This is a genomic window from Clostridioides sp. GD02367, from assembly GCF_045900275.1.
Taxonomy (GTDB): Bacteria; Bacillota; Clostridia; order Peptostreptococcales; family Peptostreptococcaceae; genus Clostridioides; species Clostridioides difficile_A.
In genome coordinates this window covers 1-57,671 of sequence record NZ_JBJODK010000013.1, presented here as the reverse complement: position 1 = coordinate 57,671, position 57,671 = coordinate 1, and the positions used below count along the sequence as shown (strand labels likewise).

The window sequence follows — 57,671 nt, the reverse complement described above, 5'->3', positions numbered from 1 at the left end:
TTTCTTATTCAGAATCTCAAGAGGCGTATGGTTTTTTTATAGACAATGTTGGATTTGATATTTATAAACAAGTAGAAAAACTTATAAATGACTTAAAATCAGAATACAAATATGTACTTGTTATAGGATATAGTGTTGGTGCGACTATTGCATGGAGATGTAGTGAAGACTCTCTTTGCGATGGTATAGTTTGTTGTTATGGTTCTCGAATTAGAGATTATATGGAGGTAACTCCGAAATGTCCTACCTTGTTAGTGTTTGCAAAACATGATTCATTTGATGTTGATTCTATTTTTTGCCAACTTTTTAGAAAACAAAATGTTCAAATCGAGATTTTAGATGCAAATCATGGTTTTATTGATACATACTCAAAAAATTATTCTGATGTTCAAGCACAAGTGTTTAGTACTAAAGAAAAAAGTTTCTTAGATAAATATTTAGTATAGCATATTATAAAATATATAAAAGATTTAATTAATCTTAAAAGTTTTATGGCACTATTGATATTTGAAAATATTAGTAGTGCCATTAGATTTTAGTGTTATTATATTTTTGAGATATAGTTAATTGACATTATAGTGTTAATTATGTCTTTATGATTTTTAATGAGTTTATAATACTATTTATTTAAATAAACAATAAGAAAATTCTTTGTACTTGAATAAGAATATTATATGAGAATATTGCAATTTGATATATTTACCATTACAATAAAAGTAGTTACAACTGAAATTCTAAATAAGTTAAAGTAAGTTGGCAAATTGGAGGTTTTTAAATATGAAAGCATTTAAAAAGCACTTCTTAGTACTTTCTTTGATATTTTTGCTTATTGTATCGTGTCTTAATAGTGTTCAATGTTTTGCCGATGAGTCTGAAAATTCAAAAAAAATACGAGTTGGATATTGTGATAACTATGGAATTATATCTTCATCCGAAGAACATTCTTATACAGGATATGGTTATGATTATTTAAAAGAAATTTCAAAGTATACAGGATGGAAATATGAATTTGTAAAAGGGTCTTGGGAAGAATGTTTAGATAGATTAGAAAACGGTGAGATAGATTTACTTGGACCTTTACAGAGTAATGATGAAAGAGGTAAAATATTTAATTTTCCTAAAATAAGTTCAGGATATGAATATAGTGCATTATATACAAATGAAAGTAACTACAATATGTTTTATGAAGATATAAGTTCATTTAACAATATGAGAGTGGCTGTGCTCAAAGGTAATTTTCATAATATTGCATTTGAGAAGTATAGAAAAGAAAATAAATTTTCAGTAAAATATATATATTGTAATTCTATCGATGAGTTAATTGAGTCTGTTAATAAAAATAAAGCAGATGCTTTTGTTTGTGGAAGTATTGTAAATGCAAAAGGAATGAAGATAGTTAGTAAGTTTTCAATGGAACCTTTTTATTTAGCTACTACAAAAGAGAAAACTGATTTAGTAAAAGAATTAGATTATGCTTTAAAAGAATTAAAAATGAATGATATGTACTATGATATGGAATTATATAAAAAATATTTTAAAAGAGATGTTACTAATTCTATAGCATTTACTCGTCAAGAAATTAATTTTATTAAAGCCAATCCAAAGCTTACTATGGTATACGATTCTGAGTGGTCTCCTGTTGAATATTATGATGTAGAAAGTAATTCATTTAAAGGTATAAGTTCTGACTTAATGTCAATTATATCAAAAAAATGTGGAATAGAATTTGACTATATTGAAACAAAAAATTATAATGAGAGTCTTAATTACATAAAAAATGGAAAGGCAGATATGCTTTGTGGCTCAATTAATGAAGATGATAAAGAAAAACGATTTGGTATGAAACTGACAAATCCATACATAAATATACCTATAGTTATGGTTGGAAAACTAGGAACTAATCTCAATAATGATTTAAATATTGCTTTAACAAGTAGTTATAAGTCTATTGATTCTTACATAGAAAAAAGCTTTGAAAATGCCAAAGCAACATCTTATAAGTCTATAGAAGATTGTTTAGATGCCATAGATGAAGGAAAAGCAAGCCTAATGGTACTTAGTTCTTATCAGTTTGATGAACTCTTAAAGGAAGGAAAATGTAATAATCTATCGATTATATCTGTTTTAGATACTAATTATGGAATGTGTATAGGAGTATCAAATAAAATTAGCCCAATATTGATATCAATTTTAAATAAATCAATAGGCAAAATTACTGATGAACAGTTAAATGACAGTATATATTCTAACACCATTAATAAGCCTTATAAGGTACCATTTGGTATCATTTTTAAAGAGTATTCATTACAAATTATTATGTGTATTTGTATTATGTTTTTAATTGCCATCAAATATATAATTTACAATAAGAAAAAGAAAGAGGATTCTCTAAAGAAAATTGCATATACAGATTCATTAACAGGAGCAGCGAGTATAGAGAAGTTTAAAATAAATGCAGAGAAATTATTTGCTAAAAACAATCCAGAATCATATGTGTTATTTTATATGGATGTTGATAAATTCAAGTACATAAATGATATGTTTGGATATGATGTGGGAAATAATACTTTAATACATATATCAAATACTATTGCAAGTGAATTGCATGAGGATGAAATTTTTGCAAGAGTTTCTGCTGACCATTTTGTTCTTCTTATTAGATATAAGACAGATGAAGATATTAAAGCAAGGCTAAATAGCATTTATAACAAAGTTCAGATATTTAGTAATCATAAGATAAATTACTATAAGTTGATTTTAGATTGTGGTATATACAAAATAAATAAAGATGATAGAGATATAAACACTATTATGGATAGAGCAAATACTGCAAGAAAGACTATAAAAGGTGGTCATAAAAATTCATTTGCTTTTTATAATGATGAAATGCATAAGAAAATACTAAAAGAAAAAGAAATTGAAAATACAATGATAGATGCTCTTAACAATGGAGAATTTATTGTATATTTTCAGCCTAAATATAGTCTTTTAGATTACCAGATTATAGGGGCTGAAGCACTTGTCCGTTGGGATAATCCAAAGAAAGGACTAATCCCACCAATAGAATTTATTCCTGTATTTGAGAGAAATGGCTTTATTGTAAATATTGATTTCTATGTATTTGAGGAAGTATGTAAAAAGATTAGAGAATGGATGGATGAAGGTCAAAAAGTTGTACCTATATCTGTTAACTTGTCTCGAATGCATTTTGTAAATAGTAATTTTGTTGAGAAGTTTAGACTAATTGTAGATAAATACAGAATACCAACAAATTTTATAGAATTAGAGCTAACAGAAACAGCAGTATTAGATAATATAGACGGTTTAATTGACACAATGAATCATCTAAAAGAAAATGGGTTTGTGATTTCTATGGATGATTTTGGAACAGGATATTCTTCGCTTAATCTTCTAAAGGAACTACCTGTTGACATATTAAAATTAGATAGGGCATTTTTTACAGAAAAAGATGAGAGTAATAATGAAAAAATTGTTATATCTAATGTCATTAGAATGGCAAAGGAATTAAAAATGAAGGTAATCTCAGAAGGAGTAGAAACCATTTCACAATTAGATTTTTTAAAGCAAATTGGATGTGATATGGTACAGGGATACTTATTTTCTAAACCAATGCCTGTAAAAGATTTTGAGAAAATAGTTTTTAAAAAAGAAGAAAAAGATGTATAAATAATGTGAAAACATCTACACAATAAAGATGCTTTAAGATAGTTAAATATACTATCTTAAAGCATCTTTATTTTTGTATGAGTTTTTATTGAAATTATTAATAGATTAAATCAATTGAGAAAAAAACTCAAAAGAACATAATAATCACTTGCAAAGTTCGTACTATTATGATAGACTTAAATCAAAATTAAGAATTGTAAAAAGAAGGAAAACATAGGTAATTATTTTAACTGACTAAAATTTAAGATAAAATATTGTAATTTATATATGAGATAACGATTGCTTATAAATTTAAATTAGTTTAAGAGGAGGAATATTATATGATGCCATTGATACTATCAAATACAGGAGAAGAAGTAGTTATAAAGAAGATTTCAGGAAGTGACAAGACAAGAACTTTTTTAAATAGTATAGGTTTTGTAGTAGGTACAAATGTTAAAATAATTTCTAAGATAGATGGGAATTTAATAATAGATGTAAAAGATACTAGAGTTGCATTAGACAAAAAGATGGCAAGTAGAATAATAATATAGGGAGGTAATGATATGAACAGATTAAAGGATATTAAGTGTGGAGAGACTGTGAAAGTCAAGAAGTTAGAGGGGGAAGGAGCCACACGAAGACGTATAATGGATATGGGAATTACGAGAGGTGTTGATGTATTTGTAAGAAAAGTAGCTCCTCTTGGTGACCCAATTGAAATAACTGTAAGAGATTATGAACTATCAATTCGTAAGTCAGATGCAGAAAAAATCATTGTGGAATAATAAAATTAATTAATTGGAATGGATTTAGTGCAATTATATAATGAGAATGATTTTCTGTATCATGAATAGTTATGTACTTAAATAATAATGGAGGGAATGGAAATGTCAATAAAAATAGGTCTCATAGGAAATCCTAACTGTGGTAAGACAACAATGTTCAATGGGCTTACAGGTTCATCTCAATATGTTGGGAACTGGCCAGGAGTAACAGTTGAAAAAAAAGGTGGAAAGTTAAAAGGAAATAAAGATGTGGAGATAGTAGACTTACCAGGTATTTATTCTTTATCACCATATACATTAGAAGAAGTAGTTACACGTAATTTTATGTTAGACGATAAACCAGATGCAGTAATAAATATAGTAGATGCATCAAATATAGAGAGAAATTTATATCTTACAACTCAAGTTTTAGAATTGGGTATACCTACTGTCATAGCTCTTAATATGATGGATATTGTTAATAAAAATGGTGATAAGATAAATATTAAAAAGTTATCTGAGGTTATAGGTTGCCCAGTGGTAGAAGTGACAGCAGTTAAAGGTCAAGGGATTATGGAAGCCGCTGAAAAGGCAATTCAACTTGCAAGCAGTAATAATAAATTAGATTTCAAACTGCCTTTTGTTGATGAAAGTAAGGAAGCAATAGAAAAAATTGAAAAGATAATAGAAGAAAAAACTCCATATATAGATATGGAAACACGTTGGTTAGCTATAAAGTTATTTGAAAGAGATGAAAATGTTATACAAAAACTTGATATTTCTAAAACAATATTGAATAACATAGAAGAAATAACTAGAGATTGTGAAAATGAATTGGATGATGATAGTGAAAGTATAGTAACAGCAAATCGTTATGAATTTATTAGTTCAATAATTTCAAGTATAATAAAGAAGAATAGAAAAGGTAAGGAAACTGTATCAGACAAGATAGATAAGATTGTAACAAACCGAATATTAGCATTACCTATTTTTGCACTTATAATGTGGGGAGTTTATTATATAGCAGTAAGTTCATTGGGCGCTATAGCAACTGACTGGACTAATGATGTACTGTTTGGAGAAATTATTCAAGGAAATGTAAGTAATTTTATGGCTTCTTTAAATGTAGCTGATTGGTTACAAGGACTTGTAGTTGATGGTCTAATTGGTGGAGTTGGAGCTGTATTAGGATTTGTCCCACAAATTATGCTTCTATTCTTATTATTATCAATATTAGAAGATTGTGGATATATGTCACGTGTAGCTTTTATAATGGATAGAATTTTCCGTAAGTTTGGTCTTTCAGGAAAATCATTTATACCAATGCTTATAAGTTCAGGTTGTGGAGTTCCAGGAGTTATGTCAACTCGTACTATAGAGAATGATAGAGATAGAAAAATGACTATTATGTTAACTACATTCATTCCATGTGGAGCTAAAATACCAATAATAGCATTATTTGCAGGAGCATTATTTGGAGGTGCTTCATGGGTAGCGCCATCAATGTATTTCTTAGGTATAGTAATGATAATCATTTGTGGAATTATATTAAAGAGAACTAGCTTATTTGCAGGAGAGCCATCTCCATTTGTTATGGAATTACCTCAATATCATGTTCCAAGTGCAAAAGGTGTTTTAATACATATGTGGGATAGAGGAAAAGCCTTCATAATCAAAGCAGGTACGATTATATTTGTAGCTTGTGGAGCAATCTGGTTCTTGCAATCATTTAACTGGTCATTACAAATGGTAGATGCTGGAGATAGTATATTAGCTAGTTTAGGAAATATAGTTGCACCAATATTTGCACCTCTTGGATTTGGAAACTGGCAATCATCAGTAGCAACAGTTACAGGTCTAGTAGCCAAGGAAAATGTAGTTGGGACATTTGGAGTTTTATTTGGTATATCAGATGCGACAGAGCAAGACCCAGCACTTCTTGGTTCAGTTGCAAGTATGTTTACAGTAGCTAGTGCATTTGCATTTATGGCATTCAACATGCTTTGTGCACCTTGCTTTGCAGCTATTGGAGCTATAAAAAGAGAAATGGGTTCATGGAAATGGACATGGATTACATTAGGATTCCAAACTTTAACAGCATATATAGTTGCTCTTCTTATCAATCAAGTTGGAAGTTTAATTTTAGGAACTGGAGGAAGTATTGCTGGGGCAATAATATCTATAGTTATAGCAGTAGCTGTAGTATTGATAATTTTAACTTATTCAAATAGAAATATGAAAAAAGAAAAAATTGGTAAATTAAGTTATATGAAAAATTAATTCATATAAATAAGGAGTGGTGAATATGGCTACATTTATTATAGCAGCTATTGTAGTAGTATTGATGGCGTTAGCCATAATGCATATGGTTAAAAATTCAAAAAAGAATGGTAGCAGTTGCGGATGTGGTTGTTCTGGTTGCTCAAGTAGTAAGAGCTGTAATACTAATAAGAGATAGATAAAATAAGAATCTGATAAAAAGTTAAATTACTTTATTATCAGGTTCTTATTTTTTATACAAATAATAAATTTCATGTTTGAAGTAGGTTAGACTATGTTGTAATTTTAATGTATAATTATAGACAAATATATGATTAGGAGGGATTATTGCTAAATAAAGCAATATAAATGTATATTATGTTTAAATTTGATGTGACAAATGAGCTTATGTGTATAGCAAGGGGAAGTGGCAAATTTTTTGCAAAAAAAGGTGCTATGGTAGCCTTTAAAGGAAATTTTAATTTTGAAAAATTATTACTTGGTCCTAATAATGGTGGTGGTTTAGGAAGAGCACTGTTAGGGCATGTTCAAAGGTCATTAACAGGAGAACAAATGCCAATAATGGTTGTTGAAGGTGAAGGTGAAATTTACCTGGCTCAAAATGCTTATCATGTAGATGTAATATCGATTGATCCAGGTGATTCAATTTATGTTGAGAGCGAAAATTTATTGGCATTTTCTGAACAATTGCATTATAGTGTAAAATTAATTGGTTCAGGGGTACTATCTCAAAAAGGGCTTTTTACTACACATTTAGTAAATAAAACAAGCCAAAATCAAGATGTCGCCATAATAACAGATGGAAATCCTCTAATACTTGAAGGGCCTTGTTGTGTAGACCCAGATGCATTAGTAGCCTGGACTGGAAGGGAACCATATCCAAAAGTAGCAAAATTATCATGGAAGACTTTTATTGGTCAGACTTCTGGGGAATCTTATCATATGGAATTTGTTGAACCTGGACAAATAGTCATTATACAACCATCTGAAAGATTGTCTGGCTTAAAAACAGATTCTACGCCTTCTGATAGAATGAATTCAGGTGGGTTGAGAATTGGTATAGATTAAATTTTATAATGTAGTTTAATCACTCTTTAGGATTTTAAAAAATAAAAAATGTAGCAGGGATAGATATATTAAAAGGAGTCTTATATGATTGAGAAAATTCATAAAAAATTCAAAGGATATTATATTTTTTTAATAATTTTAATTTTATGGAAAATTGTATGTGTTCTGGGAATATGGAGTAGCTATATCTTGCCTCCTCCTGAAAGGGTTCTAGATACTTTCATAAAAATGATATACGATGGTTCTATTTTCTTAAATGCCTATGCTAGTATAAAAAGAATATTGATAGGTTTTTTTATAAGTTCACTGATAGCAATACCACTTGGAGTTATATTTGGAGTAAATAAAAAAATGTATGAATATTTCAAACCACTCTTTGAATTTATGCGAAGTACACCTCCACTAGCTTTAGTTCCAATGCTGATTTTATGGTTTGGGATAGGTGAAGAATCCAAAATTATAATTATCATTTTGGCATCTTTTTTCCCTATATTTTTAAATACACTGAAAGGCATAAAGAATTGCGATAATAAATTAATAGAAGTAGGTAAATCTTTTAACTTATCTAAAAAGAGAATTTTTTATAAAATAATAATTCCTAATTCTATGTTAGATATTGTTGTTGGACTTAGTTTAGGTCTTGGATATAGTTTTAGAGCTATAATTGGAGCAGAACTTATTGCAGCTTCTTCAGGTCTAGGATATTTAATTTCTGATGGAAAAGACATGTCACGAACTGATGTTGTATTGGTAGGAATTTTTGTTATTGGATTTTTAGGTATACTTTCAGATTATCTATTTTCAAAAGCAATAACAAAGTTTAGTAAAGGGAAGCAGGTTGATTTAAATGGTTAGAAATGGATTTTTGTTAGAGAATATACATAAAAAATATTTAGTTGATAATAAGGAACACTTGGTTCTTGATGATGTATCTTTAAATATATCTAGCGAAGAAATCACTGTTATACTAGGGGAGAGTGGATGTGGTAAGACAACATTACTTAGAATTTTAGCAGGTCTTGAAAACGCTACTAGTGGAAATGTATATTTTTACAATAATGATAAACAATGTATTCCAAAAGTAGGTGTAGTATTTCAAGAAAGCAGACTAATGCCATGGTTGAATGTGAGTGAAAATATACTTTTACATACTGAAAAAAAGAATAAAAATAAGGTTGATTTGGATAAGTATTTAAAAATGATGAAACTTGAAAAGTTTAAAAATTCATATCCAAATGAATTATCTGGGGGGATGGCTCACAGAGTAAGTATAGCAAGAGCACTTTCCTTCAATCCAGATATTTTACTGATGGATGAGCCATTTGCGGCACTAGATTACTTTACAAGAAGAAAAATGCAAAAAGAAGTTGTAAATATCCATAAAAATACTAAAAAAGGTGTAGTATTTGTGACTCACAATATAGAAGAAGCTATGGAAATAGCAAAGAAAATAATTGTTTTTAGTAAAAATAAAGGGATTAAACAGTTTAGTGTCGAAGATGAATATAATAGAGATTTAACAAAAAGCTATTATATAAGCTTAAAAAAAGAAATATTAAGGGAATTGGGGGAGTTTTAATTGATTAAGAGAAACAAAAAGATTTTAGCAGTAATGACATCTTTAGTAATGGTGTTGGTTGGTACTGTAGGTTGCTCAACAAAAAATGACGAGAAAGATGCACCTGCAAAAAAAGAGGCTAGTTTACCTAAGGAAATAAATCTGACTTATGTGAAATCACCACTTAATGTTCCTAGTATACTTGAAAAAAAGGATGATTTATTTGGAAAGGAATTTGGAAAAGACAATATAAAAGTTAATTTTCATGAATTGACAACAGGACCAGAGCAAACTCAAGCACTAGCTGCAGGAGAGATAGACTTTTTACATGCATTAGGAGGAACATCTGCAATAATAGCTGCTTCAAATGGTGTTGGTCTTAAAGTTACAAATATTTACAGTAGATCACCAAAAGGATATATGCTTATAACTAATAATGAAAATATTAAATCTATAAAAGATTTAAAAGGCAAAAAGATAGTAGGACCAAAGGGTACTATACTTCATCAATTGTTAATTGCAGCACTTGCTAAGGAAGGTTACACTATAGATGATGTTGAATATGTAAATATGGATATTCCTAGTGCTGCTTCTGCATTAGAAAGCAAAAGTGCTGATGTAGCAATGCTTGCAGGTCCAACAGCATTAAAAACAATAAACTCAGGTGCTAAGATGATTGTAAATGGAGAAGGCTTAGTTAGTGGAATAATAGTTACTGCAGTAAGTGATGATTTTGCTGAAAAATATCCTGAGTTAGTAAAAAGATTTATGAAAGTTCATGAAGAGACTTTAAAATATATGGATGAAAACAAGGATAAAGTAATGGATGTTGTATCTAAAGAAGTGGGGCTATCTTTAGATGAAACTAAAGAAATGTATTCTTGGTATGATTTTAGTTCTAAAATAACAGATAAAGATATAAAAGAGTTAGAAGACACACAAGAATTCTTAATGTCTAATGGAATGCAAGAGAAGAAAATAGATATTAAAGACATGTTGTACAATCAAAACTAGAATGTTAAATTAGAAAATACACCCTTTTTATTATGGAAACAGTATAGTAAAAGGGTGTATTTTTTATTACTATATAAAAATACAACTAAAAGCAACTTACTATTTTATCTACACTTATGTAGTCTAGTAACTTTCTCATTTTTTTACGATGAAGTAAAAACTTAGAATATGTGTCTTCTGATTGTTTTGTATCTCCGTAAACCTTCCAATATTTAATCATAGAAACTTCATAATTACTATATCCCATAAATCCAATCACATCTTTGAGAGGATATCCTAAAAAAATTCCTATTTCATCAGGAAAAGTATCACCTTTAAGCTTATCTACTAAATGTTCTAAATAAGCATTAACATTTGTATTTTGTTTGTATCCCAGAAATTTTAAAAAATTTACTGTTTTTTTACATTTTAGCCTTTCTGATAAAGCTTTTTTGTTTACAAATAAGATTTTTAATCCCTTTTTCTTTTTATCAATAACTATAAAATCTATCTTTTTACATTTATATAGATATTTGTAAATATCACTAATTTTTTCCTCTCTATTTACATCAGTAAATGAGATATTTATTATTTCAGCAGGTTTAGAACCTAAAAAGACAGGACCTAAAACTTCTAAAAGCCATTTTATATAAGATGATTCAATTTTATTTTTACAACAAAATTGTGAATTACAACAAGACATAAAAGATAACCTCCTTCAAATGAAAATTAATATCAATTAATTAGATTATACTATGAATGATAATCAATATCAATAATAAAAATATATTTTTTTTATTTAGTTACTTATTTATTATAATTTCCCAAAAAATAAATTATATCTTGTTTAATTTTAGTAAATAAAAAATAAAAATATAGAAATACTAAGTTAAGAAAGAAATATATTTAAATTTTTTGTAATACAAAACATCTAGGAGGGTAATAAAAATGAAATTAAAAAGAACCTTATTTGTAGGACTAGCGTTAGTATTAGCTATAGGAATGACTGCATGTACTAAAAAAACAGAAGAACCAAGTGAGAATGCAGGGAAAAATCCCAATGAATCAGTAAATAATAATGAAGGTTATATGAATTATTATTCAACAAGCTATAATGATTATATAGCAGGTTTAAATAGATATTCTATTTATGATACTCCAGAGAGTATAAATAATCAGTTTAAGGATAAAGAATATCCAGGAAATGAAAAATATTTAGCTGATGTGAAGGCTGCATATAAAGATAGTAGAGATAAAATACAATCATTTGTAACATCTCTTAAAAAAGATGGTAAAACAGAAGATACAGAATTAAAGAAAATGAATGATGAATTAATAACTGAAGGTGAAAGATTAATAAAAGATATAGATGAGAGAATAAAAAAATTAGATAATGTATCTGATGAAGATATGAAAAAAGGTCAAAATGACTTTATGAAGATAGTTCATGGAACAGAAGATGTTGGAAATGATATAGGTAGTGGTTTTAGAAAAATGATAAAAGATATGAATGATAGACTAGGAATAACAGGAAATAATAAAAAATAATAGAGTAAATATCTAGTTAGAAAATAAAAAAGTTTTACAATATATAGAAGCCCTAAAAGTATTATCTTTTTTGGGCTTCATATTTTTTATATTAATGACAAATTAATAATTGTATAATATCATATAACTATTGAAAATACAAAGATTTAGATACTAGAAAGTCAATAAAAGATATCTATTTATTTTTAACTAAGAAAAACAAAAAATAAAAAATTTAAATAAATTTATTGACAAATATTATTAATGAATATATCATATATAACATAGCAACAAATGATAATCGAATTAAATTTTAAATTAAATAACGTCTTATCAAGAGTGGTGGAGGGACTGGCCCTTTGAAACCCGGCAACCAGTATATTTTATATACATTGGTGCTAAATCCTGCAACTAATATAGTTGATAGATGAGTATAAATAGCTTTCTAAGCCTGAGTTTATACTCAGGCTTTTATTTTGTTATATATAAATTAAAATACATAAGCGAGGATAAACATAAAAACTTAGCATAATAATAGGGAGGAAATTTTATGATTAGCATAAAAAATGTTAATAAGTATTATGGAAAGATTCAAGTACTTAAAGATGTAAGTATTGAAATAGAATCTGGAGAAATTTTTGGAATAATAGGTCATAGTGGAGCAGGAAAATCAACACTACTTAGATGTATAAATGGCTTAGAAGAATATCAAGAAGGTAATGTGCTTGTTTCTGATAAGGAAGTAAAGTCACTAAATGAAAAGCAAATGAGAGATTTAAGAAAAGAACTAGGCATGATTTTCCAACACTTTTCATTACTTGAGAGAAGAACTGTATTTGATAACGTAGCATTACCATTAGAATGTTTTGGATATACAAAATCAGAAATACAGAAAAGAGTTTTGGAGCTATTAGAAGTGGTTGGTATATCTGAAAAGAAAAATGATAAACCTAGGAACTTAAGTGGTGGTCAGAAACAAAGAGTTGCAATTGCCAGAGCTTTAGCACTAAATCCACAAGTACTTCTTTGTGATGAAGCAACTTCAGCATTAGACCCAAATACTACAAAATCAATTCTTTCATTACTTGAAGATATAAATAAAAAATTAGGAATAACAATAATTGTTGTAACTCATCAAATGGAAGTTATAAAACAGATTTGTGGAAGAGTAGCAATAATGGAAAATGGAGAAGTACTAGAGGTAGGAGATACAGAAGAGATTTTCTTAAGAAATACTAAGGGACTTAGAAAATTAATAGGTGAAGAAAGTATAATTTTACCAAAAGGAACAAATATAAAGATACTATTCCCTAAAGATATTTCTAATGACGCTATTATAACGACTATGGCAAGAGAACTAAATATAGATGTATCTATAATATTTGGCAAATTAGAACAATTTAAAGAAGATATTTTAGGTTCACTTATCATAAATGTTTCAGATAAAAGTGGGGAACAAGTAAAACAATATCTAACTAGTAAAGGCATAAGATGGGAGGAAATGATAAATGAATAGTTTAATCGACTTTTTAACAACACTATTTCCAAATGCATTGTTACAAACTTTGTATATGGTTATAGTACCAACTATAGTAGCAACAATATTAGGATTTATACTAGCAATCATATTAGTAGTTACAAAACCAGATGGATTAAAACCAAATAGCACAATAAATAGTGTTTTAGGATTTATAGTAAATATATTTAGAAGTTTCCCATTTATGATACTTATAGTTGCAATGATTCCAATAACTAGATTAATCGTTGGAACAAGTATAGGGGAAACTGCTGCAATAGTACCAATAACTATTGGTGCAGCACCATTTATCGCTAGAATTATAGAAAGTTCGTTAAATGAAGTTGACAAAGGATTGATAGAAGCTGCAAGATCTTTTGGGGCTACAAAGAGACAAATAGTATTTAAAGTTATGATAAAAGAAGCTATGCCTTCAATAGTATCTGGAATTACATTATCAATAATATCTATACTTGGTTATACAGCTATGGCGGGTGCAGTAGGAGCTGGAGGATTAGGTAATGTAGCACTTATTTATGGATATCAAAGATTCGATACAGCAGTAATGGTGTATACAGTAATAGCACTTGTAATATTAGTTCAGATAATACAAGGTATAGGAAATCTAGCTTACAAGAAACTAAAATAATTTAATCATAAAAACTTTAAAGAGGGGGAGTAAAAAATGAAATTAAAAAAATTATTATCAGTAGCATTGGTGTCAGCAATAGCAATATCAGCAGTTGGTTGTTCAAACAAAGAGGATAAGAAAATACTAGTAGGGGCTTCATCAAATCCACACGCAAAGATACTGGAAGTAGCAAAACCTTTATTAAAAGAAAAAGGATATGATTTAGAAGTAAAAATATTTGATGACTATGTACTTCCAAACACAGCTTTAGATGAAGGTTCTTTAGATGCAAATTTCTTTCAACATATTCCATTTTTAGAGGAAACAGTTAAGGAGAAAGAATATAAACTTACGTATACAGCTAAAGTTCATATAGAGCCAATGGGATTCTATTCAGAAAAAGTTAAGTCATTAGATGAAATAAAAGATGGAGCAGTTATAGCTGTACCAAATGATGCAACTAATGGAGCTAGAGCGCTTAAATTATTAGCAAAAAATAAAATAATAGAAGTAAAAGACGGAGAACTTATAACTAAAAAAGATATAACTAAGAATCCTAAAAATATACAAATAAAAGAAATGAATGCAGAGCAATTACCAACAGTATTAAAGGATGTTGATGGAGCAGTTATAAATTCTAATTATGCTTTAACAGCTAACTTAAATCCTACTAAGGATGCTATAGTAATAGAGTCAAGTGATTCTCCATATGTGAATATAATAGCTTGTAGAGAAGATAATAAAGACAGTGATAAGATGAAAGCTTTATCAGAAGCTATGAACAGTAAAGAAGTTAAAAAATTTATACAAGATGAATATAAAGGAAGTATAGTTCCAGCTTTTTAAATTGAATATACAAAATCTATAAAATGAGTAAAATTAAAAATATTTACTCATTTTTTTTTATAACTAGAAAGTGACAAATTTTTTGGAAGAATTGTGGTAACATATTTATAGGTAAAACTATATAAAAATGAAGAAGTGGTGGGGAATATGGAATCTAAGGGAACTTTAAGCAAGAATAAGGTCTATATACTAGCTAATGGGGTATTTTTGATTATTGCACTTTTAAATATAAATTTGTATACAGTTTCTATAAATATGTATAGGATAATTTTACTTTGGATATTTGGATACTCTATAGTTTATATAACTAGTTTTAAAAAAGACGAATTTATAAATATATTAAAGTCAGGGTGTCTCGTATTAGTTTTTGTAAGTATTTTAGGCGTAGCAGATTTAAAACTTCAAACATTCCAAATTGTATTACTAAATTTAAGTATAATTAATATGTCTACTTTTATATATTTAACCATTTCTAAAGTAAAAAATTTGAGAATAAGCCCTGTATTAATCTTTTATAGTGCTTTTGTCATAGTAGACTATTTTATAAGAAATATTTTTAGTGATTTTAACTGGAATATGATTATTATATTAGTTAATATTGTCGTGTCGTTGTTTAATTTGATATATTTATTGAATAAACTTGATAGCACAGTTGAACACTATAAGTTAATAAAAGATTTATCATATTTTGCTTTTTTTACAACTATTATAGGATTTATAGCAATTTATTTTAGTGTAGTAGATACAGAGAGATTAATAGGAGTAGTGTATTTATTATTATGTAACCACACTTATTATGTATATGTATACAGTCTCAATAATAGAATAGTATATCCATATTACGAGCTTGATTATATAAATAAAAAATTAAGTAGAAAGTCAGAGCAATTAAGTAAAATAAATTTAGCTATAGAAAAAGATATGACTATACAAAGAACATTAAAGAATTATATAGACCAAAGGAAAGAGTTATTGAGACAAGCTCTTGATACAATACCAAACGTATGGATAGTAACGGATTATGATTTTAATATAAGTTATACAAATAATAAGTTTAAAGATGAATTTTCAAAAGATATGAGTAATTTTTATAAAATATTAACTTTTGTCAAAGAAGATAAAAATGTAGCTGAAAAATTAAAAAAATTTGACAATGATATAAGTATAATCGACAATCAGGTAGAATTAAATGATAAAATCTATTTGTTGAGTTTAAGTAATAATAAAGATGAAAGTAATTACTTAATAAGCTTAAATGATATTACAAATGAAATCAAAATGGATGAGGAAATAAGACATATAAATAAAGATTACAAAAACATTATATTAAATATTCCATCCCCTATACTTGTGAGGAGTGCTGAAGGTGGTATAAAGAAGAATAAGATAATTAGTATAAATAAGAAATATGAAAAGAGTTTTAGATGTAATTCCAGTGATTTAGTTGGTATGACATTAGAACAGTATTTTGAAACTTTCAATATAGATTTCTTTGATAATAGAGAATTTAAAAGATTAAATCTTACACAAGAAAAGAAAGCTGAAATAGTAAGTTACAATGATACAGCAAACTGTATAGTTAATTTTGTAATGTCTGATATAGATGGTGAAGACCGTGTTGAAGAAGTTAGAGTTGGAGACTACTGGTCAGATAATAAGCTATTTAAATTGCTTACATTTAGAGATATAACTAAAGAGATAAATATACTTAGAATAGCAAATGAACAAAAGATAATATACGAAAAATTACTTGATGCTATACCAGAGGCTATTTTTCTTGAAGATTTAAGTACATCAAGAGTTCTATATACAAATAGAGCTTTTAGAGAATTATTTGGAATTTCTAGTGATGTATTAGGAGCCACAACGCAAAAATATAGAAATATATTAGTAAAAAAATACATAAATAATTTAAATATAGGAGAGAGAGAAAAGAGCATTCACATAGTAAACGAAAATAATCATATTAGAGAAGTAAAGATGATATCAAGAACATTGTATTTTGGACAAAAGAGAAGTAGAGTTAGAATTATTAAAGATTTGAGTGTACAAAGAGAGTCTGAAAGACTTAAGAAAGCACTAATAAAACAGAGACAATATGACCAAATGAAGATGGAGTTTTATGCTAATATATCTCATGAACTTAAGACTCCTTTAAATAATATATACAGCTCAGTTCAACTTGTCGAAAATCTTTATAAAAAAGGAAAAATAATAGATTTTCAGAATATACTAAAAGAACATATACAAATAACTAAACAAAATATGTTTAGATTATTGAGATTAATAGATAACATAATAAATATTTCTCAAGTTAAGTCAGAGATATATAAGATTAAAGCAGTTAATTTTGATATTATCGATATAACAGAAAGAATAGTTACATCTATTAGCAGTTATGCTAGGTCTAAGGGAATAGATTTGATTTTTGATACAAATGAGGAAACTATGAGGGTAGGGCTTGACCCAGAATCTATAGAAAGGATAATATTGAATATATTATCAAATTCTATAAAGTTTACTTTAGAAGGTGGAGAAATTCTTGTAGGTATCTATAAAAAAGGTGAGACAGTAGAAATACTTATAAAAGATACTGGAATAGGTATAGAAAAAGATAAATTGAGTGACATATTCAATCGATTTAAACAAATTGAAAATAGTGGTATATCAAATGAATTTGGAAGTGGGATAGGATTGTGTCTTACAAAATCATTGATTGAAATTCAAAATGGGGAAATTTACATAGACAGCAAAGTAGGAGAAGGGACTGAAGTGAAGATTATATTCCCAATTAAAGAAGTGGTTGAAGAAGTCTATGATAATTCAAATTATAATGACAATATTGAAAAATTCGAAATAGAATTTTTTGATATATACAAATAATAAATATTGAAATCTATTATTTGTATACAATCATAAAATAAGTTGATTTTATTTATGTTTTTAGCTAGACTTAGTTTATTGCAAATAAATTTTATGAGGTGAAGTTTTGGAAAAGGATTTTTTTAGAAAAAATGGTATTGATTTAGCCAAATCAATATTAGGCAAATATCTTATAAGAAAGTATGAAGATAAAACAATCGTTACTGAAATCATAGAGACAGAAGCCTATATGGGTATAAATGACAAAGGAGCACATGTATATGGTGATAAAAAAACCGACAGAACGAAGCCATTATATTTAGATGGTGGGCATATATATGTTTATTTAATTTATGGGATGTACAACTGTTTAAATTTATCAGCAAATGTAGAAAACACACCAGAGTGTGTATTAATAAGAGGTGTAGAATCTATAACTTCTTTAGATGAGATATCTATAAATAGATACAATAAATCTTATAATAATTTGAGTAAATATCAAATAAAGAATATTACTAATGGGCCAGGAAAGCTTTGTAAGGCTCTAAAAATAGATAGAAGTCTAAACAGCAAGAGTATAATGGGTGAAGAATTATATATAAGTGATTTTTATTATGATGATGAAGGAGTAAAGGTATTTAGTAAGGATGATATAGATATAAAAACTAGTAAGCGTATAAATATAGATTATGCAGAAGAGGCGAAAGATTTTTTATGGCGTTTTTATATAGAATAAGTCTTTATGTAAGTGAGATATATATTTATTAAGTGAGATATATATTTATAGGAAAAATTTTCTATAGATATATATCTCACTTTTTTTACATAATTTTTAATTTAATAAAAATAAATTTATGAATTACAAACATATTTTAATAAATTTATAATTATTTTACTAATATAAATAAAGATATATTTTGGCGAAATTAGCGATTAAAATTAATTTTTTCTCTGTATTTTATCAAAAATGATAAAATTTGTATAGATAATTAACTTATTTTATAAGTAATTAATTAATTATTAAAGAATGAAGAAATTTTGACAAAAAAAGAAATTCTATTTAGAATAGAGATATATTTAAAAGAATCCTATAAAGATGATGTTATATTTCTTATAGTAAGCAATTCTTATTAAATAAAAAATTAGATAATGTATTTTAAGAGGACATAAAGCACTTCAATAACACTTGACAATCTAAAAATTGACAAGTCTGTATCTAAAAAATATGTATAATATTAAATTGTAAAATAGAAGATGTTGCAGAGTAAAAAAAGACATTGAATAGATGTCATTAAATTGTAAGATTATGTTATAATTATAAAAAAGGATGTAATAATGTGTAGAAATAATAATATAATAATTTGAATTTTTAATAATTAAATTTAAATAAGACATGCAACATATAAAATATAATTTAGATATATTGATTAGATAAGATATATTAATAAGATTAATACATTATTATGAATTATTTTGATAATATATTGAATCATATTAATAACTTAAGTTTTATTATATAAAAAATAAATACTTATAAAGAATAGATATTTAGTTGGCAAAGTTATATAAAAATATGTGAAAAATAAATCTTAAAAATATAGACAAAACAAAAATAATAAATTATAGTAATACTAATAAAATTTTTAAAGAGTGAAATAAAATAGGTATAATAGCCTATATTTATATTTTTGTATTTATATTATGAAAAAATTAAAATTATTTAGGGGTGATGGTTTTGAATAAGGACATAGGAGCAAAAATAAAACAACTTAGAACTCAAAAACAAATGACACTGAAAGATATGAGTGAAAAAACAAACTTATCAATTGGTTTCTTGTCACAGCTTGAAAGAGGATTGACAAGCGTAGCAACAGATTCCTTAGGAAAAATAGCAAGTGTATTAGATGTAGAATTAACATACTTTTTTATGAAGCCAAAAGAGCATAAAAGAGCTGTATTGAGAAGTTATGAGAAAGAAGTGTTTGATGTAGAAAATTCAACATTTATACATTATCATTTATCATCTAATTTAAAAGAAAAAACAATGTTGCCAAGACTAATTGAAATTCTTCCAAGTAAGAGTAATGAAGATATTTGTTGTTATGTACACAAAGGTGAGGAGTTTGTGTATGTGCTAGAGGGTACTCTTACAGTATTTTTGGGTGATGAACAAATAGAAATGTATCCAGGAGACACAATACACTATAATAGTGAAAAGAACAATCATAATTGGGTTAATTACACTAATAAATTAGTAAAGATTTTGGTTGTAAGTATCCCAAATCCATTTGAGAAATCTGATACAATTAAAGAAGTTTAAATTTTAACTATTAATATTAGCTAATAAGGAGGTACTATAGTGAAAAAAATTGGATTCATAGGTGCAGGAAATATGGCAAGCGCTATGATAGGAGGGATAGTAAATTCAAAATTAGTTGAACCTGATATGGTTATAGCATCAGCATATAGTCAAGAAACTCTTGATAGAATATATAAAAGTTTTGGAATAAAAACTACAAAAGATTCAAAGGAAGTAACTAGAAACTCTGATATAGTGATTGTAGCTGTTAAACCAGATATATATGATGATATTTTAGAAGAGATAAAAGATTTTATAGATGATAGTAAAATTATAGTTACAATAGCAGCAGGAAAATCTATAGAAGATATAGAGTCAATAATAGGAAATGATAAGAAAATAGTTAGAACAATGCCAAATACTCCAGCTCTTGTAAATGAAGCTATGTCTTCTCTTTCTATAAATAGAAATATAAACAATGAAGACTTAGAAGCAGTTACAGAAGTATTTAATTCTTTTGGAAATACTGAAGTAGTGCCAGAATATCTTATAGAAGCAGTAATTGGAGCGAGTGGTTCAGCACCAGCATATGTATTTTTATTTATAGAAGCTATGGCAGATGCAGCAGTAATTGCAGGTATGCCAAGACAACAAGCATATAAATTTGCATCACAAGCAGTTATGGGTTCTGCGAAAATGGTACTTGAAACAGGAAAACATCCTGGTGAGTTAAAAGATATGGTATGTTCACCTGGAGGAACTACTATAGAGGCAGTTAAGGTACTTGAAGAAGAAGGTTTTAGAGCCTCTGTTATAAAAGCTATATGTGCATGCATAGATAAATCTAAAAAGATGAGTGAGTAATAAAAATTTATTGCAAGAAAAAGAATTGCCTTTCATAGAAAATTTCTATTTTAGGCAATTCTTTTTCTTTATTTATTTGATTTTTAAAATAAGCCTGAAAGCCAATTTTTTATTTTTTCAAAAAAACCAACTGAATCATCGTTATTTGATTGATTTTCTGAATTATTTGTGTCCTCGTTATTTGATTGAGAGTTATCTTTATTTTCATTGTTAGTTGTATTATCATTTTCTGAGTTATTTGAATTACTATCATTATTTGAATTAGTATTATCTTGTGGATTTATTTGAACACCTTCTGTAGAGTTTATTACAGCATTAGAGCCAAGAGACTCATCATTAGTGTTATTTAAGATTCCTAAATCTTTTTTATCTCCACCTGAGAATAAACCAGAGAACCAGTCTCCTATTCCACTAAACCATCCACCAATGGTGTCTAATATACCAGAGCCTTTAACACTTTCACCTAATTTCTTTAATTGCTCATTTACATTATCTGATACATTGTCCAATGTATTTTTCATGTTATTGTAATCATAATCTTGGTCAGCTATTTTTTTCATTACACCCTTAATTTGTTCTTTTTGCTCTGGTGTAATAGTAATATTGTAATTATTTACAACATTGTTTATTGTATTTGCTATTTGATTAGTATCTTTTGTTCCATTTTTTACAATTTCTGTTTTTATATCATTCATTACACCAGTTGCTTTTTCCTGGCCTATATCATCTCCTAAATCACCTGTAACTACCAATTCTTCAGAAGCAATCTCTTTCTTTGTCTCATCAAGTTTCTTTCCTGAAGCATCTTCAAATGCCTTCATAATTCCTGTTAATGCACCAGTACCACTTACAGGATATGGAGCAGCAGCGATAACATTTGCATCTTCAAGTCCAGCTGTTGTAAGTGTTGAAGCAATCATTGAGCTAGTTACCCAAGTTAAATTTGCTGTTTTAACATTAATTCCATTTCCTTTTTTAGTAGGTTCAACATATGAACAAGATATAGTAACTTTTCCAAGCTGACCTTCTGTTGCAACACCTTGTAAATATTGTCTTTCTTCTGCATTTGTTACATCTAAAACTAAGACTTGGTCTTTTTTTACTCCAAAGTAATTAAGCATTTGTTGCTTTTGAGATTCTGATAAGTTAGCTCCAAGTGTAACTACATTTGTGCCATCTGCATAAGAAAGGTTCATACTTCCAAGTACAAGCATTGTAGATACAATAATAGAGCTAATTTGTTTTTTAAACTTCATAATATTCCTCCTAGATTTAACATACATTACATTTTCAAATATACTTTTTATTAATATATTGAATAAAAATATGTGCTACATTTCTATTATACTAAATATAAACTATTTTTTAAATCAATGCGATTACAAGATTGTAATAAAAAAGGGAATATAAGGAAGATAATAAAAAAATAATTTTTGTAAGAGATTGAAAAAACAATTAATGTAGTATACTATAATATAGAAATGATTATGATAATGTTATAGAATCGGAAGGAGAAAAATAAATGTCAAAAGAATTAGTAAAAGACAGAGTAATAAAATATTTAATAGAAGACTTATTAGTACCTCAGGATATGATTGATACAAATGTTGAATTAGCGGAATTTGAAGAAGGCGCAGAAGGAGTTTTAGATATTATTGTAAATGTTAAAGATGAGGAAGACTATTATGCACCTGTAATGATAGTACAATGTTTGGATGAAGATGTAGAGCTAGAAGGCGAAGTTTTACAAAAACAAATAGAATTTTTAGAAGAAGTGGATAATATAACTATGTCAGGTAGATTAGTTTTAACTAATGGGGATGCTATGATGTATGCTGATTGGAGAGGCGAAGAATACGATACTGAGGCAGCTCTTCCAACTTATGATATAATGGTAAAAGAGTTTAATGAAATGGAACAACAGGTCAAAGAATTAGAAGAACATCACCATCACGATGAAAATTGTGGATGCGGATGCAATCATCATGAAAATTAAACATTAAGCATATATATTAAAAGGGGCTATCGTATGAGCAAATTAAATTTGTTCTGTGATAGCTCTTTTACCTATCTTAATAAGTACATTTTTAATTATTTTATATAAAAATAATACATTCTGATAGAATATTTTCTTTACCTCTGCTTAAAAATCTTCTGAAATTCATATTTTGTTTTACTTGAGTGAAAGCTATACTTCTATTCATCCTAAATTTATACCCCTGAGGGCTTATAATTCTTTTTAAGTTTTCTTTTCTCATGGAATAACTTAGATACTTGTAAGTTTTTAGTTCTATTCTCAAGAGGAATCTTACTATTACTGCCATTTATACTGGCAATTACTACACTCTTCACAAGTGTAGCAAGTTATTTTACTTTTATAGCCTGTTTTTGATTTCCTTTAGTAAATTCTAAATCATCTATGTTTTTGTCTTCTAAAATTTCTTGTATTTTATATAAAATCATAGCATTATTCCATGCATATTTACTAGAAGTATCTTTATTGCTAAATTCATCATTCATTTTACAAATCTCCTAAGTTTAATTATATTATATCAAAAAGACAGCATTTTATTATTATAAGTAATATATAATAAAGTTGTTATGGCTGAGATTATATGTTAATATTAGAAATAATTATATAAAAAATAATTATTATCAAGTGTATATACTTATAAGTATATGAACTTTTAAATTACGGAGGAAGAATGAATAATACGCAAAAGATAGAGACAGGATTAAAATACAATAAAGCAAAAAAAATGGACAAAAACTTTATGTACCAAGACTTAAAAAGAAGTAACTGTTATAACACTGATTTTTCAAATTCAAACTTTAATTTTACAAGTTTAAGAGGAGCTCACTTTAAGTCTTGTAACTTTTATGGGTGTACGTTCAAATCAGCAGAAATAATAGGAGCAAACCTAAAAAGAAGTAAATTTAAAAATGCGAAATTTGAAAATACTATATTTGAAGGAGTTAATTTAGAAGAAGTAGATTTTTCTGGTACTAAATTTAAAAACGTAATATTTTTAAATACAGATATAACTAAAGCTAAAAACTTTGATATAAATTCACCTCAAATAAAAGTATTTAAAGCAATGCCTATTATAGAGATGAGTGAAAGATTAGAAAATGCAATAAAATTTGCAATGGAAAATAAGTATGTTAAAAAATCAAGAACTTTAGATACTAAAGATGGTGGCATTAATTATATAAGTATAATGGTACTTTTAGAAAACTTTAAAGAAAAACAATTAATAGATGGATTGACATTAATTGGAGAAAGAATAGATAAGGAATTTTGTACACTAAGTTATATAATGAAAAATTTAGAAGTTTATAAGTCTGAAGGTATATTATAATTTATGTCAAAATATACTGTAAAATGTTATCCTCTACAAAGAAGGTAGCATTTTTTTATACAAGGGTCTATCCAAAAAAGATAGACTCTTTTTTGTTAGATAAATAAAAAAATACCACATGAAATAATTATTATATAATACCCAACATTTAGTATATATACTAAAGTAATAACTTGAAAAAATATTAAGCAAGGGAGTTAATGTGAAAAATATATAGATGATACAAGACTTTTTGGTTATTTAGTATTAATAGTTTTAATATTATATAATATATTAATAGGTAGAGAATACCACATTATAAATTTTTCATTGTATTGAAGAATACACTAAAAGGGAGAAAAAAGAATATGGATTATAGTATAGGTGAAATGACATACAATATATCTTGCTTTGGAGAATTACATCCACTAAAATATTTTAAACAATTTACTACGTATCAAAATATACAATTATCTAATAAAAAGTCTAAAGATTATAGAATAGAATATACAACTCCATCTATAGAAATATACTCATTAAAATTATGTGATACAAAAATAGTGGATACAATAAAAGGAACTTCATTAGAAGGGCAACATTTAAGTGGGAAAAATCTTATTATATTGGGTAATATTAATATGAGTTTAATATTAAAATATGAAAATACCAACAAAAAATGTAAGCGTAATAAACATAAAAAAAATAAAGTATTAAATATTATGTTGCCATTTAGTACTTTCATAGTTATCCCAAATTATGATAGTAATGAGGAAAGAATTAATCTTAGATACTTTGTAGAAGACGTAAGTGTAAAGCTCAATCAGAGTAAAATATTTGTAAGTGTAACTATGTTAATGCAATATTTAGAGTAATAATAATCTAATATCTAACAGACATAAATAGAAAAGAGTGATGTAATGAAGGTAATAAATGAATGTAGGATAGACTTTCAATATAGATTATCACCTAAAAGTCCTGTAATAGTAAAGACTATCTGTAGTAATGTAGTTTCTACTGATATAGTAAAGGATATATTAAAGATAGAAAAATATGTAGATAAGAAACATTCCTATTCTTTTGATATAGTAACATATACAGTTTGCATTTCAAATGTTAGTAAGTATATTGTAACTAATGCATTTTTTCAAGATAAAATTCCAACAGGGACAAAATTTATAAATAATTCAGTAACTATAAATAGTATAAAGAAATATTTCATAAATCCAGAAAAAGGGTTTAGTTTGCATGATATTAATTCAGGAAAATGCATAATAATAACATTTAAAGTTATAGTATTACCTCATTATCTCTGTAATACAATAAAAAATTGCTCCACTATAGAACATGACTATATTTACAATATTGAGATGTCTCCCACTAGAGTAGTAATGAAAAGTAATAAAGTGAACACACATGTTGAAAATAAAGTATTTAAATCATTACAAGTGGATAACAATATAAAAATATCTCAAAGAATAGATAAAATAATCGATATAAAAGTAAAAGTAAATATACTAGAAACAAAGGTTGTTAATACTCCTGCTAATGATGTATATAGAAAACAAAATTCTGATGTATGCACCTTTATTATTTTAGGTAACATAGAATACGAAATAAATTATAAATTAAAATGTAAAAAAACTAATAGAAAAAACAAAAACCAAAAAATGAAAACTAAAATAAGTGTTTTTGGATTTTCTTGTAACATGCTTGTACCTATTGGTATTACCTATTTAAATAAAGATAATATAAAAATAAATATTGAAAATACATCAACAAGCCAAATTTATAAAGGTAAATTGTTTGTTAGCTCAAATATATTACTATATTATTAAAACCATCGAATATTATCAAGTATAATCGATGGTTTTTTATAATAAAGAAATAAACTGTATAGTATTTATAAATACTCATGATAGAAGATATTTTTAACTAGGATCTATATTTAAAACTGTCTTACTTGGATATGGATTAGTTTGTGATGTAACAGTAATAAAAAAATCATACCTAACACCTAATGGTTGATTAGAAGGAATGACCGCATCTAGTTCTATTAATTTGCTGCTATTAGGAGGTAAATTTGTTAATTGAGGTAAAGTTGCTTGATAAAGTGTATTAGTAGGTACATCAGTTATTTTTGTACCATTAATGTACAGTGTATAAGAAATAGCTACTTTTTGTATAGTTATTGAATAACTGTCATAGCCTCCACCAGTATTTTTAAAATAATTTAATATAACTGCAGTATTGCCTGCAGGTGTAACAATATATGATGTTGAATCATCTATTTTATTAGCTGGATTTGGCAATAATGAAACTCCAGGGACTAAAGAGCAAGTTATAGTGTTACTTTGTTCACCACCATATATTTTAGTAGGCCATATATCATTATAATAAGAAATAGCAGTTGCCTGAGTAGTCATTGAAGAACCAGAGACTAACATTAATTGAGGTATTACTGTAAAAGTTACATATCCAGACATAGATGGACCTAACTGTGGTATTGAAATAACAACATTTTTTGTAGAACTATTATAGGTTGCATTACAGAATGAAGTTGTGTTTATAGAAGTAAATAAGAAATTATTATTTATAGGAATTTGTATAGTACCATTTACTAAATTTACTAAACTATTATTTTGGAATATAAGTAAAAATTGCATAACAGAATTAGTACTTATACTAGCAGTTTGGTTATATATAGTAGAAGTAGTTTTATCTGTTGCACTTAATGTCATTACTAAGTTTGGATGATTCACTGTTATAACTAATGTATTAGAAACTGTGGTATAACTACCACCTTGAATTTGTTGATATAGACATTGTGCAATATTATTTTGTGTAGAAGTTAATGCACCAATACTCTTAGTTGCACTAATTATTCTACAGGTCATGTTGTAAGCTATTGTTTGTGATGATACTCTGGCATCTATTGTTCCTTCAGTAGGTAATGTAACTGTATAAGATGATACTGTTGGTATTATAGATACACCGTTTTTAAATGCAGAACCTACATAAGATTGGCCTCCATTTGGAAGAACATCCTTTACATATAGTCCATATGCAATGGTACCTTGAGGAATAGTCATTGTAATTGTGTAGGTTATTAAAGAGCCAACCTTAAATGTAGATGCGATATTACTTTTTGATACTATTATGTTAGCTGAAGAGATTTTAACTGATGCACTTTTATTAAGATTAGAATATTGGTAGTTATCTGAATAATCATCATATTCTTGAGAATATGGATTAGTATTAGTTGCTGTAGTGGTAATACTTACTCCTGGAGCCATGACTGAGCTTATAGTTACACTGTATGTTAAAGTGATAGATTGACCTGGAGCAAGTTTATCAATACTAACAATAATACTATTATCTTCAATTTTAATTTCATCATAACTACCTGTTCCATTAACTATTAAGCTATTTTTCTTAAGAGTAAACCAGTTAGATAAAGTATCATTAAGAGTAAAATTAAATGCATCTGTTTCTGTTCCTAGTGTATTAGTATTTTTTATAGTAACTGCATATGTGTAGATTTCATTAGATTTTATAACTGTTGTGTTAGGACCATTAACAGTCTTAGTTAATTGAATATTAGGAGTGCCTATATTAAAGTTTACTTGTGCACGATTGCTATAGGCATATCCATAGGTATTTATTCCTTTTAGTTTCATTAGATTAGCATTTTGGCCAGAAGAACCAAGTTGTTCTATTTGTACTTTAAAACTAATAGTAGCAGTAGTTAAGCCAGGTATATTTCCATAGAAGAAATCCACTCCATGGGGACTTATTAGTTTAGGTTGAGATACAGGATTATAACCAGTGTAGTTGTAAGTTAAGTTGGTTATAGGATTAGATGATAATGGGAAAAAATCATCTATATAAACTTGTTTTTGAGTAGCTTGTAATGTAGATGCATTGTAAGTTAATAAATACTCAGCAAAATCTCCAGGAGCTAAAGAATTTATTGTTTTAGAAGTTCCATTTTTATAGTATCCTTTAACAAACTGTTTGGTAATTGTTCCTACACTTATACTTGAAGATACACTAGAATTATCAGTGACTTGAGTTAATGAACCTACAAGAGTACCTGTAATATCAGTAGTTGAAGTAAAAGGATCAGAAGCTACGACAGGTAGATTTATGTTATTTGTATCAAATTTATAGGTATAAAAACTATTAATTTTTGCACTTATTGTTACAGTCTGTGTAGAGTTTTGTGGCATAAAAGCAAAGTTGTAAGTTAGATAATATCCTTTCATTGTAGAACTATTTGCCACTGATGTTGGATTAATAGAGCTAGATAGATAAAGGATTCCATCAGGTAACAAATAATGAACTAATACATTTTGTATATTGTAATATTGCCCAACCTTATATACATAGGTGTAAGTTACTGTATTTTGTATATCAACTATAGATTTACTTGTAGAAGTAGCTATTATCAAATCCATTGCTGAAAAACTAGTAGTACTGCTAGAACTGGCTGTTACTTGAGGGTTTGCTGATACCATACTAATGTACATATTCAATGTAGTACCATGAACAATATAATTTCCTTGATTACTGTTATATTGATTCCATATTGCAAAATTAAAATTTAAAGTAGTATTGCTACTTACTGAAAGATTTACATTACTATAATAAAGTTGAGTATACATTTTATTATTAATACTAACCAAGTTAATAGTAGGAGTTGTAAATTGTGATGCATCAGTACCTAAAGTAGTAACATTTCCTATATATCTAATTCCATCATCTAATAGTATTGTTATATTAACTAAGGATGAAGAATTTGAATTATTATAAAACTTGCAAGTAGCAGTGCTAACTTGAGTATAATCATTTAAAGTGAGTAGACTACCTGCACCTTTTAATACTTTTCCAGGGGTAGTAACAGTACTATTAAACATTATTGTTTGAAAAGACATAGCTATACTATTAGTAATTACTACATTACCTATATCATAGCTTCCTCTAGGCATAGTATCTGCTTGACAAGATACACTTATTCCAGAAAATATATATCCAAATGGTATTACAGTTCCATTTTTAAATTTAGTATTACACTTAACAGTGATACTAAAAGTGAAATTTACCTCCATAGGTGCAAGGTCTTTCATATTAACCCAAGAATATGTGATGCTATTATCAGCATTTGTTATACTAGATGTTTGTGAAAAAGTAGATGTCGAAAGGACTAGACCATCAGGTATTGTAATAGTAAGGCCTAGATTATAAAATCTTTGCACAGTGCTGAGATTTTGTATAGTAATACTAAAAGTAGAAGTATTTCCTATTATTATAGGAATCTTTTGAGTATTGCTTACAATAATATTTAACATGTTTGAGTCCATTAAATCACTCCTTTAAGTTTATTAATAAATTATATTCAAAATAAATATACATATTTCGATAAAAAAATATTTGTTTTAATTAAAAATTTAATTTTTAGGAACTAAAAAATTACTACTTTAATATAATATACAGTAATTCTTAAAAATGATAATGTAAAATTAAAAATATTCTTTGCAAGGAGGTAAACATGTCACTAACACCACGTTTTAAGGCAATAGATAAAGCTATTTTAGTGGGCACAGGAAACAGTTTAGTTGTATGTGGTAGTAGTACAGCTTTAACAGTAAGTACATCTGATTTAATTATGCCCAATGGAACAACAACAAGAGATTGGACTAAAGCAGGAAGTTCTGCAAATTTAAATATATTATCAAACAGTAAAGTATTATATGCAGAGCTTGTTTGGTATTCTACAGTGACTAGTAGTGTATCAGGTGCACAAAGTGTTAGCAGTATTCAAGATAGCGCAATAACTTTTACAACTCCACAAGGAATATATTCCATAATACCTAAGTATATGGATACTTATAATGGGCCAACAGGAAATGTTGATAGATACAGAGCTGCAGATGTAACAACATATGTTCAGGCAGCACTATCAGGAAGTTATACAGTATCAAATGTACCAATAAGTGTACCCTCTACAGGTCTAAGTAATACAAGAGCAGGATGGACATTAACAGTAATATATAGAAATGATTTATTTAAACCTCAAATGATTCTTTATAACTCTGGTATATCAGTAGCAACTACTAATACACCATTACAAATGACGATGTCTGGATATACAACTAATACAGATCCATCAATGTTAAAAGGCAATATGTTTATTGCTTGTGCAAATGGTTCTCCACTTGATGGAAATGAATATGTAGAAGTGGGACCATCTTTTGCTCAATTAAGTAATGTTGGTAACTCAGTTTTTTCACCAAATACTAATCCTGGGACATCACCAAACAATCCAGAAAATAATTTCTTTAGTGGAGTAATAAATGTAGCAGACCCTACAAGCTCTAGTAATGGTTTACTAAATATTTCAGGAACTAATGCAACTAATAACAATGATGGGTTTGTACCTACACAACTTGTAGGAGCAAGAAATAAATGGGATATTGTAGATGTAGATATTTCAAATACATTAATTACAAATCAATCATTATTAGCTACTCAAATAACTGAAAGTGTATCTGGAGATGGAGTACAAATAGTAGCTTTTGGTACTCAAGTATTTGCTCAAGCACCTGATATTACAGCCTATTTGGAGCTATATGATATAGATGGTGATGGAGAATATAACACTGAGGTTGGAGAACAATTAGTATTTTCAGTTCAAATAAAAAATAATGGAAGTATTATTGCTAACAATGTTATATTATCTACAACTTTAGACCCATCAGTTAGCTTTGTTCAAAACTCAGTTATAGTAAACAATCAAACTATTCAAGGTGGAGATATTACAAAAGGTGTAAATATAGGAAGTATTCCAGCTTATGGGACTGCTAATGTTAATTTTACAGTTAAATCAAATTCATTGCCTACAACACCAGGCAATTTGATATATGATACTGTAAATTATAGTTACCAATTTACATCAGGTCAAAATACTATTACAAACAATGCAAATACAAATACTGTTCAAATAATGGTTCAAGAAGCTCTTTTAAATATATCAAAATCAGCTTCAGCAAGCACTGCAAATATTGGAGATACTGTAACATATACAATAAATATAACTAATACAGGTAACATAGTTGCAACAAATATATTATTCCAAGATAAAATTAATCGATATTCTTCCTTTGTTACTGGAAGTGTAACAATAGATGGTACAACAGATATAACAGATGACCCAACAGTAGGTATATCTTTACAAGATTTAGCGCCAGGAAGTAGCACACAAATATTATTTCAATCAAAAATAAATTCATTACCACCATCAACAAATATAGATAATTCTTCATGTGTAAGTTTTGGGTATAGGTATAATCAATATGGTTATATAAGAGAAAAGACTATATTTAGTAATCATACTAGTATACAAGTGGGATATGTAAATGTAATAGGCGAAAGGTGTAATAATAATAATTACCCTAATATTGGCGATACAGTAACTTATACTTTAAGCTTAAGTAATGTAGGAAATCAACCAGCTTCTAAATTTCAAATATCTGAGCCAACAATACCTGGAACTACATTTGTAAGTGACAGCGTTCAAATAAATGGAGTAGTTCAATCAGGGTTAAATCCTTTTACTGGATTTGTATTACCAAATCCTATAAATTCTCAAGCAACTACAAATATTAGCTATCAAGTTAAAGTAACACAACTTAATCCAGCAAATACAATACAAAATATAGCTCAAGTTCCATTTAAGTATCAAATAACACCTACATCTAGTGTGGTAACTACAGAGCAAGATTCTAATATAGTTGATACTATAGCTAATTATGTATGTATGAATATTGTTGAAAGTGTGGATAAAGATTATGCAATAATAGGTGATACATTATATTACACTGTAAATATTACTAATAATGGTAATATTAATGCAACTAATACTATGTTTTTATCAAATATTCAATCAGGCACAACTCTTATACCTGGAACGGTTACAATTAATGGTGTGTCATATTCATCATATAATCCAAATCAAGGATTTCTTCTTGGAACAATATGTGCAAGTGATACTATAGAAGTAACATACCAAGTTAAGGTTAATTCAGTTCCTACTCCAAACATTGTATATAATCAAAGTGATTTAGTATATAGCTATCAACCAGACCCTAACAATAGTGAACTAAAGGGATCTATATATAGTAATACTGTACAAACAACAGTAAATCAAGTGGCTTATACAATTACAAAAACTGTAAATAAACACTACGCTCAACTAGGGGATTCATTGGTTTATACAACGACTATTCAAAATACAGGAACAGTACCTTTAACAAATGTTGTATTCGCAGACTATATAGGTGTTTACATGAACTTATATCCAGAGACTGTATATATTAATGGAGTAAATTATCCATCATATAATCCTACTCAATCATTCCCTGTAGGAGATATTCATCCTGGTGATACTGTAATAGTTGTATTTGCGACTACAATAGTTGTAAATCCACCTGTGGGATATATACCAAACTATTCAGAAGCGGTAATAAACTATCAGGTAAATCCAACTTCGCCAGAAGTTACTAAGACTATATACTCTAATACAGTTGTAACCTATGATCCTGTAGGTTCACTAAGCTTAACAAAGAGTGTAGATAAAGCATATGCAACGGTAGGAGATACCTTAACTTACTCATTTACAGCTACAAATAATGGTACTGCTATTATATCTAATGCAACCTTTACAGATACTCTTCAACAAGAAGCAACTTTAGTAGCAGGTAGTGTAGTAGTAAATGGAGTATCAAAATCAAATTATGATCCAACACAAGGTTTCTCATTAGGGGTTATGAATGTTGGGCAAACAATAACTATTAGTTTCAAAGTGACTGTAAATAATACACCTTCACCAAATGTTATAAAAAACAGTGCAACAGCATCTTATAGTTATTATATAGATCCATCACAACAACCAGTAACTAACAATATAACAAGTAATACTGTTACTACAACAATCAATTCTTATTCAGCAACAATAACAAAAATAGTAGATAAATCTTATGCAATGCTAGGAAATACATTAACTTATACTGTTACAGCAAATAATACAGGAACAGTACCTTTAACAAATGTTAATTTGGTAGATATTATTGAAAATGGAGCTACATTTGTACCTGGTTCAGTTGCAGTAAATGGTGTAAGTACAGGATATTCAAATGTTAATCCTAACAATGGATTTACTATACCTAATATAAGCCCAGGTGGTAGAACTATTGTAACTTTCCAAGTTACAATAACTAGTATTCCAACACCACCACAAATAAACAATACTGCTAGTATGAACTTCCAATACCAATTAAGTCCTACAGGTCAATATATTAGTGGAAGTTTAACAAGTAATACAGTTACTACAAATATTGTAACCATGTCTGTTACTAATACAAAGACTGCAGATAAAAGTTATGCAACCTTAAATGATACAATAACTTATACTTCAGTAATAACTAATAATGGCAATGAAAGTATTGCAAACACAACGTTCTTAGATATAATACCAAGTAATGCAACTTTTGTAATAGGCTCAGTTATGATAGGCTCAACAGCACAATCATCTTATGACCCAAGTAAAGGTTTTTCATTAGGAACTATTGCAGCTGGAGCATCTGTAACTATAAGTTTCCAAGTAAAAGTAGCTAGTGTACCAAGTAGTGGATACATTACCAATACTTCAAATCTAAGCTATCAATACACTGTTGGAACAGAGAGTATATCTTCTAATACGACAAGTAATGCTACTATAACTTATATTAACTATGGAAATATAGCTGTTACTAAATCAGCAGATAGAACTATTATAAAATTAAATAACATAATAACTTATACTGTAGTAATAGCTAATGTTGGAAACACAGTATTAAAGAATATTAACTTTACAGATATCATTCAGGTGGAATCATCTTTTGTTTCAGGCTCTGTATATATAAATGGAACTAACATGTCAAGCTATAATCCAAATATAGGATTTAGCTTAAATGATATACAGGTAGGACAACAAACTACAGTAAGGTTTGAGGTAACTGCCAATTCAATACCAACAAATAATGAATTGTTAAATACAGCTACAATAGATTATTCTTACTATGTTAATCCTACTGGTAGTGCAATAAATACAAGTGCAAGTTCTAATACGACTACTATTTATGTTTATGATACTATAATATCAGCAGATAAATCTGTAGATAAATCAATAGCTAAAATAGGAGACACTTTAAACTTTAGTATAACTATTACTAATGATGGTAATGTCAATGCAACAAATGTACAGTTCTTGGATATCTTGGACTCTAATATTAAGTTAGTAGCAAACTCAGTTTATATAGGTACTACTCAACAAACTGGCGCTGACCCAAGCCAAGGGTTCTCTCTACCAAACATTGTTCCAGGAACACCTGTAACAGTTAGTTTCCAAGCAACTGTACAGACTAGACCGACAGGCAATATTATCTACAACCATGCTACAATAACTTACGATTACACAAGTGGAGAAACTTATACTGGTATTCAAATTGAAACTAATACTACACAAACTTATGTTGCAGTAGGTGAATTAACTCTTACAAAATCAGTTAATAAAACTTATGCTACTGAACCAGATAGCTTAACTTATGCAGTAATAGTTAAAAATACAGGCTCTGTAAACGCTACAAGTTTAAACTTTAAGGACTTAGCACCAGCATCAACAGTATTTAATATAAATTCTGTAGTAGTAGATGGGACACCACAATTAAGCTATGACCCAACAGTAGGATTTAGCTTAACTGATTTAGCGCCTAATCAATATCATACAGTAACATTTAGTGTTAATATAACTTCTATACCTACAAGTGGAGAAGTAGATAATACAGCTTCTACAACTTTTAATTATCAGTTAACACCATCAGATAATCAACAAACAATGACTGCTACTTCTAATACGGTTAAAACATATATACAATTAGGAGTATTAACACTTACTAAATCAGTAGATAAGACATATGCAACTATAGGAGATACATTAAACTATTCAATAACAATCAATAACACAGGTAATGCAAACTGTACTAATATACTATTTAAAGATATTATACAATCAAATGCTCAGCTTATAAGTGGCTCAGTAGTAGTAAATGGAATCTCTCAACCTAATGCTGATACAAATGCAGGATTTAATATACCAGATATTGCTGGATACTCAAGTGCAACAGTAACTTTTTCAGTAAAAGTTAGTACAATGCCATCTACTGATAATATCTACAACACAGCTACAGCAAATTATGGATACTATATAAATCCATCTAATCCACTAGTTACAGTTCAAAGTACAAGTAATACTGTGTCTACAGCAATAAATGTAGGTTCATTATCAGTTACTAAGAATGTAAATAAAGCATATGCTACTATAGGAGATACAGTGGCTTATACAGTTACTATTGTAAATACAGGTAATGTAGTAGCTAACAATGTTAACTTTAGAGATGTGATACCAAGTGGATTAACTTTTATTACTAACTCAGTAAGTATAAATGGAATATCATACTCTGGTTATGACCCATATGCTAGTTTTACATTAGGAAATATTGCTCCTGGTGCTACAGTGGTAGTAAGCTTTAATACTACAGTGACATTATTACCAAATCCATCATTGATTAGCAATATAGCAAATGTTACTTTTTCATATTTAATAAATCCATCAGAATCATATATATACTCTCAAGTTAGCTCTAATACTGTACCCACTCAAATAAATGTAGGATTAATAACTCTAACAAAGAGCGTAGATAAGTCATATGCAACTATGGGTAATGTCTTAACATATACAGTAGTTGTAGCTAATACTGGAAATGTTGATGCTAAAAATGTAAATTTCCTTGATAACTTACAATCAGATGTAACTTTTAATAGTGGAACAGTAACTATAGGAGGAACACCTTATACAAACTATGACCCAACTCAAGGGTTTACTTTGGGTACGATACCAACACTACAATCAGTTACAGTACAATTTACAGTAACTGTAATAAATAATCCGACTCACGATTCTGTAATAAACTATGCTATAGGAACATTTAACTATTATGTAAATCCAAATGGATCTCTTTATAGTAGTTCTTATCAGTCTAATACTACAAGTACAATAATAGTTCAGCCTAGTTTAACTTTAACTAAGAGTGTAGATAAGTTATATGTAACTTTAAACAATACATTAAATTATAGTGTATTAGTTAAAAATACAGGAAATACACCTATATCTAATATATTATTTACAGATTTCTTATCAAATGGAGCAACATTTGCAAATGGAACTGTAATAATAGATGGTATAAGTTATGCAAACTATAATCCAATAGGAGGATTTACTTTACCAAATAATTTAGTAGCTGGGAATACCTCTTTGGTTCAATTCCAAGTTACAGTAAATAGCACATTACCAACACCACCAATAGTTACCAACTACGCAACATCAAGTGGAAGTTATAATATAGGCTCAACTCCATATCAAATATCAGCAACATCAAATACTGTAACTACTAATATTAACTTGGGGCAATTAACAAATACTAAGACAGTTGATAAGATGTATGCTAAGGTGGGAGATACAATAACGTATACCTCAACTATAGTAAATAGTGGTAATGTTATTTCAAATAATCTACAATTCTTAGATATATTACAATCATCATTAACTTTTGTTACACAAACTGTAACAATAAATGGAGTAACTTATCCATCACTAGACCCAACCGTTGGATTTTCTTTACCAAATCTGGCTCCAGGTCAAACCGTAATTGTAGGATTTAGTGCTAAGATAAACACTTTACCAACACCATCATATATAACTAACACTTCACAAGTTCAATTTAGTTACTATATATATCCTAATGGGACACCATTGACTTACACTCAACATAGTAATACAGTAACAACCAATGTAGTATTAGGTAAGATAAATGCAGTGAAAATGGTAGATAAATCAATTGCAACAATTGGAGATATACTAACTTATACAGTAACTTTGACAAATGTAGGTAATGTTATAGATAGTAATGTAATGTTCCAAGATACTCCTTCAACTGGTGTAACATTTAATGAAGGAAGTGTAGTTATAAATGGAGTAACAAATTCATCAGCAGACCCAACAAAAGGATTTAGCCTTGGAAGTATTGGAATAGGTAATGTTGTTACAGTGGTATTTACAGTAATAGTAACTTCAGTTCCTTCTACTAACCAAGTAATAAATCAAGCTGTAATACCATTCCAGTATGTTATTGATCCAAAACAATCATCATACAGTGATACAGCTTATTCTAATGTTGTAGCTACTAATATTGCATATGGCAGTTTAAGTGTAAATAAGTCAGTAGATAAGAAATATGCAACAATAGGAGATATAATAACTTATACTGTTAAAATAGTTAATAATGGTAATATTAATGCTACTAATGTAGTATTTCTAGATCCAACGCCAGCTAACTCAGTATTTGTTTTAGGATCAGTAACTATAAATGGAGTAGGAGATAAAACTCTTAACCCATCAGCTGGATTTAACTTAAATATTATGGTTCCTGGCCAAATAATAACGGTTATTTACCAAGTTCAAGTTGTAAATTTATGTTAGTGAAATAAAATAGATTATTTTAGCCCCTTAAAGATAAATCTTTGAGGGGCTATTGAGTATATTAGATGGTTATGAGGTAGCACCCTTTTCTAGTGCGATAGCCCCTTTTTTAGACATATATCATTCTAAAAACTAAGGATATAGCAAGATATAATAAAATAAATTATATATATGGGGAGGATATTGGTGTTAAAAATAGAATAGTATTATAGGTATAGTTTTTATAACTTTGTATACATAATATACAAAACAACTTGTTTGAGGAAGGGGATATTATGTAATTGTAGATTATGTAGATTTAAATTATTTATTTTTGTTTTAGCAAATTCTATGAATAGAAGGGGTTTGATTATGGATACTAAAAAAGAAAATAATTATGAAAATTATATTTGTGTGGGTTCATCAAATGTATCAAATGCGATGAAAATGTATTTAAAGGAAATTGAGGAATACAAAATGTTGTCAGCAGGAGAAGAGGTAGAGCTGGCTAAGGAAATAATCAACTCATCTTCAGTAGCAAAAGAAAAGTTTATAAATTCAAATTATAGGTTGGTAGTGAGTATAGCAAAAAGATATAAAAGAGACAGTATTGATATGTTAGACTTAATTCAAGCAGGAAATATAGGACTTATAAAAGCAGTAGAGAAGTACGATTATAAAAAAGGATACAAATTTAGCACTTATGCAACTTGGTGGATAAAACAAAGTATAACAAGATATATTGACGATTGCGAAAATACTATTAGAATACCTATACATCTTCATCAAAGAATAAATTTTGTAAAGAAAAAGAAACAAGAACTTTTAAATGTATTATTAAGAGAACCAACTGTAGAGGAGATTGCAGATGCATGTGGTCTTGAAGTTGATAAAGTATTGGAATTATTAAGAAGAGATAAAAATGTTGTATCTTTGGATACTCCATTAAAAGAGGATGAAGATAGTAGTTTAGTTGAATTTATACCATCAGATGCTGATTTTAAGGATGTTGTGATACGAGAAGTTGAACAACATAATTTAAAAGAAAAAATAGAAGAATTGCTTACAGGTCTTGGAGAACAAGAACAACAAGTTTTAAGAATGAGGTTTGGGATTGATGATGATGACCCTAAGACATTAGAACAGATTGGTAAGGTGTTTGGAGTTACTAGAGAGCGAATAAGACAAATAGAAGCTAAAGCAATAAGAAAGTTAAGACATCCAAGTAAGTTAAAACAATTAAAGCATTTTTATTAATATTTTTAAAGAGAATATAAAAAAGTAGGAGAAAGACTCTCCTGCTTTTATTTTTTTATAGAAGATAGTAGTTATAAATAGTAACTATTTTCATTTTTTATTTTTGTAAATGAATAGTTATTTAGTAAAAGTGATTAAAATTTTTCAAAATAGATAAAATATGTTAAAATATAACTTAAAAAAGATGATAAAAATGATTATATCTTTTCCTTATGTGGAGATTATTAAGTTATAAGAAATTAATAAGATGAAATTTAGAGATATAACCAATATAAGTGTTTTTGTTTTACTAGGATTAGAAAATGATAACTCCATTTCTGTGGATTCAATTAAATTTATACTATTAGACTTAAATTACAAATGTAGAAAATGTTGTAGAAATAAAAACATAAAGACAGTGTTATTTACGATATATTAAAAAATAAACACTGTTATTATCTTTGTAAAATGTGGGAATAATAGATTAAATTGTATGTAATAGGCTATCTTTACTGAATTAAAAGAAGTGGGTTAGAAGTGGAGTGATAAAATGAGCAAGGTGGCGAAAGCGACTTTTTATTTGATGATAGTTACTGTAATCTCTAAGATTCTTGGAATGGGTAGAGAATTAGTGCTATCATCAATTTATGGTACAGGCTTATATACAGAAAGTTATTTAACAGCTATGAATATACCAAATATTATATTTGCAGCAATTGGCACTGCTATAGTTACTACTTTTATTCCTATGTATCAAGAAATAAGTAGTAAACAAGGTGAAAAGCAAGCACTAAAGTTTTTAAATAATGTTTTAAATATAATAGTTGGTATATGCATAATTGTTGCTATATTAGGTATTATTTTCTCAAAGCAACTTGTAAGCATATTTGCTATAGGATTTGAAGGAGAGAGATTTTTACTTACTGTAAAATTTACTAAAATATTGATAACAGGAATAATATTTATAGGTATTACTAGTGTTATGTCAGCATTTTTACAAATTAAAGAAAACTTTATCGTAGTTGGATTTGGGAGTATACCTTATAATATAGTAATAATTATTTCAATAATGTTAAGTACAGTATTGGGACCATACATACTTCCAATTGGTGCTGTGATTGCTATGGTAGTTCAGCTACTTTTTTACATGTTTTTTGTTAAAAAAACAAACTACAAATATTTATACTATCTAAATTTTAAAGATGATAGCCTTATTAAATTATTGTCATTACTTTCACCAGTATTTATAGGTGTTGCTGTTAATCAAGTGAATTCATTGGTGGATACAACGTTAGCCTCTACACTAGTTAAAGGTAGTATTCCTGCACTTACTTATGCAGATAGATTAAATGGTTTTGTTACAGGGACATTTACAGCTTCAATAGTATCTGTTATGTATCCGATGTTATCAAAGTTAAGTGCAGAAAATAATCAAAAGAAATTTACAAGCTCGGTTAAATCTAGTATAAATATGATAATAATCTCTATGATTCCCATTTCAGTTGCATCCATTTTCTTTGCAACTCCTGTTGTTAGAATCATTTTTGAGAGAGGGGCTTTTGATGCTAGAGCAACTCAAATGACAGCTACTGCTCTAACCTTTTATGCAGTTGGTATGACTGCATTTGGTTTAAGAGATATTTTAGGGAAGGTATTTTATTCATTACAGGACACAAAAACACCTATGGTAAATGGGATTATATCTGTATGTGTAAATATAGTGCTAGATTTGATTTTAATAAGACCAATGGCTCATGGTGGTCTTGCACTTGCAACTAGTTCATCATCAATCGCATGTATATTATTACTTTTCTGGAATTTAAAAAGAAAGGTTGGGTATTTTGGTCAAGATAAAATAATAAAAGCAACTTTGAAATCTTTAGTTGCATCTTTTATTATGGCTATTTTATCATACTTTACTTATAAATTTGTATTTGGGATTTTTGGATTAGGTACATTTAATGAATTTATATCATTAACTATTTCAGTTTTAGTTGGAGGAGGAGTTTATACATTATTAATGACTATTTTTAAAGTTGAAGAAGTCGACATGATACTAAATATCGCAAAAAGAAAACTGCATTTAAAAAGGTAGTTTAATTATATTAATCACACATTTAGGAGGATTTTATGAAACATATACTAAAAACGGTAGACCATACCATTTTAAAAGCGACCACTACATGGGAAGATATTAAAATTTTATGTGATGAAGCTGTAAATATGAATGTAGCATCAGTTTGTATACCACCTTCATATGTAAAAAGAGCTACAGAATATCTAAATGGGAAAATGAAAGTATGTACAGTAATAGGATTTCCTCTGGGATATCAAACTACTGCTACAAAAGTATTTGAAGCAAAAGATGCTATTGAAAATGGAGCAGATGAAGTTGACATGGTTGTAAATATTTCAGATATAAAAAATAAAGATTATAATAATATAGAAAATGAGATAAAAGAAATAAAAAAAGTTATTGGAGAGAACATCTTAAAAGTTATTATAGAGACATGTTATTTAGATAAAAATGAAAAAATAAAGATGTGTGAGATAGTGACAATATCAGGTGCAGATTTCATAAAAACATCTACTGGAATGGGAACAGATGGAGCTACTTTAGAGGATATAAAACTTATGAAAGAACATGTTGGAAAAAATGTAAAGATAAAAGCTGCTGGAGGAGTTAAATCAATTTCTGATGCAGAAAAATTTATAGAAGCAGGAGCTGAAAGGTTAGGAACTAGCTCGATATGTAAGATATTAAAGAATGAGAATATAACAGAGTATTAAAGCTTTGAATTTATTGATAACTAGTAATGATTAAAATTTAATTATGAATATACTAAATAAAAAACAGAGGAAATTTTTCCTCTGTTTTTTATTTAGTATTGACAGATAATCTTTTTCAAGATAATATAAGTTATATAGTTAGTTACTTGAGTAATTAACCAATAAAGAAAGGAGGAACCTATGAAATTAGTATTAAACAATGAAGAACCTATATTTATTCAGATAGCACAAGCAATTGAAGATGAGATATTATCAAATGGGATAAAAGAAGAAGAACAGGTTCCATCAACAACAGAGCTTTCAAAGCTTTATAAAATTAATCCAGCTACAGTGTTAAAGGGAATAAATATACTGGTTGACAAGAATATTCTATATAAAAAGAGAGGTATAGGGATGTTTGTATCAGAGGGTGCAAAAACTATTATAAAAGAAGCTAGAAAGGAAAATTTTAAACATAATTTCATAAAAAATCTACTTCAAGAAGCTGACAAATTAGAAATAAATAGAGAAGAATTGGTTGATATTATAATCAATTTCAAGGAGGATATAAGATATGAATAATTCTATTAAAATAAAAAATTTATCTCATAGTTTTAAAAAACAAAAAGTTTTTAGTAATATGTCTATAAATTTTGAAACAAATAAGATATATGGTTTATTAGGTAAAAATGGAGCTGGAAAAACAACACTGTTAAACATCATAGTAAATCAGTTAGTTCAAAATGAAGGTGAGATAGAAATATTAGGAAAGAACTTAAAAGAAGATATAGAAGTATTGGAAGAAGTTTGTATTGTCAGAGAAAAAGAATTTTATAGTCCAGATTTTAAAGTAAGTCAGATATTTGAGTATTCTTCTAATTTTTATAAAAATTACAATAAAGGATTAGAAGAAGAATTATGTAAATATTTTGATTTAAATACTAAAAAAAAGTATAAACAATTGTCACGAGGAATGAAAACTATACTTTCAAATATAATAGGGGTTTGCTCTAATTCACCTATAACTATATTTGACGAGCCAACAATAGGTCTAGATGCAGTAAACAGACAGGAATTTTATAACATAATTTTAGATAATTATATAAAAAATCCAAGAACGATAATAATATCAACTCATTTGATTGATGAAATAGATGACTTATTGGAACATGTAATAATATTAAATGAGGGTAAAATTATTATAGATGAAGAAATTGATGTTATAAAACAAAAAGCTCATTATATTACTGGAAACAAAGAGGAATTAGAAAAATTAGAAGCTATAAGAAATATAAAACCTAAAAAGACATTTGGGAATACAGTTGCTTATTTTTACTATGGCGATTTCAATGAAAATGATGAAAAGGTGATTAGAAATTCAAATATCAATGTAGGATACATAGGATTACAAGACATGTTTGTTAACATGACTAAAAAGGAGGGCTTATAAGTGAATGAATTAAAACCATATATAAAATTTTTTAATAAAAATACTAAGTTATATATAATTACATTTGTAATTATGGGAATTGTTATGAGTATTTTGCCAGTAGTTACTCTTAAGGTTTTTGGTGAGGTATCTAAAGATAATCTATATACAGCTGTGAATCCTATTTCAACATATCTGACTATACTGATATTTGTGTATAGTATAAATATGGTAAATAGAGATTTTTCAGGCGCTTTAAGTATAAGAGCAAATAGAAAAAGTTGTATAAAAGCTATTGTGCTGAATTTAATTATTTTAAGCTTTATAATTTCTATTGTAGGTATGGTTTTGATTTTTTTATCAAAGTTATTTATAGAGATTATAACAGGTTATAGTGTAGACCTGTCAGTTATACTAAGAAAAGATATGATTTGGACATCTATATCTGCACTAATAGAGCCAACAACATCAAGTGTGCCACTAACTTATTTAAACTATTTTGTACAAATATGTATAAATGAAATATGTATAGGTTTTATAGGAGCATTATTAGGTGCTTTTACGTATAGAGTTAGAAAAGCTAGCAGTGTTGCTATATTGATAGGATTACCTGTACTAATCATAATTTATATAGTTAATTTTGCAACTAAAAATATTAACAAGATACTTATGTATTTAGAAAAGATTATTTATTCATTTCAGAATCCTTTTATTTTATTAGGGACAAAAGTAGGAATTATAGTTATTTGTATAATATTTATAATTTTATTGCTTAGAAAGGCGCCAATTAAAGATTATGCAAATGACTTATTATAAATAAATTAAAACCTGCCCTAAAATCAAATTTATAAATTTGTATTTTAAGGTAGGTTCATTTATTTTAATAAGTATATATTATTAATAGTTATATCTACTTTTATATTTTTTTATAAGTGGAATAGATATAAATATGGTTAGAATTTCAGCAAATGGGACAGTAAGCCATAATCCAGTTAAGTTCAACATAGGAGGAAGAATTACGATTCCTATGATTATAAAAACAAAGGCACGACTAAAAGATATAATAGCTGAAATTTTTCCATTGTGAAATGCTGTAAAAAAACCTGACGCAAATATATTTATACCAACAAATAAAAAAGCAAAGGCAAATATTTTTAATCCGTGTAAAGCTAAGTCAAATACTTCGTTACTTGGACTTACAAAAACTTTAACAATAAGTGGTGCGAAAACTAAAGCAACAATAAACACTAAAATAGATGAAACAAATATGAATTTTAAAGAATGTTTAAATGTTTCTTTTAATTTATCACTATTTTCAGCACCAAAATTATAACTTATCAATGGAGATACTCCAGCAGCAAATCCTAGATAAACTGATGTCATTAAAAAATGAGCATACAAGACTATAGTAAGAGCTGCAAGTCCATTTTCTCCTGCTATTCTTAAGGCAACTATGTTAAATAAGAAGGTTGTAATTCCTGTAGATAACTCTGTAACCATTTCAGAAGAACCATTTATCATAGTATCTCTTATAAGTCTAAAATCAGTTTTTGGCTTTCTCAGTTTTAGTGTAGACTTACTTGATAAGAAGTAAATAATACCTAAAATGCAAGTAAAAATAATACCTATAGCAGTTGCAACTGCAGCGCCTAAAAGGCCCATTCCAAAACATTTGATAAATACATAGTCTAATATTATATTTGTTACACCACCAATGACTGATAGAAATAAACTAAATTTGGAGTTTCCATCAGTTCTTATAAAGTATTCAAATATAAACTTTAAAATATAAAATGGTGTACATAAAATCATAACTTTACCATAAGTTATGCAATAGGGTAGTAATTTATCTGTTGCTCCAAGTAAAATAGATATTTCTTTTACAAAAAAATAAGAGATTACTGTGAATAAAACCCCAACAATCAATGAAAACAAAACTATAAAAGAAAATGTAGAGTTGGCCTCATCTTGCCTATTTTCGCCCATACGTATAGAAACTATAGCTCCTCCTCCAGTTGCCATCATTATTCCAAATCCACAAACAAGGTTGATTATAGGTAGTACAATATTTATACTAGCAAGAGCATCTGAACCAACTAATGTTGATACGAAGATACCATCTATTATTGTGTATAAAGATATAAATATCATGGATATAATTGCAGGAGAAACAAATTTTAGAAATTCAAAAGTAGTGAATTTTCTTGTAAATAAATTTTCCATAAATTTTACCTCCTTTTATTACTCTCTATATATAATAAGCTATATAGTAACTATATAGTCAAGAAAAACTTTGTTTATACGATAAGTGGCTCTAAATCAACGGAGAGCTATATAGAAATGAATTTGTATTTGACAATTGATGAACTTGTATTAATAAGAATAACTATACTATATTAATAAAACTCAATTATGAAAGATATTGATTTTGCAAATAAAAAAGAACTTAATATTATATTAGAGATTGTAAAATTTAGAGATAATTATAAAAACCAAATTCTTTGCTAGCTTCTTGTGGTAGAATGAAAGTTTTATGAAAGAATTTTATTCTACCACTTATATGAGTAAGTTATTTAATTTAGTTCTTTATAGAGTTGATTAAATATATGTATATTTTATAGACCTAGATTTTCTCCTACCAATATTACCTTTATTTTGTTTGCTGGACGACTTATTCTTGTAGTTACCATATATGCGCAACAACTTTCAGGGCTTGTACAATCCATACAACTTCCATTGATATAACAAGGAGTGTTTACATTTTGAAAACGTTGTACAACTGCTGGAGCAGCAATTGTTCTAGCTCTTTGAACTGCATCATCAATATTTTTAACAATTTTATTCATACCAGCTACAACTATAACACTTTTTGGACCATATATCATTGCGGCTACACGATTTCCATTTCCATCAATATTGAAGAGTTGTCCATCTTCACTAATTGCATTACTACTCATCAAAAAAGTATCACATAGAAGTGCTTGACGCATAATTTCTATTCTTTCTTCTGGAGTCTTTGCTAAATCTCTATCGATGACTTTGAATCCTTTGTCTCTAACAGCAGTTTGTACTCCCATTTCTTTAAGCGTTTCAGAGCCTCCCCATGATACTACATGATTTTGAGGAATCAAATCTAAAATTTGTTGTAAAGCATCATTCTTAGTTTTACAGTAATAAGCATCAAAATAACGTTTTTTAAGAGATTTAATGATATTTGGTCCTAACTTATCATATCGTTTTTCCAATGGTGTTTGTCTTATCATACTAAAATCACTCCCATATTTAAATTTTAAGATTATAACCACAAATTATTAATGTAGTTATAATATAGTTATAACATAAATATTTATTTAGGATAATATTTACTATCAAAATTTTAATAAATCATTACATATATATACTTATAAAAATATATTTATTGATATTTTTAGGTTTATATTTATCAAAAATAGAGTTATTAATTATAGATGATTAGTTTTTCATAAATAAATGATTTGAATTATATAGAATATAAAAAAATAAAGGTACGATTTATGTGTACCTTTATTTTGGTTAAATAGATAGAGATTAAAAGAAATTATAATTACATATTTTTATAACTTTCCAATATTCTAATATAGTGGTTGGCTTCTCTTAATACATGGTCTGCTAAAAGTGGTAATATTATAGACCTTATCTTACATTCTTCTATTCCTGAGGTACCTGCTTCTTTAAAATCCTTAAATTCAACAGTTTCATTTAATGTTTCATCTGTAATACTTGCTACATCAGTATCAGTCATTTCATTTGTTTTTTCAATTAATTCATTGAATTTTATAGCAAATTCATTTGCAGTATTTATTAGTTCGCTTTCAGATGGGTCGAGTAATCCTCTCATAAATAGTGCGTGTTCCATCATAATATGGTCCCAGAATAATTCTATTTCTTTGAAATTTTTTAAATCAATATCTACTTTATTTTCAAGGTCAATTACATAGGAACGATACAAGTTTGCTTCATGTATTATATGTTCAATAAGTAATGGATAGTTTGAAGTGAATAAGGTGCATGATAGTACTCCATCTAAAACCCTTTCTTTTAAATTAATAAGTCCATCAAGTAATCTTATTGCATCAGAGTTAAGCTGAGTTACATAGTCTACTAAATCTTGACCAACCTGTGGGTTTACACCACTTTGTAGGTTCAATTCTCTTGTAGTTAAGTTTTGATTTATTTCTATTCCTGTAAGTTCTTCAGTTTTTTGTTCTGCATTCAATGTAAGAGTAGTTACAATCTCTTCTGAATATAATATATCAGGTCTAATTATACCATTACTAGCACTAACAGCATATGATAATAAATCTTCAAATTGTTTTTTATAGTGGTCAGCTTCCATAGCAAGATTATAATCTTTATGTGTAAATCCTGCCTCTAGAAAAAGAGAATGTTCTTTCATAATTCTTGCAAAAAATAAATGTAATTCTAGTGATAAAATAGCATACTTTTGATTATCTATCATAATTTCCTCCCTTTAGAAAGTATCTTACTTATAATACTTTATTCCTAATATTTAAATTTATGTATATTAGGGATAAATTAACTAAATTTTAGAACTGCTTTTCACTAAGCTATAGTATTTAAAGGACTGTTATTTAGGCAAAAATAATCAAAAGAAGTATTTTATAAATAAACATAAAGACAACTATATAATAATTTTTGTTATCTGTTTTTTTGAAAAAAGATTTAAAGATTTATTGGGCATACAATTTAGTTGTTTAGTAGGTATCAGTATATTACTTATAATAATGAGGCAAGTAAATATTAAAGTATATAATGATTCAATTTTAAGTTGTAAAAAAAGAGGATTTAGGTTACTTGTTTTTCCTTTTAATAAATTTATACTTAGATTTTAAGTGAATTATATATTTTTTGTTTAAAACTCTAATTAATTAAGGAATGAGAAAGTATTATTCTTTAAAAAATATTTTATACTAATTACACTATAAAAAATAATAAAAGTGTGAGTTTACTAAATTATGGGTAAAACTTCAAAAAGAATAATATATTAGATATAATTAGATTATTATGTTATAAAAAAATTATTGGAGTAATTAATTTATGACATTTTACATAGAATTTGCTATAATATATTTAACTTTGAAACAACAATAAATTCATTGTATAAATTACTAAAAACAAGTGGAGATAAAAATTGAAAGATAAAATCGATTTTAAGATATAAAAAATATTTTTATTATCTAATATGGTTTTAGGTTGAGTGTAATTAGGGTTTATAAGCTATTTTATTGTTAGTAGTATGTAAATTATTAAAAATAAATACAATAGTATTTTAACATGAGTTAATCTAAATAATAATGAATAAGTTAACGAAATTATTGAAAAATTTTTGGAGGAAAACTGGAATACTAGAATTGGTAGTTGAAAAAGATTTTTGGATATATTCAGAAATTTCAGTATAATTAGTGATGATGACAGTTGCAACTGTAAAATTTTAGTATACGTCAAGGCCACAATAGAGGGGATAAGTAAGTTTTATAATAGGCATCGTTATCCTAAAATAAATAGGAATGGAAACAATAACTATCATCCTTTAGCTAAATAAACATGGCTTAGTACAAAATAATAAAGAACCCAAGTTTAATGCCCCACTTTTTTGTACTTGAAACGTTGAGGGTATATCTATTTGGGTGTGAAAATAATTCCTGTAATTTATAGAATAATAATATTCCATACAAGGATTATAAAATAAAGATTAGAGAAGAACAACATTTTTATACATGTTTGTGCTTGACCAAAGTGAAAGGAATGATAAAATATATGAAACTAAAAAATGCACTCAGATTAGCTTTTATTGTATTAACATTAATACCTATTATGATTGTTTCAGTTTTATTATATAAAAGTGGTTTTGAACTATCAAAAAAAACTTATGCAAATAATTTAAATGAAAGTATAAATGTACAAGGAGATTATATATCTCAAACAATTGAGTCAGATATAATTTATAATAGTAGTTTTGCTAAAAAAACGTTGAATAAATATAATGAAAATAAAAACAAAGAGTATTTAATAGAAGCTTTTACCTCCTATCTAGATATTACTGAAGATAAAATTATGGCTAGTATCATGATAGATAAGGATAATAAATTGGTTTACAGTACAGGTGAAAAAATAATAGTTGATAAGATTTATAATCAGGTACCAAATAAAATAGAAGATGAAAAACAAAAAGTGTTAGAATTTAATCTATCACAAAATTCATATAGTTTGGGAATTTTGACTCCAGTCTGGATTAATGGTGAATATATAGGAAGCATGATTTCAGTTTACAATGAATCTTTTATATTTAAAATTATTAGCAGTTATTACGATATAAGTGATACTGCAACTTATATTTGTAGAAAGAATGGTGAAACTATTAATTATAAAGGTTATTATCATAGTGAAGATAATCAAATCATTAAGATTGAAGATGACTTTTCGAAGAATTCTTTTGGACAAATTGAGTCAAAAATAGGAGAAGAAAATACCTTTGGATATTATAAATCAATTCATAATACTCCTTGGTATTTAGTAATTCTAGTGGAGGATAGTTTAATTTATAATTTTACAAATCAATTTATTTATATTTATATTATAATCATTACATTTATATTTATTGCAGATATTTTGTTGGCATTTTATTTTACAAATAGAGTAGTTAAACCAATAATAAGTTTAATCAAAGTTATGGATGAATATCAGAATAATTTAGATAGAGAGATTTTGGATAATGAAAAGAATGCAGGATATTACGAAACAAAGTATCTAAGAAAGAAATTTTTTGAGTTGATGAATACGGTATCATTAGCTCAGCACAACTTTAAGGGGATTTATCAGTTATATCAATCAAATGATATGAGAGATATTAATATTGATATCGATGTAAAGGAACAAAAGATTTATAGTAATAAAGAAAATTTTACTGAATTGTTGAATAGAATTGAATTAGATGAAAATGATTGTGTTATAGAAAATTTTGTAAAATGCTTTTGTAAAGAAGATGAAAACAAATTACGTAGCATTTTTGAAAATATGAGGGATAAACACCTTGCAACATCAGTTGAGGTAGAAGTCTATACTTCACATTTGAATCAAAGATGGTTTCATGTAGTTATTGTACCTTTATATGAGGATAGTAGACTTTCTCGTTTATTTATACAGTTACGTGATATTAGTGGATTTAAAAAGCAAGAAATTGAATCGAATAAACAAGCTAGGAGAGATTCTTTAACAGGGTTATATAATAGACTTGGACTTATGGATTATGTTCATGATGGTTTAGAAAATAACAGAAGTAAAATGTATGGAATTTTATTTGCAGATATGAATTATTTCAAGTTGGTAAATGATTGCTTTGGACATAGTGAAGGAGACAGGCTTCTTATTCAGATAGGAAATGATTTATTATCAATTGTTAAGGATTACGGAATTGTTTCAAGATTAGGTGGGGATGAGTTTATAGTTTTGCTTCCTATTACTTCAGAAAATGATTTAACTGACATAAAGTCAAAGATTGAAGAAAAACTAATTTATAAATATGAATATGAAGAAGAACAATTTATTATTTCTGCTAGTGTAGGAAAAGCAACATGGGATAGTGATTCAACATCAACATTTGAAGAATTATTAAAACAGGCAGATGAATCTATGTATCGAGTAAAGCGACAATTAAAGGCAAGCATCAAATAAATTATATTTAGAAAAATCAAAAATTAAAATGTATGCTACATATACTGCCCAGACTAGATTAAATCAGTCTGGGCTAAAGTTCCAATCGATATATAATGAACTATGTGTTGAAGAATGGTATGAGAAATTTGATACTATAGAAACATATCCTATAATTACTTTGACTCACGATAAATTGAATTGTATTGAATTAATCCTTGAGGATTTATATGGATTCCTTTTATATCATTTAAGGCAGCACTTAATACCATTGGATTTTGTAATATGATAATAGGGGAATCTTGAGTGACTATAGAATTTACTTTTTCATATATATCTTGTTTCTTTTTTTTATCATCTTCTTTTCGAGCATCTGCTAGCAATTTATCTACTACAGGATTACTGTAATTACTTGAATTTTGAGTCTTACCACTATTAGTTCCCAATAAAACTGGAAGCACACCATTTGGATCATTATTAAATGCCCAACCAACTAGAATAGATTCATGTTTACCCTCATTCATCATATTTGCAGCTTCCTGCATAGTAACTAAATTATAATTTAATTTAATACCTACTTTAGCTAAATCTAATTTAATAAGTTCTAATGTATTTTTTCTGATTGTATTGATGGTTATTACATTTAATTCTAACGTATTTTCATAGCCAGATTCTTTTAATAATCGTTTTGCTTCTTCTGGATTATATGTAATTTCAGGTTCTTTATATCCCATAATACCTTTAGGTATTAAACTTACAGAAGGTATACTGTAGCCATGATATATACTATCAGTAATTTTTTGTCTATCGATTGCATAACTCATAGCTAAACGTATTTTTTGATTATCAAAAGGTGGAAACTTTGTGTTAAGTGATAAATACTCAATTTTGGATGAAGGAGATTGTAATAATGTAACATTGTCAGATAATTTCAATTTGTCACAATCATATGCAGAAACACTAAATAATATATCAACATCTCCATCTAACAGAGCTGTAGTTCTATCTTGCTCTGTAACAATAACTAAAAAATTGAGATATTTAGATTTTGCCTTTTCCAAATAATAATCATCAAATCGCTCTAATGAGATTTTTTTATTTTCTATTCTTTCAATAAGTTTAAATGGGCCACAACCAATTGGTTTGGAAAAATCATATCCCTTAGATTCAACTACATTTTTTGAAACTATAGAGGTTTCTGCTTTGGCAAATAATGAAGGTAATTCAGAGTAAGGTTCATTTGTAACAATTTCAAATGTAGTATCATTTATTTTTTTTACACTTTCTAAAATTTCAAGAGCCTTTTGTGTTCTTCCTCCAAGCATAGCACGTTGAATACTAAATACAACATCTTCTGCTGTCAAAGAAGAACCATCATGAAATTTAACATTATCTTGAATTTCAAATTTCCAAGTATAATCATCTATCCTTTTTTCACTTTTAACAAGTAATTTTCTTAATTGCAGATTATCATCAAAATCGTACAATGTTGTGTATATATTTCTGAGAATAGCTTCTGAGAAAATGTCAGAAGTCATCATTGGATCAAACGATAACATATCTTGTGTTAAAGCAATTTGAATTGGTTTTTCTTCTGATGTTTCATTTTTACCAGAGCTACAACCAGTAAATAATGCCAATGTAAGTAAAGCAATAATTAATAATTTCAAATTTTTGTACATATTTTTATCTCCCTCGTCTTAGTTATAACTACTTAATCTTAAAATTTATTATATCAAAATTTATTAGAAAATCATACAATACAAATTAGTATTAATAAGAAAGTTTATGGTAGAGTTTTCTTTATATCAAGTTACTTTTAATTGTTAAGAATTTTAGCTATTTTATGTTAGACAAAACTATATTTATAATTGTCTTTTTATAACCATATTTTTTCTTTAAAAATAATAAATTACTAGTCTGTCAACCATATTTTTTTAATTAATAGAATTAATTAATAGCACTAACAATAAGTAAGCTTAAAGAAGAATTAGTAATTTAAGAAGATTTTAATCTATAAAGTTAAAGAGGTCGAATCAAAATGGAGATAGGCCTATTTTTATTCCTGAAATGATGAAAATATATTTGCTTTCATATAAAAAAGAGTGCCTCATGGACTAAAAAGCTTATTTTGAGACACCTTATTTCACACTTAATAATGGATAATTATTATTTATGTAAAATACTAGTAATTTTGTTTATTTATATTATTAAATCATCAAGAGACTGTATTTTATTTTTGAAACAATGTCACAATTCATATGATATTCTTATTGAAAATCCTAATAGTCAAAAACATTCTTACATATCATATGTTGAATTTAAGAAAATAAGTTATTTAAGTTTATAATTTAGCTCTCTACAAATTATTCTTGCTGTTTCCTCAGCAACTTGACCTGTAAATAATATACATTGGTCCATATGTTCCTTTGTTCCAAGTGTCATTCCTTTTGTAAGAATTCTACAACATAAAGAATTATTTTTTCCTTTAAAAAAATCATGCAATTCTTTTGATAGTTCCATAGCTTTATTTACTTTTTCATCTTTAGCTTCACTTCTACCAAAGAATAATCCTAAAGCCATTATGCCACCAGTTATAGCTCCACATGTACACCCTGATCCTCCTATTCCAACAGGAAATCCTGATGCCATAGATATAATTTCATCTGTTATATCCAATTCAAACTCATCTTTTATAACTTTAACGACTGCTTCTGAACAATAAAAGTCACCATTACGATAATATTGTTCTGCTGTAACTCTTACTTTTTCTAAATTTATACTTTTCTCAGATTTTACTACACCACTATTCATAATTTTTTATCCTCCTTATATATAATAAATTAATCTCTTAATTAATAATAACTTATTTTTTATATTGTGAAATGCAATGAGTATTTTCAGACAATGTATCACTTGTTCTGTAAAAATCAAAAACTACATTATGAATGTAACCAGTACATATTTTACAGATATATGGTATTTTCACTAGAAATTGAAACAATTATTATATAATATATTGAATGTTAAGTATCATGCACATTTGTAGTTTATATTATAATCTATGAGTAATTGTTTTTCAATGGACTGTGGTTGAAGATTTAAGAGGGAATTGTAATGAATGTATTGAATAATGTCATAGAGACAATAGAAAATAAAGGGTATTTATTTTTTAAGTAAACCCATACTAATAATAAAGTATTGATTCAATATAGGATAAAGGAGTAATGTAGAGTATGAAATATTTTGTTATTGAAGGCATTATAAAAGATTCAAATTTAATTGATGAAAAAATTATGAAAAAGCACATGTCTTATACTCAAAAAGCGATAGATGATGGCTTAATCTTGATGTCTACACTTAAAACAGATATGAGTGGAGGATTGTTTATTATGAAGTCAGAATCAATTGAAAAATTGGAAGAGTATTTATTTAATGAACCTCTTAAAACTTTTGGTGTGCAAGATTACAAAGTCATAGAGTTTTCGCCCCATTATTTCAATAAATCATCTGCTGAGTGGTTTGATGATTAAAGATGTTTATTGTGTCAAACTAAAAAATATTTAGTAGACGTTAATGTTTTTAAACCTTTTCTTTCGTCACAAAATAAAAAAACTATAATGAAAATTATTACTTGAATTAATGAATAATTAGAAATAGGTAAGGAGTATCTTATATAATATACTTCTTACCTATTTTAATAAGTAGAATTTTATAACAAAATATTTTGTAATAGCATGTTTATATGTTTAATTCAAATGTAAAATTGTCAATTAATCTAGTTTTTCCTATAAATACAGCAATTGCCACAAGTATAGAATCTTCTATTTCTTTAACTGGTTGTAATGTATTACTGTCTACAATTTCAACATAATCTATTTTTGCTAAGGGTTCAGCGTTTATGGTAGATATTATTAAATTTTCTAATTTTTTTACGTCTAAAGTTCCATTCATTAACTCTTTTTTTACGAGATTCAGACTTTTATTTAAAATCAAAGCTGATTTTCTTTCTTTTTTTGAAAGATATGTATTTCTCGAGCTTTTTGCTAAACCATCCTTTTCACGAACTATAGGACAGCCTATTATCTCTGTATCTATATTCAAATCCTTGACCATCCTTTTAATTACTGCTAATTGTTGAGCATCTTTTTCTCCAAAATAAGCTTTATCAGGAGTTACTATATTTAGAAATTTTGAAACAACCAGGCAGACACCTCCAAAATGAACTGGTCTCTTAGAACCACAAAGAAAATCTGTAAGTCCAGATACACTTATGGTAGTACAGTTGCCTTTTAAATACATTTCTTCTGATGAAGGATTAAAAACTACTGATGCACCACTATCCATACAGTATTTAAAATCTTTTTCTATATCTCTTGGGTAGCTATTAAAATCTTCATTAGGTCCAAATTGAGTTGGATTTACAAATACACTAACTACTACTTTATCATTTTCTTTTACAGCTTTTTTAATAAGGCTTTGATGTCCTTCATGTAAAAATCCCATGGTAGGAACAAGCCCTATAGAATAGCCAGATTTTTTCCAATCTTTAATTACATTTCTTAGTGATTCTATTTCCTTTATAAGCATTTTGTACCATCCTTAATCTTAGTATAATTTTTCTAATTCAGATTCATTTATTGAAAAGCTATGTTTTTCTTGTGGAAATGCACCAGTTTCAACTTCTAGTATGTAATTTTTAATTGAATCTTTCATTATATCTCCTATATTTGCATATTGTTTTACAAATTTAGGTACAAAATCTCCAAACATACCCAACATATCTTGATAAACTAAAATTTGACCATCACAATTAATTCCTGCTCCTATCCCTATTGTAGGAATTGAAATAGAATTAGTTACCATCTCAGCTATTTTAGCAGGAACGCCTTCAAGCACAATAGAGAATGCTCCTGCTTTTTCTATTGATTTAGCGTCCTCAATAAGTTGTTTTGCTGTTTCACTAGTATTTCCTTGAACTTTAAATCCGCCAAATGAATTTACAGATTGAGGTGTTAGTCCTAAATGACCCATTACAGGTATTTGAGCATTTACAATGCTCTTTATTTGTTCTATAACGTTTGAACCTCCTTCTAATTTTACCGCATGTGCCCCGCCTTCTTTTACAAGTCTACCAGCATTTTTCACGGCATCTTCGATAGAAATATGGTAAGATAGAAATGGCATATCACTTACTATTAAGGCATTTTTCACACCATTTTTCACAGCTTTTGTATGATATATAATTTCATCTATAGTAACAGATAGAGTGTTTTCTTCACCTTTTATGACCATTCCTAATGAATCTCCTATTAAAATACCATTTATATTACATTCATCCATTAGTTTTGCCATTGAATAATCATAAGCAGTAAGCATAGATAACTTTTTTCCTTTACTTTTAGCATTTTTAAAAGTCAGTATAGTATTTTTCATCGTTTTTTCCTCCTAAAATTTTGTAAATCTCTTTGTATTTTTCAGATTTACTTATTAAATTTTCAACTGCGTTTTCTGTAGAAATACTTTTTGTACATTTTAATGAATCTTCATTTTCCAAGGCTATTATTTTTAGTAGATTTAAGGATAGAATTTTATAAATATCTTCATCTTTCTCATCTAATGCTGATAAATGTTTTTTTATTGGTGTTATATCCCCACGGACAATAGGTCCAGTAAGGGCTTTAGAAAATCCATTATCAAGTATATTTTCTATATTTATTTTGACTAAAGGATTTATAGCTTTTAAAGCTTCTTCCTCAGATAAACCCAATTTGATAAAGTAATTTACACCTACATTTAGTAAAGATAACACTAAATTTGAAACTAAAACATTAGCTAAATGATAAGTGGATGAAGTATTTTTATCTCTTATAAAGAATTGATTACCCAAGCTATTTATAAAATCTTGAATAAATAAATCATCTTTTTCATTATCACCTTCTATGGAAAAACAAATGTCTTTCATTTTTTTTATATCAGTATTTTTATTGGAAAATGCAAATATAGGATGGATAGAATAAATTAATGCACCTGCTTTTTTTGAACAGAACAATATACTAGATTTTAAAGAGCCACTTGTGTGGCAAATATATTTATGTTTTAAATTAAATTTGGAAAGTTTTTTGTCTATAATTTCAATAGAATCATCTGATGTTGTAATAAATAATATATCGTTTTCATCAATAATGTCTTTCAAGTTACTGTAAATTTTTGTTTTTGTTAAATTTGTTGATTCTAGTAAAGATAATTGATTTCTTCCATAAAAACCTGTTACATAATAAGCCTTTGACAAAAAATAATTTGCCAAAGATGTACCAACTTTTCCGGAACCAATAAATCCTATTTTAATAGTACCACCTCCACTTTGTGATACAACATCTTAATTTCCAATCTCATTCATGAAGATATGAGTTACATAAGACAAAATAATTAAAAACATTTAAAGTATAGTTCTCATAACAAGATACCATCCATGGATATTTTACCATTTAAATGAAAGATTGACAAATAATTAAATAAAAGTTGAGTAAATATACTTTTATTTATGTTGTATTATTTTGATGGAGGTGTAGTTGACTTTGAAAATTATTAAAATAATACCCTTGTAAAAATAATAAAATAAAGACATTTATATAATGTATATGAAAGATGAATTATTTTAATAAAATAAAATATAAGTAAAAAAATTATGATATTTATT

43 protein-coding genes and 1 riboswitch (1 of these 44 running past the window's edge) are annotated in these 57,671 nt (G+C 27.4%); of the genes, 31 read left to right on the top strand and 12 right to left on the bottom strand.

The window, feature by feature from the left end; genetic code table 11:
• The 10 genes from Q3223_RS15485 to Q3223_RS15440 all read left to right on the top strand — a co-directional run.
• A protein-coding gene (locus Q3223_RS15485; RefSeq protein WP_407812167.1) for a dienelactone hydrolase family protein crosses the window boundary here: on the top strand, nt 1–446 show its 3' portion. 163 nt of this gene lie to the left of the window's left edge; 446 of the gene's 609 nt are visible here — the last part of the coding sequence; its start codon lies beyond the left edge, outside the window; its stop codon occupies nt 444–446.
• Between the two features lie 331 nt (nt 447–777).
• Complete coding sequence (locus tag Q3223_RS15480; protein WP_219673520.1) at nt 778–3,687, top strand: EAL domain-containing protein; 2,910 nt, start codon at nt 778–780, stop codon at nt 3,685–3,687.
• Nucleotides 3,688–4,007: 320 nt separating this feature from the next.
• A complete protein-coding gene (locus tag Q3223_RS15475; protein ID WP_021384253.1) occupies nt 4,008–4,220 on the top strand; it encodes a FeoA family protein in 213 nt (70 codons plus the stop codon).
• A gap of 12 nt (nt 4,221–4,232) precedes the next feature.
• Nucleotides 4,233–4,454 (top strand): ferrous iron transport protein A, encoded by a 222-nt coding sequence (locus Q3223_RS15470; RefSeq protein ID WP_021384243.1) that lies wholly within the window; start codon nt 4,233–4,235, stop codon nt 4,452–4,454.
• 102 nt (nt 4,455–4,556) lie between these two features.
• Nucleotides 4,557–6,713 (top strand): ferrous iron transport protein B, encoded by a 2,157-nt coding sequence (gene feoB, locus Q3223_RS15465; protein ID WP_219673519.1) that lies wholly within the window; start codon nt 4,557–4,559, stop codon nt 6,711–6,713.
• A 25-nt stretch (nt 6,714–6,738) separates the two neighbouring features.
• On the top strand, nt 6,739–6,891 hold the full coding sequence (locus tag Q3223_RS15460) for a FeoB-associated Cys-rich membrane protein (protein ID WP_054269974.1): 153 nt from the start codon (nt 6,739–6,741) through the stop codon (nt 6,889–6,891).
• Nucleotides 6,892–7,070: 179 nt separating this feature from the next.
• A complete protein-coding gene (locus Q3223_RS15455; protein WP_054270007.1) occupies nt 7,071–7,781 on the top strand; it encodes an AIM24 family protein in 711 nt (236 codons plus the stop codon).
• An 84-nt stretch (nt 7,782–7,865) separates the two neighbouring features.
• Nucleotides 7,866–8,636: an ABC transporter permease gene (locus tag Q3223_RS15450; RefSeq protein WP_054269975.1), complete on the top strand. Its 771-nt coding sequence runs from the start codon at nt 7,866–7,868 to the stop codon at nt 8,634–8,636.
• Nucleotides 8,629–9,360, top strand: coding sequence for an ABC transporter ATP-binding protein (locus Q3223_RS15445; protein WP_054269976.1), 732 nt, complete (start codon nt 8,629–8,631; stop codon nt 9,358–9,360). The genes Q3223_RS15450 and Q3223_RS15445 overlap by 8 nt, the downstream gene beginning before the upstream one ends.
• Complete coding sequence (locus tag Q3223_RS15440; protein ID WP_074178985.1) at nt 9,361–10,353, top strand: NrtA/SsuA/CpmA family ABC transporter substrate-binding protein; 993 nt, start codon at nt 9,361–9,363, stop codon at nt 10,351–10,353.
• Nucleotides 10,354–10,438: 85 nt separating this feature from the next.
• On the opposite strand, the gene Q3223_RS15435 is transcribed toward Q3223_RS15440, so the two are convergent.
• Nucleotides 10,439–11,035 carry a DUF3793 family protein gene (locus tag Q3223_RS15435; protein WP_054269977.1) on the bottom strand — a complete coding sequence of 199 codons (597 nt, stop codon included), beginning with the start codon at nt 11,033–11,035 and terminating at the stop codon, nt 10,439–10,441.
• A gap of 245 nt (nt 11,036–11,280) precedes the next feature.
• On the opposite strand from Q3223_RS15435, the gene Q3223_RS15430 reads away from it, so the two are divergent.
• The 8 genes from Q3223_RS15430 (at nt 11,281) to proC (ending at nt 20,877) form a co-directional block, all read left to right on the top strand.
• Nucleotides 11,281–11,880 (top strand): hypothetical protein, encoded by a 600-nt coding sequence (locus tag Q3223_RS15430; RefSeq protein WP_054269978.1) that lies wholly within the window; start codon nt 11,281–11,283, stop codon nt 11,878–11,880.
• Between the two features lie 306 nt (nt 11,881–12,186).
• Nucleotides 12,187–12,293: riboswitch (SAM riboswitch) on the top strand.
• A 116-nt stretch (nt 12,294–12,409) separates the two neighbouring features.
• Nucleotides 12,410–13,375: a methionine ABC transporter ATP-binding protein gene (locus Q3223_RS15425; protein ID WP_054269979.1), complete on the top strand. Its 966-nt coding sequence runs from the start codon at nt 12,410–12,412 to the stop codon at nt 13,373–13,375.
• The gene (locus Q3223_RS15420) at nt 13,368–14,024 is read left to right on the top strand and encodes a methionine ABC transporter permease (protein WP_054269980.1); all 657 of its coding nucleotides are present in this window, start codon (nt 13,368–13,370) and stop codon (nt 14,022–14,024) included. The genes Q3223_RS15425 and Q3223_RS15420 overlap by 8 nt, the downstream gene beginning before the upstream one ends.
• A 36-nt stretch (nt 14,025–14,060) precedes the next feature.
• Nucleotides 14,061–14,852 carry a MetQ/NlpA family ABC transporter substrate-binding protein gene (locus Q3223_RS15415; protein WP_054269981.1) on the top strand — a complete coding sequence of 264 codons (792 nt, stop codon included), beginning with the start codon at nt 14,061–14,063 and terminating at the stop codon, nt 14,850–14,852.
• Between the two features lie 147 nt (nt 14,853–14,999).
• Nucleotides 15,000–17,735, top strand: coding sequence for an ATP-binding protein (locus tag Q3223_RS15410; protein WP_407812166.1), 2,736 nt, complete (start codon nt 15,000–15,002; stop codon nt 17,733–17,735).
• Nucleotides 17,736–17,841: 106 nt separating this feature from the next.
• Nucleotides 17,842–18,450, top strand: coding sequence for a DNA-3-methyladenine glycosylase (locus tag Q3223_RS15405; RefSeq protein ID WP_407812165.1), 609 nt, complete (start codon nt 17,842–17,844; stop codon nt 18,448–18,450).
• Between the two features lie 993 nt (nt 18,451–19,443).
• Nucleotides 19,444–20,034, top strand: a complete 591-nt coding sequence (locus tag Q3223_RS15400; protein ID WP_407812164.1) for a helix-turn-helix domain-containing protein — start codon at nt 19,444–19,446, stop codon at nt 20,032–20,034.
• A gap of 39 nt (nt 20,035–20,073) precedes the next feature.
• Entirely contained in the window at nt 20,074–20,877 is an 804-nt protein-coding gene (gene proC, locus Q3223_RS15395) for a pyrroline-5-carboxylate reductase (protein WP_054276444.1), read from the top strand.
• An 83-nt stretch (nt 20,878–20,960) separates the two neighbouring features.
• On the opposite strand, the gene Q3223_RS15390 is transcribed toward proC, so the two are convergent.
• Nucleotides 20,961–22,133, bottom strand: coding sequence for a DUF1002 domain-containing protein (locus tag Q3223_RS15390; protein ID WP_054269986.1), 1,173 nt, complete (start codon nt 22,131–22,133; stop codon nt 20,961–20,963).
• Nucleotides 22,134–22,399: 266 nt separating this feature from the next.
• Between Q3223_RS15390 and Q3223_RS15385 the strand changes: the two genes are divergently transcribed.
• Entirely contained in the window at nt 22,400–22,873 is a 474-nt protein-coding gene (locus tag Q3223_RS15385; RefSeq protein ID WP_021384283.1) for a type I restriction enzyme HsdR N-terminal domain-containing protein, read from the top strand.
• Nucleotides 22,874–23,241: 368 nt separating this feature from the next.
• On the opposite strand, the gene Q3223_RS15380 is transcribed toward Q3223_RS15385, so the two are convergent.
• Complete coding sequence (locus tag Q3223_RS15380) at nt 23,242–23,397, bottom strand: hypothetical protein (RefSeq protein ID WP_219673542.1); 156 nt, start codon at nt 23,395–23,397, stop codon at nt 23,242–23,244.
• 185 nt (nt 23,398–23,582) lie between these two features.
• Between Q3223_RS15380 and Q3223_RS15375 the strand changes: the two genes are divergently transcribed.
• From Q3223_RS15375 to Q3223_RS15365, 3 genes are all read left to right on the top strand, one after another.
• Complete coding sequence (locus Q3223_RS15375) at nt 23,583–24,239, top strand: pentapeptide repeat-containing protein (RefSeq protein ID WP_054269987.1); 657 nt, start codon at nt 23,583–23,585, stop codon at nt 24,237–24,239.
• Between the two features lie 347 nt (nt 24,240–24,586).
• Nucleotides 24,587–25,090, top strand: a complete 504-nt coding sequence (locus Q3223_RS15370) for a hypothetical protein (RefSeq protein ID WP_054269988.1) — start codon at nt 24,587–24,589, stop codon at nt 25,088–25,090.
• 45 nt (nt 25,091–25,135) lie between these two features.
• On the top strand, nt 25,136–26,053 hold the full coding sequence (locus Q3223_RS15365; RefSeq protein WP_054269989.1) for a DUF11 domain-containing protein: 918 nt from the start codon (nt 25,136–25,138) through the stop codon (nt 26,051–26,053).
• Between the two features lie 93 nt (nt 26,054–26,146).
• On the opposite strand, the gene Q3223_RS15360 is transcribed toward Q3223_RS15365, so the two are convergent.
• Nucleotides 26,147–29,578, bottom strand: coding sequence for an isopeptide-forming domain-containing fimbrial protein (locus Q3223_RS15360; protein WP_407812163.1), 3,432 nt, complete (start codon nt 29,576–29,578; stop codon nt 26,147–26,149).
• 188 nt (nt 29,579–29,766) lie between these two features.
• On the opposite strand from Q3223_RS15360, the gene Q3223_RS15355 reads away from it, so the two are divergent.
• From Q3223_RS15355 to Q3223_RS15325, 7 genes are all read left to right on the top strand, one after another.
• Complete coding sequence (locus Q3223_RS15355) at nt 29,767–37,848, top strand: hypothetical protein (protein WP_407812162.1); 8,082 nt, start codon at nt 29,767–29,769, stop codon at nt 37,846–37,848.
• 351 nt (nt 37,849–38,199) lie between these two features.
• Nucleotides 38,200–39,084: an RNA polymerase sigma factor RpoD/SigA gene (locus Q3223_RS15350; protein WP_021384276.1), complete on the top strand. Its 885-nt coding sequence runs from the start codon at nt 38,200–38,202 to the stop codon at nt 39,082–39,084.
• Between the two features lie 529 nt (nt 39,085–39,613).
• Nucleotides 39,614–41,158 carry a murein biosynthesis integral membrane protein MurJ gene (gene murJ, locus Q3223_RS15345; protein ID WP_407812161.1) on the top strand — a complete coding sequence of 515 codons (1,545 nt, stop codon included), beginning with the start codon at nt 39,614–39,616 and terminating at the stop codon, nt 41,156–41,158.
• A 35-nt stretch (nt 41,159–41,193) separates the two neighbouring features.
• On the top strand, nt 41,194–41,853 hold the full coding sequence (deoC, locus tag Q3223_RS15340; protein ID WP_054269993.1) for a deoxyribose-phosphate aldolase: 660 nt from the start codon (nt 41,194–41,196) through the stop codon (nt 41,851–41,853).
• Between the two features lie 180 nt (nt 41,854–42,033).
• Entirely contained in the window at nt 42,034–42,414 is a 381-nt protein-coding gene (locus Q3223_RS15335; RefSeq protein WP_054269994.1) for a GntR family transcriptional regulator, read from the top strand.
• On the top strand, nt 42,407–43,282 hold the full coding sequence (locus Q3223_RS15330; protein ID WP_407812160.1) for an ATP-binding cassette domain-containing protein: 876 nt from the start codon (nt 42,407–42,409) through the stop codon (nt 43,280–43,282). The genes Q3223_RS15335 and Q3223_RS15330 overlap by 8 nt, the downstream gene beginning before the upstream one ends.
• Complete coding sequence (locus Q3223_RS15325; protein ID WP_074178992.1) at nt 43,283–44,077, top strand: ABC transporter permease; 795 nt, start codon at nt 43,283–43,285, stop codon at nt 44,075–44,077.
• Between the two features lie 81 nt (nt 44,078–44,158).
• On the opposite strand, the gene Q3223_RS15320 is transcribed toward Q3223_RS15325, so the two are convergent.
• The 3 genes from Q3223_RS15320 to Q3223_RS15310 all read right to left on the bottom strand — a co-directional run bounded on the left by Q3223_RS15320 (nt 44,159) and on the right by Q3223_RS15310 (nt 47,759).
• Nucleotides 44,159–45,484 (bottom strand): MATE family efflux transporter, encoded by a 1,326-nt coding sequence (locus Q3223_RS15320; RefSeq protein WP_054269997.1) that lies wholly within the window; start codon nt 45,482–45,484, stop codon nt 44,159–44,161.
• A gap of 392 nt (nt 45,485–45,876) precedes the next feature.
• Nucleotides 45,877–46,524: a lactate utilization protein gene (locus tag Q3223_RS15315; protein WP_407812159.1), complete on the bottom strand. Its 648-nt coding sequence runs from the start codon at nt 46,522–46,524 to the stop codon at nt 45,877–45,879.
• Nucleotides 46,525–46,844: 320 nt separating this feature from the next.
• Nucleotides 46,845–47,759, bottom strand: coding sequence for a DUF2935 domain-containing protein (locus Q3223_RS15310; RefSeq protein ID WP_219673512.1), 915 nt, complete (start codon nt 47,757–47,759; stop codon nt 46,845–46,847).
• 1,319 nt (nt 47,760–49,078) lie between these two features.
• Here Q3223_RS15310 and Q3223_RS15305 point away from each other — a divergent pair.
• Nucleotides 49,079–50,992 carry a diguanylate cyclase domain-containing protein gene (locus tag Q3223_RS15305; RefSeq protein ID WP_231300658.1) on the top strand — a complete coding sequence of 638 codons (1,914 nt, stop codon included), beginning with the start codon at nt 49,079–49,081 and terminating at the stop codon, nt 50,990–50,992.
• A gap of 155 nt (nt 50,993–51,147) precedes the next feature.
• Here Q3223_RS15305 and Q3223_RS15300 read toward each other — a convergent pair whose 3' ends face one another.
• On the bottom strand, nt 51,148–52,653 hold the full coding sequence (locus Q3223_RS15300; protein WP_074178996.1) for an ABC transporter substrate-binding protein: 1,506 nt from the start codon (nt 52,651–52,653) through the stop codon (nt 51,148–51,150).
• 652 nt (nt 52,654–53,305) lie between these two features.
• Complete coding sequence (locus Q3223_RS15295; protein WP_054270002.1) at nt 53,306–53,785, bottom strand: C-GCAxxG-C-C family protein; 480 nt, start codon at nt 53,783–53,785, stop codon at nt 53,306–53,308.
• Nucleotides 53,786–54,207: 422 nt separating this feature from the next.
• Between Q3223_RS15295 and Q3223_RS15290 the strand changes: the two genes are divergently transcribed.
• Entirely contained in the window at nt 54,208–54,504 is a 297-nt protein-coding gene (locus tag Q3223_RS15290) for a YciI family protein (protein ID WP_054270003.1), read from the top strand.
• Between the two features lie 208 nt (nt 54,505–54,712).
• Here Q3223_RS15290 and panC read toward each other — a convergent pair whose 3' ends face one another.
• The 3 genes from panC to Q3223_RS15275 are packed head-to-tail and all read right to left on the bottom strand — an operon-like array spanning nt 54,713 to nt 57,314.
• On the bottom strand, nt 54,713–55,561 hold the full coding sequence (gene panC, locus Q3223_RS15285) for a pantoate--beta-alanine ligase (protein ID WP_227832488.1): 849 nt from the start codon (nt 55,559–55,561) through the stop codon (nt 54,713–54,715).
• An 18-nt stretch (nt 55,562–55,579) separates the two neighbouring features.
• On the bottom strand, nt 55,580–56,407 hold the full coding sequence (gene panB / locus Q3223_RS15280; protein WP_074179000.1) for a 3-methyl-2-oxobutanoate hydroxymethyltransferase: 828 nt from the start codon (nt 56,405–56,407) through the stop codon (nt 55,580–55,582).
• A complete protein-coding gene (locus Q3223_RS15275; RefSeq protein ID WP_407812193.1) occupies nt 56,382–57,314 on the bottom strand; it encodes a Rossmann-like and DUF2520 domain-containing protein in 933 nt (310 codons plus the stop codon). The genes panB and Q3223_RS15275 overlap by 26 nt, the downstream gene beginning before the upstream one ends.
• Nucleotides 57,315–57,671: the final 357 nt, after the last annotated feature.

What these genes read in the sequence shown, in the direction of transcription:
- Q3223_RS15480 (WP_219673520.1), top strand. Translation starts at nt 778, where the DNA reads ATGAAAGCATTTAAAAAGCACTTCTTAGTACTTTCTTTGATATTTTTG.
- Q3223_RS15475 (WP_021384253.1), top strand. Translation starts at nt 4,008, where the DNA reads ATGATGCCATTGATACTATCAAATACAGGAGAAGAAGTAGTTATAAAG.
- Q3223_RS15470 (WP_021384243.1), top strand. Translation starts at nt 4,233, where the DNA reads ATGAACAGATTAAAGGATATTAAGTGTGGAGAGACTGTGAAAGTCAAG.
- feoB (WP_219673519.1), top strand. Translation starts at nt 4,557, where the DNA reads ATGTCAATAAAAATAGGTCTCATAGGAAATCCTAACTGTGGTAAGACA.
- Q3223_RS15460 (WP_054269974.1), top strand. Translation starts at nt 6,739, where the DNA reads ATGGCTACATTTATTATAGCAGCTATTGTAGTAGTATTGATGGCGTTA.
- Q3223_RS15455 (WP_054270007.1), top strand. Translation starts at nt 7,071, where the DNA reads ATGTTTAAATTTGATGTGACAAATGAGCTTATGTGTATAGCAAGGGGA.
- Q3223_RS15450 (WP_054269975.1), top strand. Translation starts at nt 7,866, where the DNA reads ATGATTGAGAAAATTCATAAAAAATTCAAAGGATATTATATTTTTTTA.
- Q3223_RS15445 (WP_054269976.1), top strand. Translation starts at nt 8,629, where the DNA reads ATGGTTAGAAATGGATTTTTGTTAGAGAATATACATAAAAAATATTTA.
- Q3223_RS15435 (WP_054269977.1), bottom strand. Translation starts at nt 11,035, where the DNA reads ATGTCTTGTTGTAATTCACAATTTTGTTGTAAAAATAAAATTGAATCA.
- Q3223_RS15430 (WP_054269978.1), top strand. Translation starts at nt 11,281, where the DNA reads ATGAAATTAAAAAGAACCTTATTTGTAGGACTAGCGTTAGTATTAGCT.
- Q3223_RS15425 (WP_054269979.1), top strand. Translation starts at nt 12,410, where the DNA reads ATGATTAGCATAAAAAATGTTAATAAGTATTATGGAAAGATTCAAGTA.
- Q3223_RS15420 (WP_054269980.1), top strand. Translation starts at nt 13,368, where the DNA reads ATGAATAGTTTAATCGACTTTTTAACAACACTATTTCCAAATGCATTG.
- Q3223_RS15415 (WP_054269981.1), top strand. Translation starts at nt 14,061, where the DNA reads ATGAAATTAAAAAAATTATTATCAGTAGCATTGGTGTCAGCAATAGCA.
- Q3223_RS15410 (WP_407812166.1), top strand. Translation starts at nt 15,000, where the DNA reads ATGGAATCTAAGGGAACTTTAAGCAAGAATAAGGTCTATATACTAGCT.
- Q3223_RS15400 (WP_407812164.1), top strand. Translation starts at nt 19,444, where the DNA reads ATGGTTTTGAATAAGGACATAGGAGCAAAAATAAAACAACTTAGAACT.
- Q3223_RS15390 (WP_054269986.1), bottom strand. Translation starts at nt 22,133, where the DNA reads ATGAAGTTTAAAAAACAAATTAGCTCTATTATTGTATCTACAATGCTT.
- Q3223_RS15385 (WP_021384283.1), top strand. Translation starts at nt 22,400, where the DNA reads ATGTCAAAAGAATTAGTAAAAGACAGAGTAATAAAATATTTAATAGAA.
- Q3223_RS15380 (WP_219673542.1), bottom strand. Translation starts at nt 23,397, where the DNA reads ATGAATGATGAATTTAGCAATAAAGATACTTCTAGTAAATATGCATGG.
- Q3223_RS15375 (WP_054269987.1), top strand. Translation starts at nt 23,583, where the DNA reads ATGAATAATACGCAAAAGATAGAGACAGGATTAAAATACAATAAAGCA.
- Q3223_RS15370 (WP_054269988.1), top strand. Translation starts at nt 24,587, where the DNA reads ATGGATTATAGTATAGGTGAAATGACATACAATATATCTTGCTTTGGA.
- Q3223_RS15365 (WP_054269989.1), top strand. Translation starts at nt 25,136, where the DNA reads ATGAAGGTAATAAATGAATGTAGGATAGACTTTCAATATAGATTATCA.
- Q3223_RS15360 (WP_407812163.1), bottom strand. Translation starts at nt 29,578, where the DNA reads ATGGACTCAAACATGTTAAATATTATTGTAAGCAATACTCAAAAGATT.
- Q3223_RS15355 (WP_407812162.1), top strand. Translation starts at nt 29,767, where the DNA reads ATGTCACTAACACCACGTTTTAAGGCAATAGATAAAGCTATTTTAGTG.
- Q3223_RS15350 (WP_021384276.1), top strand. Translation starts at nt 38,200, where the DNA reads ATGGATACTAAAAAAGAAAATAATTATGAAAATTATATTTGTGTGGGT.
- murJ (WP_407812161.1), top strand. Translation starts at nt 39,614, where the DNA reads ATGAGCAAGGTGGCGAAAGCGACTTTTTATTTGATGATAGTTACTGTA.
- deoC (WP_054269993.1), top strand. Translation starts at nt 41,194, where the DNA reads ATGAAACATATACTAAAAACGGTAGACCATACCATTTTAAAAGCGACC.
- Q3223_RS15335 (WP_054269994.1), top strand. Translation starts at nt 42,034, where the DNA reads ATGAAATTAGTATTAAACAATGAAGAACCTATATTTATTCAGATAGCA.
- Q3223_RS15330 (WP_407812160.1), top strand. Translation starts at nt 42,407, where the DNA reads ATGAATAATTCTATTAAAATAAAAAATTTATCTCATAGTTTTAAAAAA.
- Q3223_RS15320 (WP_054269997.1), bottom strand. Translation starts at nt 45,484, where the DNA reads ATGGAAAATTTATTTACAAGAAAATTCACTACTTTTGAATTTCTAAAA.
- Q3223_RS15315 (WP_407812159.1), bottom strand. Translation starts at nt 46,524, where the DNA reads ATGATAAGACAAACACCATTGGAAAAACGATATGATAAGTTAGGACCA.
- Q3223_RS15310 (WP_219673512.1), bottom strand. Translation starts at nt 47,759, where the DNA reads ATGATAGATAATCAAAAGTATGCTATTTTATCACTAGAATTACATTTA.
- Q3223_RS15305 (WP_231300658.1), top strand. Translation starts at nt 49,079, where the DNA reads ATGAAACTAAAAAATGCACTCAGATTAGCTTTTATTGTATTAACATTA.
- Q3223_RS15300 (WP_074178996.1), bottom strand. Translation starts at nt 52,653, where the DNA reads ATGTACAAAAATTTGAAATTATTAATTATTGCTTTACTTACATTGGCA.
- Q3223_RS15295 (WP_054270002.1), bottom strand. Translation starts at nt 53,785, where the DNA reads ATGAATAGTGGTGTAGTAAAATCTGAGAAAAGTATAAATTTAGAAAAA.
- Q3223_RS15290 (WP_054270003.1), top strand. Translation starts at nt 54,208, where the DNA reads ATGAAATATTTTGTTATTGAAGGCATTATAAAAGATTCAAATTTAATT.
- panC (WP_227832488.1), bottom strand. Translation starts at nt 55,561, where the DNA reads ATGCTTATAAAGGAAATAGAATCACTAAGAAATGTAATTAAAGATTGG.
- panB (WP_074179000.1), bottom strand. Translation starts at nt 56,407, where the DNA reads ATGAAAAATACTATACTGACTTTTAAAAATGCTAAAAGTAAAGGAAAA.